Origin of the sequence: Streptomyces aurantiacus JA 4570 (assembly GCF_000414115.1) — a bacterium.
GTDB lineage: Bacteria > Actinomycetota > Actinomycetes > Streptomycetales > Streptomycetaceae > Streptomyces > Streptomyces aurantiacus_A.
The window spans coordinates 1-48,662 of the sequence record NZ_AOPZ01000492.1; the positions used below are offsets into that span (position 1 = coordinate 1).

A 48,662-nucleotide genomic window follows, 5' to 3' on the forward strand; every position below is an offset into this window, starting at 1 on the left:
GGCGCCGGTGGCGGCGACGAGTCCGGTGGCGCCGACCGCGCCGGCGGCGGCGAGCAGGCTGCGCCTGGCGACGGACGAGGACGGCGGCTTCGGCGCGGGCGGTGCGGACGGCTCGGCAGACATGGTCACTCCAAGGCACAGGCGTCGGCTGGGTGGTGACCCGCACCTTCCGTGAGTAACCCGTTAACCAGAACCCACCCCGGACGACGAATTCCGCACCTCCCACCCCCGATCCCCGTCCGTACGATGTCCGCGTGCCGGACAGCGGACCCACCCTCGCCGACATCGCGCGCGCCGCAGAGGTGTCGACCGCGACGGTCTCGCACGCGCTGAACGGCACCGGCCGCCTGTCCGACGCGACCCGGCGCCGCGTCCGCGCGACCGCGACCGCCCTCGGCTACGGCGCCCCGCGCCGGGGATCGCGCACCCGCACGCTCGGCATCGCCGTCACCACCTTCCCCGGCCCCTGGAACTACACCGAGATCGCCTACTTCGCCCGCGCCGTCACCGCGGCCACCGCCGCCGCCCACGCGCACGGCTACGCGCTCACCACGCTGCCCGCCGACCGCGTCGCCGACGCCGCCTGGCACACGCTCGCCGTCGACGGCATGCTCATCGTCGACAGCCCGCCGGGCGACCCGATGGTCCGCGCCCTGCGCGCCCGCGACATCCCGCTCGTCTTCGACGGCGTCCCCGGCGACGTACGCGCGAGCGACCACTGGATCGACAACGACCACACCGCCACCACCCGCGAGGTCCTCGACCACCTCACGGCCGCGGGCGCCCGCCGCATCGCCCTGCAGTCCGGCAGTGGCGCCGAGTCGTACGCCCGCACGGTGACGGCGGCGTACGAGGAGTGGTGCGCGGAACACGCCGTGGCGGCGCGCGCCGTGCCGTTCGACGCGGCCGACCCCGAAGGCCGGGCCTTCGACGACCTGCTCACCGGCACCGGCAGAGACACCGGCACGGGCACCGGCACCCGCACCGACCGCGCCGACGCCGTCTACGCCGCGTACGACCCGGGCGGCCGCCAGCTCCTCGCCGCCGCGCGCCGCCACGGCCTGCGCGTCCCGGAGGATCTGCTGCTGGTGTGCGCGAGCGAGGATCCCGGGTACGCGGAGACCGAACCTCCCGTCACCACGGTGAGCCTCAACCCGGAACGCACGGCCCGCGCGGCCGTGGACCGCCTGGTCGCCCTGGTCGAGGGCACGCACCCGCCGGCGCCCGGACCCACCTCGGTCCCGGCGGCACTCCGCGTGCGGGCTTCGTCACAGGGCAGGGCGCAGCGGGGCGCGCCTCGTCGCGGCGGCGGGTGATGTACTAGAGTTATCTCGACATCGAGATATCTGCCGAGGCGTGCCGCAGCCGTACGCATCGCCAGTCTGACGGTAAGGGTTACCTAACTTAGCCTTACCTTAGCGGATGGGCGAGAAGTTGTGGCGGCAGGATGCGGTGGACTGCGCACATATATGAAGGAGACTGTCGTGTCGGCGAACAGCTTCGACGCCCGCAGCACGCTGCGCGTGGGCGACGAGTCGTACGAGATCTTCAAGCTGGACAAGGTCGAGGGCTCCGCCCGCCTTCCCTACAGCCTGAAGGTTCTCCTGGAGAACCTGCTCCGCACCGAGGACGGCGCGAACATCACCGCCGACCACATCCGCGCGCTCGGCGGCTGGGACTCCCAGGCGCAGCCGAGCCAGGAGATCCAGTTCACGCCGGCCCGCGTGATCATGCAGGACTTCACGGGTGTCCCGTGTGTCGTGGACCTCGCCACCATGCGTGAGGCCGTGAAGGCGCTCGGCGGCGACCCGGCGAAGGTCAACCCGCTCTCCCCGGCCGAGCTGGTCATCGACCACTCCGTCATCGCCGACAAGTTCGGCACCGCGGAAGCCTTCGGCCAGAACGTCGAGCTGGAGTACGGCCGCAACCGCGAGCGCTACCAGTTCCTGCGCTGGGGTCAGACCGCGTTCGACGACTTCAAGGTCGTCCCGCCGGGCACCGGCATCGTCCACCAGGTGAACATCGAGCACCTGGCCCGCACGGTCATGGTCCGGGGCGGCCAGGCGTACCCCGACACCCTCGTCGGCACCGACTCGCACACCACGATGGTCAACGGCCTGGGCGTGCTCGGCTGGGGCGTCGGCGGCATCGAGGCCGAGGCCGCGATGCTCGGCCAGCCGGTCTCCATGCTCATTCCGCGCGTCGTCGGCTTCAAGCTGACCGGCGAGCTGAAGCCGGGCACCACCGCCACCGACCTGGTGCTCACGATCACCGAGATGCTGCGCAAGCACGGCGTCGTCGGCAAGTTCGTCGAGTTCTACGGCGAGGGTGTGGCCGCGACCTCCCTGGCCAACCGCGCCACCATCGGCAACATGTCGCCGGAGTTCGGCTCCACCGCCGCGATCTTCCCGATCGACGACGAGACCCTGAAGTACCTGCGCCTGACCGGCCGTGACGAGCAGCAGGTCGCGCTCGTCGAGGCGTACGCCAAGGAGCAGGGCCTCTGGCTGGACCCGGCCGCCGAGCCGGACTTCTCCGAGAAGCTGGAGCTGGACCTCTCCACGGTCGTTCCGTCGATCGCGGGGCCGAAGCGCCCGCAGGACCGCATCGTCCTCGCGAACGCCGCCGAGCAGTTCAAGCAGGACGTCCGCAACTACGTGGACAGCGTGGACGAGGCGGGCCAGGAGTCCTTCCCGGCCTCCGACGCCCCGGCCGTCGCCCCGAACGGCGCCCCGTCCAACCCGGTCCTCGTGACCGCCCCCGACGGCTCGACGTACGAGCTCGACCACGGCGCGGTGACGGTCGCGGCCATCACCTCCTGCACCAACACCTCGAACCCGTACGTGATGGTCGCCGCCGCGCTCGTCGCGAAGAAGGCCGTCGAGAAGGGCCTGACCCGCAAGCCGTGGGTCAAGACCACGCTCGCCCCGGGTTCGAAGGTCGTCACCGACTACTTCGACAAGGCGGGCCTGACCCCGTACCTGGACAAGGTCGGCTTCAACCTCGTCGGTTACGGCTGCACCACCTGCATCGGCAACTCCGGCCCGCTGCCGGAGGAGGTCTCCAAGGCCGTCAACGACCACGACCTCGCGGTCACGTCGGTCCTCTCCGGCAACCGGAACTTCGAGGGCCGCATCAACCCCGACGTCAAGATGAACTACCTGGCGTCCCCGCCGCTGGTCGTCGCGTACGCCCTCGCGGGTTCGATGAAGATCGACATCACCACCGAGGCCCTGGGTGCCGACCAGGACGGCAACCCGGTCTTCCTCAAGGACATCTGGCCGACCGAGGCCGAGGTCAACGACGTCGTGGCCAACGCCATCGGCGAGGACATGTTCAACAAGTCCTACCAGGACGTCTTCGCGGGCGACGCCCAGTGGCAGGCGCTGCCGATCCCGACCGGCAACACCTTCGAGTGGGACACCGAGTCGACGTACGTCCGCAAGCCCCCGTACTTCGAGGGCATGACGATGGAGACCACCCCGGTCTCCGACATCGCGGGCGCCCGCGTGCTCGCCAAGCTCGGCGACTCGGTCACCACCGACCACATCTCCCCGGCCGGTGCCATCAAGGCCGACACCCCGGCCGGCCAGTACCTCACGGAGCACGGCGTGGCCCGCCGCGACTTCAACAGCTACGGCTCGCGCCGCGGCAACCACGAGGTCATGATCCGCGGCACGTTCGCCAACATCCGCCTGCGCAACCAGATCGCGCCGGGCACGGAGGGCGGCTACACCCGCGACTTCACCAAGGAGGACGCGCCGGTCTCCTTCATCTACGACGCCTCCCGCAACTACATCGACCAGGGCATCCCGCTGGTCGTGCTCGCGGGCAAGGAGTACGGCTCCGGTTCGTCCCGTGACTGGGCCGCCAAGGGCACCGCGCTCCTCGGCGTCAAGGCCGTCATCGCCGAGTCGTACGAGCGCATCCACCGCTCGAACCTCATCGGCATGGGCGTCCTGCCGCTGCAGTTCCCGGAGGGCCAGTCCGCCGCGTCCCTCGGCCTGACCGGCGAGGAGACCTTCTCCTTCACCGGCGTCACCGAGCTGAACAACGGCACCACGCCGCGCACGGTCAAGGTCACCACCGACACCGGTGTGGAGTTCGACGCGGTCGTCCGCATCGACACCCCGGGTGAGGCGGACTACTACCGCAACGGCGGCATCATGCAGTACGTGCTGCGCTCGCTGATCCGCAAGTAGGCGACGGCACACACGAGTTGAGGGCCGCACCCCAGGGCAGGGGGTGCGGCCCTCTTGTTCGTACGGTCAGCCCAAGGGGAGGCTCTTGACGGCCGACAGGAGCGGGATCTGGACGTAGTCGCCGTTGCCGGGGCCGCAGACGGGCCTGGTGTCGGCGGTGTTGGAGACGTTCGTCCCGGTCGCGTACCGGGTGTCGGGAGCCGTCACCACGCTGGTCAGGTGGCTCTTGAGCCGCTCGGAGTAGTACACGCACTGGTGCAGGTTGAGGTGGCGGCCCGCGTTCAGGTCCAGGGCCTTGGCGCCCGAGAGCCCCGGGTTGGGTAGGTGGCTGCCGTTGCCGGGGCCGCAGGTCGGCCTGGTCTCAGGGGTGTTGGAGACCTTGGTGCCGGTGGAGTAGCGGCCGTCGCCGCTCGGGGGCAGCGGCCGTCGCCGCTCGGGGTCACCAGCGTGGTGAAGCGGTCGGTGCTCGCGCTCCGGTAGTAGTCGCACTGCTGGAGGTTGAGGTAGCGCCCCGCGGCGAGGTCCAGTGCCTTGACGCCGTGCAGGAGCGGGATGGGTACGTGATTGTCGTTGCCGGGGCCGCAGTCGGCCCTCGTGTCGGCCGTGGCGGAGCGCTTCGTGCCGGTGGAGTAGCGGCCGTCGCCGGCCGGTGGAGTAGCGGCCGTCGCCGCTCGGGGTCACGAACGTGCTGAAGTGGTCGTCGAGTGAGCTCGCGTAGTACGAGCACTGGTGCAGGTTCAGATATCCGGAGGCGGCGGGTGCCGCCTCCGAGCCCTCCGGCCCCTGCGTCGCCGCCGGGGCCGGTGCGGCCGTGCCCATGAAGGCGCAGGCGCCGACCGCCGCGGCGAGCATCGGCCGCCATGCGCGTCTGGCCGTCCATCGCGTCATTTCCGTGGTCCTCCCGCTCTGGTTCTTGCGTGCTGCAAAGCTCGCAGGAGCGGGGGTCGGCTGGTATCCCGAGTTCTGGGGATTGACCGGCGCGCGCGACGTACCTGACGAGGTGACCGGGCGCGGCACCGGCGCCGCGGGCGGCCTGAGGGGTCGGCTACGGCCCGAGCCGGACTCCGCGGGCCTCGGCGATGACGTCCAGGGCTTCGATGTGCCAGCCGTAGAAGTGCGTGGCCGCGCGGCAGAACGCCAGCACGTGCTCGTGCGCCTCGTCGGTGCCGATCTTCAGCAGGGCGCGTACGGCGGCCTCGCGGATTCCGAGCCACATGTCCGTGGCGAGGACGGCGGCCAAGGGCGCGACGCACTCGGGGGTGGCCCGCTCGCTCAGGGCGGCGGACGCAGCCTCCCGCGCCGGGCGTGACGTGGCGAGCCGTCCCTCGCCGGGCCTGGTGGACATGGCCTTCCGTGTCGGGGGTGACGTGGCGAGCCGGCCCAGGACGGCGGTCGCCTCGGCTTCGGGGCGGACGGCGAGCGCCGTGACGAGCCGGTCGGCGAGGTCCTCGCTCAGGTCGTCCGCGATGTCGGCGAGCGCGACGAGGACGGGCAGCGCCGGGGCGCCGATCCGGCCCAGGGCGTGCAGGGCGGCACGGGCGATATCGGGCTCGGTGCCGTGTGGTTCGGCGCTGAGCGTGACGAACTCCCCGAGTGCTTGCGCGGCCTCCGGCACGGGGAACCCGCCCAATGCCGCCACCGCCCGCCCCCGCACCGCCTCGTGCGGCGAGCGCGCGCAGGCGAGCACCACCGGCAGGGTGTCCGGGTCACCGATCAGGCCGAGGGCGCGCACGGCGCGGGCGCGCAGGGTGCCGGGTTCCTCCTCGTCGTCGGCCAGGGTGGCGAGGGGCGCGGCGGCCTCCAGGAGCCGTAGGGCGCCGAGCGCGTCCACGACGGCCGTGCGTACCGCCGTCGGGGCCGTGTCGTCCGCCAGGGCGGACAGCAGTTCCGAGGCGGCCACCGGGTGCCCGATGGCCCCCAACGCCCGTGCTGCTCCGCACCGTTGGGCCACGGAGAGGTCCGTGCCGGTGAACAGGTCCAGGAGCTTTCGGAGCGGCGGCTCGGGGAGCCGGGCGACGAGGTCCGCCACGGTGTCGCTGAGGGGCGCGTCGTCCAGCGCCGCCAGCAGGGCCTCGCTCGCCTCGGCTCCCGCGTACGAGGCAAGGGCTCCGGCGGCGGCCCGGCGCACGGTGGGTGCCTTCGACTCCCGCAGGTGGTGCCGGAGCAGGGCGCGGTGCTCGTCGCGTTCCGGTACGTCTACGTCGAAGAGGTCGGGCTCTGCCGCTATGTGGGCGCAGACGGCAGCCACGGCGTGGGGCGGGGCCTCGGGATCGTGAGGGGTGCGTGACGCCCGGCGGAGCACGTCCCACAGGTGGTCCCGGCCGTCCCCGGTCCTGGCGAGCAGGGCGGTCGCGAGGCGTGCCGTTTCGGGGTCCGGGTCGAGCTGCGGAGGGCGGAGGAGCTGTTCGACGGGCGGCCACTGGTGTGTGGGCGGCCAGTCGGCGTCGGGCAGCGCGTGCAGCGCCGTGACCGCGGCCCGGCGCAGGTGGGTGCCCGGGGCGGGGGAGTGCGCGAGGACGAGGAGGGCGGAGGCGGCGCGCGGGTCCCCGATCGCGCCGAGCGTCCGCACCACGCGTTCCGCGCGCTCGGGCAAGTACTTCCAGAGCGCGGCGAGGAGCGGAGTCACGGCCTCCGGAGCACGCAATGCGGCCAGCGCGTCGAGCACCCGCACCGTCCAGTATCCGCGGCCGGTCGCCAACTGGTCGCACAGATCGACGAGTCCACGCACTACCTCTGGTCCACCGATGGCGACCAGGGCGTCGACCACTGGCTCGTCCAGCTGCTCGCGACTGTGACGCGACTCGGCCAGCATCCGCAGCAGCTCGGGAACCGCGCCGTGCTCCCGCAGATCCCCCAGGGCCTTGGCGGCCTGCCACCGCGGCCCGCGCCGCAGGCAGGCGAACAGCGTCTCGACGGCCTCCGGCGAACCCGTGCTGCCGCCCAGCATCTCGGTGGCGCTCAGGCGGACGTCAAGAACCTCCGACCGCGTGGCCCGGCACAGACCCGCGACATCACCGTCCATGCGCATGCGCACCAGATCGGCGACCGACGACGCCTGCTCCACTCAGGCCACCCCGCCCTCGGGCACCCGGTCCGACATCGCCACGTACAGCGGTGTCCCGACGACGATCGTCAGCTCCCGTCCGTCCTCCTGCGTCACGGTGCCGCGCATCAACTGCCGCGCCAGGAACTCGCAGTACATCGGCGGCACCGTCAACGACTCGGCGACGCGGAGCACGTCGTGCGTCACGCTCTCTCGATCCGGCATCGCGAACCGCGAGCGGACATTGAACTGGCCCTCCCACTCGGGCGGCGTGTCCTGGAGCAGCCGGAAGATCGACGGCAGCCCCGAGAAGCCGACCCGGTGCATGTCGGGCGCCGCCTGATAGCCGATCAGGTGGTGCGCCGACCCGATGAGCGCGACGACCGTGTCGCCGTCGCGGCCCGTCATGAGCGTCGGGCCGTTCGCGTCGCCGCCGTACCCCGCGATCCGCAGCCCCAGGTCCCCCCGGAACCAGGCTGAGGGCTCCGACATCCAGCTGACGTCGAACTCCCGGTCCAGATAAGCCTCTACGAGGTCGAGCCGGTCGTACGTACTCGTGTCGGCACGCGGCGACTGCACGGCCACGCTCACGACCTTCAGGTCGACCTTGGCCTCGACGGCGAGCCGCCGCAGCAGCTTGGGCGGGATCTGCCCGTACAGCATGTCCACCTTGGCGGTGGAGACGTAGAGGTAGTACCGCATGCGCGGCCGTCAGGCGCGGGGCCGCTGGGGGAGCGCCAGGAAGGCGGCCCAGGCGGCGGGGCCGACTTCGAGGCAGGCGCCGCCCTCGCCACTGCTGTAGCTGGACTTGAACCGCTCAAGCGCGGTGCTGCCGCTCATCGCTCTCCTAGCAACCGTCCAACAGGGCTTTGTGTCCTCGACGTTGAGGGCCTCCGACGGCAGCTTCGCACACTTGTGGGCCAGGATCGCCACCTCGTCCGGCAACGGTGATCAGGTGGCTTCCACGGTGGCGCGGCGCGGGGGCCCCGCCTCCCGCCTTCGCACGGTCAGAACTCCAGCAGTGCGGCGAGATCGATCTCGACGGGGAAGGGCAGCTCGGTGCTCAGCTTGTCGTGGTGCACGGGGTGCATGGGGGCGGGGATGTACGTCCGGGTCTCGGCGTGCTGCCAGTACTCGTGCACTGCGAGACGGTTGTCCCGGTCGAGCTCCACACGCCAGTAGCACGCCACTTTGGCGTCGGCGAAGAGCGCGGGCGTGAGGATGCGGTCATCGTGACGGGAGCCGGGGGGTCCTCTCGCGAACCACGACCACTCCGTCCGCAAGTTCCCAGTCGAAGGGCAGTTCCAAGTGTTTGACCTGGTCGAAGGTCCAGCCGTCCGCAGGCGGGAACATCCAGGTCTCCTCGGTCGCGTGCCCCTGCCGGTTTGTGGTCATGGGTGCGAGTGTGGACGCGGGTGCGCGCGGTGGTCTCATGTACGACGGTTCCGTCCCCCGAAATGAGTCCCCGGCCGCGCTCACCCCCATACGGGCATCCTCACCCCCGGGCAGGTTCCGGTTCCGGTACGTCTCCGGCCGCAGCGGGCCCAGGGGCCGGCTTCTCCCCCTCGATGTCCACGTGCGGCAGCACCCGCTCCAGCCACCGCGGCAGCCACCACGCCCCGTCCCCGACCAGGGCGAGCACAGCCGGTACGAAGGTCATGCGGATCACGAACGCGTCGATGAGGACGCCGAAGGCCAGGGCGAAGGCGATGGGTTTGACGATGGCGTCGTCCATGGAGACGAAGCTCGCGAACACCGCGAACATGATCAGGGCCGCCGCCGTGACCACGCGGGCCGCGTGCCGCGCGCCGAGCCGCACCGCGTCCCGGGCCCGGCCGGTGCGGGTGTACTCCTCGCGCACGCTGGAGACGAGGAACACCTCGTAGTCCATGGCGAGCCCGAAGAGGACGGCCATCAGGACGATGGGCAGGAAGCTGACGACCGGCCCGGTGCGGGCGACCCCCAACTGGTCGGCGAGCCAGCCCCATTGGAAGACGGCGGCCACCGCGCCGAAGGACGCGGCCACGGACAGCAGGAAGCCGAAGGTCGCCTTCACCGGTACGACGAGGCTGCGGAAGACCAGGAGGAGCAGGAGGAGGCAGAGGCCCACCACCACTGCCGCGAACGGCAGCAGCGAGTCGCCGAGGCGGTCGGAGACGTCGACGCCGACGGCGGTGCTCCCGGTCACGGAGACCGCCGCGCCGGTCCGGTCGTGCAGCTCGGGGGCGCGGTCGCGGAGCCGGTGGACGAGGTCCTTGGTGGCTTCGTCGTCGGGTCCGGTCTCCGGCACGACCTGGATGATGGCGTCGGCCGACCCCTTGGCGGGCCGGGGAGGGGAGACGGCCGCCACGCCTGGTTCCTGCTTCAGCTCGGCGGCGATCCGCGCCGCCGCCTCGCGGCCCCGCGGTGCGGCCGCGTCGTGGCCGGAGGGCTGGGCGAGCACCAGGAGAGGGCCGTTGAAGCCGGGCCCGAAGGCATCGCTGACGGTGTCGTACGTCTGCCGTTGTGAACTGCCGGACGGCGCCGAGCCGTTGTCCGGCAGGGCCAGACGCAGATCCTTGGCGGGCACGGCCACGGCGGCGAGGGCCGCCACGGTCGCGAGCACGGTGAGCAGCGGCCTGCGCGTGGCGGTCCGCACCCATCGCTCACCCCAAGTGGGCGCGGATTCCGCCTCGTTCGCGCGGCGTGCGGCGCGGGAGCCGGGCCGTGGCGCGAGGCGTGTCCCCGCGAAGCCGAGGAGCGCGGGCAGCAGGGTGACCGCGACGAGGACGGCGACCAGGACGGTGGCCGCCGCGCTCAGGCCCATGACGGTCAGGAACGGGATGCGGACCACGGCGAGCCCGGCCAGGGCGATGACGACGGTGAGCCCCGCGAAGACGACGGCGCTGCCGGAGGTGCCGTTGGCGCGGGCGGCGGACTCCTCGGGGTCCATGCCGTCGGCCAGCTGGGAGCGGTGGCGGGAGAGGATGAACAGGGCGTAGTCGATGCCCACGGCGAGGCCGAGCATCAGGGCGAGGGTGACCGCGGTCGACGAGATGCCGACGGCGCCGGTCACCGCGAGCAGCCCGCACAGCCCGACCGCGACCCCGACGAGGGCCGAGAGCAGGGGCATCCCGGCCGCGAGCAGCGAGCCGAAGGTGAGCGCGAGGACGACGAGCGCGACGACGGCGCCCACCGCCTCCTTGGCGCTGACGGAGACGCCGCCGCTGCCGTAGGCGTTGCCGCCGACGGTCACTTCGAGGCCGTCCTCGGAGGCCCGGTCCGCGGCCTTCTCCAGGGCGGGCAGCGCGTCGGAGCGCAGCGCGGAGCGGTCGGCCTCGTACTGGGCCTGGGCCAGGGCGGTGCGGCCGTCCGCGGAGACGGTGCCCGCGGCGGCCGGGTCGACCACGGCGGCGACCTGGGGCGCGCGCCCGACCTCGGCGAGGGTGCGTGTGACGACGGCGGCGTACGGGGCGTCGGTGACCTTCTTGCCCTCGGGGGCGGTGAAGACGAGCTGCGCGCTGGTGCCGGCGGCCGCGGGGAACTCCTCGGCCATCGTGTCCAGGGCCCGCTGGGACTCCGAGCCGGGGATGGAGAACTCGTCGTCGAGCCCGCTGCCGAAGGCGGTGAGACAGGCGATCGCGGCCGCGAGCACGGCGAGCCAGAGGGACAGGACGAGGCGGCGGCGTCGGAAGGCGGTGCGGCCGAGCCGGGCGAGCAGAGAGGCCATGGCGCTCCTAGGGCTCCTGGGCAGGACAGTGCTGGTCGGCGCCGGTCCGATACGGGCGTCGGGCCGCGCCGACAAAGTGTCATGACTGACAGGTTTGCCAGCGTAGCGGAAGTGTCAGGGGTGACACTTTGCGGACGCGTGTGCCAGACTGCCGCTGTGACCACGGTCGGACGGCGGGAGCGGCACAAGGAGCGCACGCGCAAGGCGCTCCAGGAGGCGGCCCTGCGCCTCTTCGAGGAGAACGGCTTCGAGGGGACCACCGTGCGCGACATCGCGGTGGCCGCCGGTGTCACGGAGCGCACGTTCTTCCGGTATTTCCCGTCCAAGGAAGACCTGGTTCTCGGCGAAGTGCTCGAAATCATTCCGCCGCTGTGCAGGCATATCGCCGAACGCCCCATGAGCGAGCCGCCGTTCACCGCGGTCCTGAATGCCTTGTTCGCCTTCGCCGACACGCGCGTGACGAGCCTCGGCATTCTGTTCAGCGGCGAGCCCGCGCGCTTCTTCACCAATCCCCGCCCCACCCGCTCGGTGCTTTTCGAGTTCGAGGACGGCGTCGCCGACGCGCTGCGCGAGCGCCTCGCGGCCGACGATCCCGGCCGCGACGGCGAAGCCCGGGAGGCGGCCGGGCTGCGCTCCTCGGTGTACGCCAGAGCCGCTGTGGCCGCGCTGCGCAGCGCCCTCCTCGCGCACTCGGCGCTCCCCGAGGAGAGGCGCACGGCAGGGGAGATCGACCGGCTCCTGCGCGCGGCGTTCGCGGTGCTCGAAAACGGCGACTGCCGCTAGAACACGCCTGCTCGTAAACGCCCGCACGCCGCGGTGGGTAAAGCCTGCACGCTTCGGTTGGTAAACGCCTGCGCGCCGTCGTCGAGCGCGCTTCTCCGAGGAATTCCAGTCATCGTATGGAGTTCATCAAGGAGACACTTTCAACGCACAACCAGTTGTTAGTCTACCCGTCAGTAGCAGTCGGCTGCATCTCCTATACCGCCTATAACGTAGGGGGAAGTACGTCATGACCACCCAAAACCCTGCCGCCGAGGTGAGTTCAGCACGGAGCGACTTCCGCAGTTATGTCGAGGCGATCCTCGATGTGCTCGCGGACGACCCCGCACGGTCCCTCATCACCACCGCCGACGGCCGGCAGATCACCGCCGGGGCATTCCGCGACAGCGTTCACCGCATGGCGCGCGAGCTGGCCGCCCGGGGCATCGGGCGCGGCACCACCGTGTCACTGCTGTCCCGGAACCGGCCCGAGGTCCTCGCCGCGCGGTACGCCGCCAACCTGCTCGGCGCCCGCCTCGTCTTCCTGTACGACGGCATGGCGCCGGGAACCCTCGCCCACGTCGCGGAAAGCGTCGACACGGAGCTGCTCCTGCTCGACCCCGATCTCGCGGACGCCGCCGAGCGTCTCCTCTCCCACACCCGGCCCCCGCACGTCCTCTCCCTCGGCCCGGGCCCGTACGGCGAGGACCTGCTGGCGCTCTCCGCCCGCCGGGACGCCGGGCCCGTGCCGAGCGCGGCCCGCCCCGACGACGACTGGTGCATACGCCACACCGGCGGAACCACCGGCGTCCCCAAGGGAGTTCGCATGGCCCACGGTCCCTACAAGGACGTGCTCGCCTTCGGCTCCGTCTTCGCCGGTGAACCGCCCCGCTTCCTGGCCGCCACCACCCTGGCCCACGTCGCGGGCAACATCGCCGACGCCACCTTCATGGCCGGGGGCTCCGTGGTCCTCCAGCACTCCTTCGACGCGGCCGAGGTGCTCGCCGCCGTCGAGCGCGAGCGGATCACCCATCTGTGGCTGCTGCCCCCGCTGCTGTACCGCCTGCTCGACCATCCCGCCCTGGGCACCACCGACCTGAGCAGCATCCTGCGGATCTCCTACGGCGGATGCGCCGCCTCGCCTTCGCGGCTGCGCCAGGCCCACGAGGTCTTCGGCCCCGTCCTGTTCGGCGGGTACGGCCAGTCCGAGGTCGGCCACGTCACGGTCATCGGCCCGGACGACCACAAGGACATGCCCCAGGAGGGGCAGGCCACCGTCGGCCGGGTGATCCCGGGCGTCGAGGTCGCCATCCACGGCGAGGACGGAACTCCCCTGCCCGCGGGGCGGGTCGGCGAGATCCGGGTCCGCTCCGGGCAGGCCATGACCGGCTACTGGGAGCAGCCGGAGCTCACCGCCGAGGTGCTGCGCGAGGGGTGGATCCACACCGGCGACATGGGCCACCTGGACGAGGAGGGCTTCCTCTACATCGCCGACCGGCTCAAGGACATGATCATCGTGGTGGGCGGCCACGTCTACACCCACGAGCTGGAGGACCTGCTGCACACCCACCCGGCCGTCGCCCACTGCGCGGTGTTCGGCGCGCGCGGCGCGGACGCGGGCGAAGAGGTGCACGTCGCGGCCGTCCCCGCGGCGGGGCAGGAGATCGCCCTGGACGAGCTGCGGGACTTCGTCACCCGGCACAAGGGCACCATGTACGCGCCGGCGCGCCTGCATCTGCTCACGGAGATCCCGCTGACCCCCGTGGGCAAGCCCGACAAGAAGCAGATCCGGGCGACGCTCGGCGCCTGAACGGGCCCCGCCGGACGGACGGCGGCCCGCACCCCCGCCCCACGGGACAGGAACGTGCGGGCCGCCGCGGCACCGCGTCAGCGCAGCAGCTCCACCTCCGAGAGCGTGCCCCGCCCGCCCGTGAACACCAGGCGGTACTTCACATACGACCCGGGCTCGCTCACCGTGAACGGCCGGGTCTGCCTGTCCCAGGCGAAGGACTGGCCCGACCGCTTGTCGACGGTCGACCACTTCTCGCCGTCGCGGGAGCCCTGGAGGACCCAGCCGCGCGGGGCCTTGGCCTTGTCGGCCGAGGTGAGCGTGTACTGGACGGCCTTGGTGCGGCCCTGCACCGGCAGCACGACGGACGCCGCATCGGCGTACGTCGACGAGGAGTTGTCGAACAGCTCGCCCTCCACCTTGAGGGCGTCCTTACGCGGCGACGGCACCTTGTCGTCGTCCGTCACGGACACCGGCTGGGCGTTCTTGCCGGTGCCCCACGAGGACGGCTTCGGGCCCATGTCGAACTCCAGGACCCCGCCGCGGGCGATCTCCTTGTGCGGCAGCGCGGTCGACTTCCACGTCTTGCCGTTGACCTTCAGCCCCTGCACGTACACGTTCTTCGCGCTGTTCCCGGGGGCCTTCACCACCAGGTCCTTGCCGTTGTCCATGTGCAGCGTCATCTTCGTGAACTGCGGCGAGCCGATGGCGTACTCACCGCTGCCCATGACCAGCGGATAGAAGCCGAGCGCCGAGAACAGATACCAGGCCGACTGCTCGCCGTTGTCCTCGTCGCCGTGGTAGCCCTGCCCGATCTCGCTGCCCGTGTACAGGCGGGACATGACCTCGCGGACCTTCTCCTGCGTCTTCGAGGGCTGCCCGGCCGCGTCGTACATGTACGCGGCGTGGTGGGCGACCTGGTTGGAGTGCCCGTACATGCCCATGCGTACGTCACGGGCCTCCGTCATCTCGTGGATGACGCCGCCGTACGAACCGGCGAACTCGGGCGACGCGGTCTCCGGGGTGGCGAAGTACGTGTCGAGCTTCTTCGCGAGCCCCTTGCGGCCGCCGTACAGGTTGGCGAGGCCGCGCGAGTCCTGCGGGGCGGTGAACGCGTACCCCCACGCGTTGGTCTCGGTGTAGTCGTGGCCCCATACGCGCGGGTCGAACTTGTCGGACGGGACGCGCCAGTCGCCCTTCTTGCTCTTGCCCTGGAAGAACCCGGCCTTGGAGTCGAAGAGGTGCACGTAGTCGCGGGCGCGGTTGAGGAAGTACGCGGACTCCTCCTTGTAGCGCTTCTCGCCCGTCTTCTTGTAGAGCGCCTGGCCCATCTTCGCGATGCCGTAGTCGTTGAGGTAGCCCTCAAGTGCCCACGACAGGCCCTCGTGGGTCTCGCTGGGGGTGTAGCCGAGGAAGGGCGAGGTGCCCATGCCCTTGCGGCCGTAGCCCGGCTTGTCCGGCGCGACGGTCGCGTTCTTGACCGCCGCGTCGTACGCCGACTTCGCGTCGAAGCCCTTGACGCCCTTCACGTACGCGTCGGCGAACGCCACGTCGGAGGACGTGCCGGTCATCAGGTCCGCGTAGCCCGGCGAGGACCAGCGCGACGTCCAGCCGCCGTCCTTGTAGTGCTGCACGAAGCCGTCGACCAGCTCGCCCGCCTTCTTCGGGGTGAAGAGCGAGTAGGCGGGCCACGTCGTGCGATACGTGTCCCAGAAGCCGTTGTTCACGTACGGCCTGCCCTCGACGATCTTCGCGCCGGTGTGCGTGGGCGTGTCCGGGCCGGTCTGCGGGGAGAACGGCGACGCGTACTTGTGCTTCGAACCGACCTTCTCGAAGCCGGAGTTGGGGTACAGGTAGAGGCGGTACAGGCTGGAGTACAGGGTCGTCTTCTGGCCCTCGCTCGCGCCCTCCACCTCGACGCGGCCGAGGATGTCGTCCCACTTGTCCTGCGCCCGCTCCTTGACGCGGCCGAACGACGTGCCCGCCGGGATCTCCTCGTCCAGGTTGTCCTTCGCCTGGTCGACGCTGATCAGCGAGGTGGCGAGGCGCAGCGAGACACTGCGGTCCTTGCCGGGCTTGAAGCGGAGATATCCGGTGGCGTCGGTGGTGCCGCCGCCCGTCAGCTTGCCGCCGTCCGTGACCGGGCTGTCGAAGGTGCCGTACACGAACAGGCGCGTGGCACCCGTGGACAGGCCCGACTTCACGTCGGAGTAGCCGGTGACGACGCCCTTCTCCTTGTCGAGGGTGAGGCCGACGTTGTGCTTGGTGTCGCCCGTCTTCTCGATGTTGTCGAAGACGATGCTCGCGTCGTCACCGGGATAGGTGAACTTGAACATGGCCGCGTGGTCGGTCGGCGTCATCTCGGCCTTCAGGCCGTTCTCGAACGTCACGCCGTAGTAGTGCGGCTTCGCCGTCTCCTTCTCGTGCCTGAACGGCAGCGCCCGCTTCGCGCGGTCCGCTTCCGGGGTGCCCTTCGCCGCCGACGGCATCACCTGGAACGTCTGCCGGTCGCCCATCCACGGGCTCGGCTCATGGCTCGCGCTGAACGCCTGCACGGTCGGCAGGTTGTCGTCGTTGTTGCCGCGCGCGTAGTCGTACAGCCAGCTCACGGAGCCCGCGTTGGTCACCGGCGTCCAGAAGTTGAAGCCATGCGGGACGGCCGTCGCCGGGAAGGTGTTGCCGCGCGAGAAGCCGCCGCTGGAGTTCGTGCCGCGCGTGGTCGAGGCGTAGTCGGAGGGGCGCGCCTTGGGCTTCGCGGGCGGGGTCTCCTTCAGCGACACGTCGTCCAGCCAGCCCCGGAACTTCGCGGGGCCCTTGGGGGAGTCGTAGCCGACGAGGATCCGGTCCACCGTCTTCCCGGCGGCGACGTCACCGATCCGCCCGACGACGTCGTTCCACTGGTTGACGTACAGCACCTTCGCGTCGCCCTGCCCGCGCGGGGTCAGCGGGAAGCCGTGCTGGTCGGTGGCCTTGAGGTCACTCAGATAGGTGCCGTCCGTGAAGGCCAGGTCCACGGCGACGTTCGTGGCGTCGTAGTCCAGGTCGCCGTCCGCCATGGACGGGAAGACGCGGTACGACAGCTCGGTGTCGCGCCGCACGTCGACGTTCACGTCGAAGACCTTGTTGTACGAGAAGCCGCGCTCCTTGGCCGTGTGCGTGCCCGCGTACCGCAGCGCCTGCCTGCCGGTGAACCCGGCGCGCGCCTTGGCGGTCGGGGACCCGGCGGGGCCCCGGTCGATCAGGCTCAGCATGTCCTCGGGCGGGGCCGGGGTGTCGCTGCCGCCGACGGAGAGCTGCACGTCGGCGAGTTGCAGCGCGTCGCTCGCGCCGTTGTTGGCGGTGATGTCCAGACGGAAGTGGGAGTACGCGACGGTGTTCTCGAAGTCGTACTTCTTCGTCGTGAACGGGCTGGCGAACTTCTCGCCCTTCCGGCTGTCGAGGTCCTTCCACTCCTTGCCGTCCGTCGAGCCCTGGAGCGTCCAGTCCTTCGGGTCGCGCTCCTGGTGGTCGTTGGCGGAGGTGAGCGCGTACGTCACCACCTTCGCGGGCTCGTCGAGCTCGAACTCCACCCAGCCGGTGGGCTTGAAGGTGAGCCACTTCGTCGACTGCTCGCCGTCGACCAGCTTCTCCTTGGTCTCCCCGGCGCCCGCGTTCTCGCCGCTCGCCCGCACGTCCACGACGTGGTCGTTCACGCTCCCCGGAATCCCGGAGCTGAACCCGCCGTTGACCCCGCCGGCCTTCTTCTTGCCGTCGGCGCCCGTCTCGACCGTGTTCAGCCAGTCCGGCTGCGCGTCGTCCTTCTCGAACGAGGAACTGAACTCCCGCTCCGCCCGCGGCGCCTCCTCCGGCCCGGCCACGGCCACCCCCTGCGAGGCGGCAAGCACCGCGAGGGCGGTGAGGCCGACGGCGGCGGCCGGGGCACGGCGCCCGAGCCCTCCGCGGCGTCTGTGTCGAGGTCTGTGTCCCATCCCCTGAGTCCCCTCCAAGCACCTGCTGGACAACGTTGTCAGTGGTTGCGCAGGGTCCAGTAGGGCGGTAAGTGGGCAGTGGTGTCAAGGGTGTTGCGGGGCCGACCGGGGTCAGGTGAGGAAGCGCTCCACTTCCTGGGCGCGATGGTCCATCTGGTCGCTGATGCCCTTGGCGACGTCGGCGACGAGGCGGTCCACTTCGCCCGGGTCCAGGCGGGCGTTGTTCAGGGTGGTCCTGATGAGCTGGCGGGCGGCGAGTTCGGCGCCTTTCGGCAGGCCCAGGACGACGACCGCCGCGGCGGCCGCGGCGCCGACCTTCGCCGGTGTCACGCCGCCGCGCAGCGTGCGCTTCAGGAACGCGAGGCCCACCCCTGGCACCGTCGTGGCCGCGGACAGCACCGCCTGTGAGCCGCGCAGCGCCCGCCACAGGGCACGGATCCGGCGGCTGATGGCGGTGCCGATGATCCCGGGCAGGGTGATCTCCAGTGCGAACTGGTCGTCACGGATGCCGTAGGCGCGGCAGATGTCGAGCACCGGCGGGACGAGTGCCCCCTCCAGCCTGGTGCGCAGGTCGGCCAGGGCCGCGTCCATCCCGGTGAGTTCGCGGATGAGGGCGTCGAGGCTCTCCCCTTCCGCGTCCTCGCGCTCCGCCCGTTCCAGGAGGCGGGTCAGGAGGTTCTGCTTGACCTGCTCGAACGTGGTGATCAGGCCCGCGCGGATCACCTCTTCGAACTCAAGGCGGTCCTTGAGCACCTGGATGTCGCGGCGGAACCGCGCCACGTTGACGCTGTGCCGCCCGATGCTGGCGAGCCCCCGGGTCACCGACAGGGAGGGCTCCTCGTCGTCCTCGACGGTGGCCTGCGGGAACGCGGCGGCGCACAGTTCGCGGACGACGGGCATGCGGGAGCCGCCGCCGGTGAGGACGACCAGCTCGGGGCCGGGCGGCCCGAGGTGGCCGCGTACCTCCGTCAGTGTCTCCGCGAAGCGATCGGCCCAGCCGCCCGGCGCCCGGACGACGCGCTCGCGCACGTCGATCCCGCGTAGCCGTTCCACGCCCAGGGTGATCAGCGGGACCAACTCGGGGGCGCAGCCGGACTCCATGTGCTGCAGGTGCAGATCCCCTCGGGTGAACTGGGCCTCCTTGGCCCGGCGGCAGACCAGCATCAGCATGTCGGGGCCGCCGTCCCGGCCCAGGGCGTCGGTGAACTCCGGGGAGTTCTCGAAGTCCTTCCGCACGATCCGGGCGAGGGCGGCATCGATCTCGCGGCAGCCCAGTTCGGCGCCGACGGGCAGGTTCCGCGGCTTCAGGTCCTCCACGACGGTGAAGTCGGTCGTGGAGGAGCCCACGTCGACGACGAGGACCCGGTCGAGTCCGCCGCCGTCCCGGCGCTTCGCCCTGCGGTCCCGGACGTGTACGAGGGCCGACTGGGACTCCGCGACCAGGCGCACCGGCACGTCGATCGCCCCGAGCTGCCGCAGGTATGCGGCCACGGAGCTGTCGTCCCAGCCGGCGGGGTGGCCGACGTACACCACGCAGTCCTCTCGCACCTCCGGTTTCGCGGTGAAGAACTCCGCCAGGAACAACTGGGCGAACTGCACCGCCTTCAGGTCCGTGTGCCCGTGGCGATTCTTGAAGTTGACGCTGAAGTGCACGCCGTTCTTGGCGAGGACGGCCGTTTCGCCGATGACGTCGCGATAGCCGAGGTCCTGCGCGGGGGTCTCGCCCGCCGGATCGCCGCTCTGCTCGGGCACGCGCCCGAGCGCGGTGACGATGCTCGCGCCCTCTGTCCCACGGAAATAGCTCTTGGCCGAGGTCCGCCCGGCCGTCGGCAGCCAGCACAGGGAGCTCTCGCCGTCCCCGAGGTCGAGGCCGACGGCGTAGCCGACGTCGTGCTCCAGGTCAGGCGTCATGTCCCGGCCTCTCTCCGACGGTTCCTTCGGAGGTGAAGACGGCGGAGGGCGCCACCCCGCCGTTCATCGTGCCGCCGGTCACCGTGAGCACCTGGGTCAGGAGCCTGATCTCGGTCGGGGTCGGCGGATCGGGGAACTCGAAGCCCCCGCGCCGGTGCGCGACGGCCGCGAGCAGCCGCCGCACCCCCGGATTCTCGGCGGCCAGCGCCATGTCCTGGCCGCTGAGTTCCGTCTTGGCGAACTCGGCGTCGTCGTAGCGCCGCCAGACGTCGGGGTCGGACTGGAGCGCGGTGAAGAAGCCCGGGTGTTTCATGCGCAGGGCGAGCAGGGTGCCCGCGTGCAGCAGCAGTCGGTGCGAGGGCGGATCGTCCGGGTTGAGGCGCAGCGTCATGGCCGTCAGGTTCAGTCCGTTGACGAAGCGGCGGACGCGGCGCGGGTTGGCCTCGAAGGCGACCTCGGTCAGCTCCCACAGCTCGCGCGAGCCCGAGAGGCCGGTGTCGGTGATCTTGCCCTGGAGGTGGCGGACGATGGCCTCGAAGGAGACGCCCGGCAGGTGGTACGGGAAGTTGATGAGCTTTTCCAGGTACTGGCGGCCGCGCGCCTCGTCCGGCTTCTCGTTGTTGAAGCGCCGGGCGGCCGCCTCCGCGACCACGTGGTAGTCCATGGCAAGCACGAACACGCAGGACGCCTCGCCGAGGAAGAGCTTGAGGGAGTCCAGGACGGTGATCGCCGCGTCCGGAGTACAGCGGTCGAGGTCGTCGACGAACAGCACGAGCCGCCCGCCGCCGGTGTAGGTGCCGACCACGTCCTTGAAGTCCTGCTCGAAGTGGTTGACGTGCTGATAGGTCTCTGTACCCGGCTCGGTGAGGGCGGCCTGCGCGGCGTTCACGTCGTCGGCGGTGACGGCGCCCGCCGTGAGCGGTCCCGCGGCCCGGCGGGCGAGGAGCCAGGCCGCTGCCCGGCTCAGCCGTCGGACGGTCTCCAGGGCGCCGGCCATCCGCTCGCGCAGGGCGAGGTCCCCGGACTGCCGCCGCCGCTCCAGCTCCTGGGCGATCTCGGTGAGCACGCTCTGGATCAGGGCGTGCCAGATCTCGTCCTTCCTGTCGTACTTCCAGGGGTTGAACCACACGGTCGGTACGTCGCTTTTGTTCAACAGGTCCTGGCAGACCTTCATGAAGCTCGACTTGCCCATGCCCCAGGGCCCGAAGACCCCGATGGTCAGCGGCAGGCCCTCGGTGGTGGTGATCGCCGAGCAGAGCACCTCGGCGTGTGCCCGGAATCCGAAGCGGTCCCCGTCCGCGTCCGGGATCGGGTTGTCGGTCAGCAGCATGAGCCCCCCTCACGCGCCGCAACGAATCAGCCAGCATGACTGATTGCCATCGGCATATCACTCATGGTGCCCGAACCGGCCGTACTGCGAGCGGAGTTCGCCGAAGTGCCCGGAAATGCCGACCGCGCCGGGGGCGCTTGGAAAGCGCCGGTTCGATTTGAGATTGGTACGGACTTTTATGGCGCCCGAGAGGCCCCCGCGCCGTACGCTTCGGCGACTCCCGGCGTCGTACCCAAATGCCCCCGCGGGCAGCGCGATACGTGTATCCGAACCGGAGATGCGGCGCGTCTCGCCGAGGTCTCAACTCGGAAAAGCCTGCAGTCCAAACCTGCATTCGATCTTGCTAGGCCGACCGTGAGTGGACTATACCTGTCGGCGTCCGTACTCCCTGGGCCGCCCCGGATCGACCAGCCGCGGCGGCCGTTCCACCGGCGCCGGACACACCCCGCACCATCGCACGACATCCCGCACCATCGCACGACCCCAGCTTCACAACTCCGCGGTGCCGGGGAGGTTCCGGTTCACCGCCTGAGTCCTGGAAGAAGGCGAGGACTTGAGCATGGGATCCACCCCTGGGACCTCCGGCAGGCCCACCGCCGGCGGCGTCGGCCGCCGCGATCTGATCAAGCGCGCGGCCGCGCTCGGCATTATCTCCGTACCGACCATGAGCTTCCTGTCGGCGTGCGCCTCCGGCGGCGGCGGTGACAACGACAAGGCCAAGACGGTCAAGAAGACGAAGGACAACCCCTTCGGCGTCGCCAAGGACAACGACCTCGACGTCTTCATCTTCAAGGGCGGCTACGGCGACGCCTACGCCAAGGCGTGGGAGGCGTCGTACGAGAAGAAGTACGGCGGCTCCGTGGCCCACAGCGGCGAACAGGACGTCACCGGAAAGCTCCAGCCCCGGTTCAACAAGGGCAATCCGCCGGACGTCGTCGACGACTCCGGCTCCAAGAAGATGAAGCTGGACACGCTGCACAAGGAAGGTCACCTCACCGACCTCACGCAGCTGCTCGACGCGCCGTCCATCGACGACCCGAGCAAGAAGATCCGCGACATCATGCTGCCGGGGACGATCGAGCAGGGCACCTTCGGCGGGAAGTTCCACGCGCTGTTCTACGTGTACGCGACCTGGGGCCTCTGGTACTCCAACAAGCTGTTCAAGAAGCACGGTTGGAAGGTCCCGAAGACCTGGGACGAGCTCCTGGACATCATGAAGGACGCCAAGTCCAAGGGCATCGGCGGCCTCGCCCACCAGGGCAAGTACCCGTACTACATGAACATCGTGATCATGGACCTGATCGCCAAGACCGGCGGCATGGACGCCGTGAAGGCGATCGACAACCTCGACAAGAAGGCATTCGTCGGCAACCCGGCCGCCGAGCGCGCCATCGAGGCGGTGTACGAGATCGTGGAGAAGGGCCTGCTCATGCCGGGCACCAACTCCCTGGAGCACACCGAGGCCCAGACCAAGTGGAACGAGTACAAGGCGGTCTTCATCCCGTCGGGCTCCTGGCTGGAGAACGAGCAGGCCAAGCAGACGCCTGACGACTTCGAGATGACCTTCCTGCCGCTGCCCCTGCTGCCCGGCTCCAAGATGAAGCTGCACGCCCTGCGCACCGGCGCGGACGAGCCCTTCATCGTGCCGTCCAAGGCGAAGAACGTGCAGGGCGGCCTCGAGTTCCTGCGCCGGATGCTCTCCAAGGAGGGCGCCACCGCCTTTGCCAAGGAGGCCAGTTCGCTGTCCGTGCTCGGCCCGGAGTACGTCGACGAGAGCGTGCAGCTGCGCCCCGGCATCAAGACCGCGCTCGCCGCGGTCGACGCCTGTCCGGTCGACGAGCGCTTCAACTTCCGCTACTCGGAGTGGTACGGCGAGCTGGACGTCGCGATCCAGAACGCCACCGGTGAGCTGATGGCCAAGCGCATCACGCCCAAGAAGTGGCTCGAGCGCTGCCAGGCGGCGGTCGACAAGGAAGCCAAGAAGAACCCGGACACGAAGCGGAAGTAGTCGTCGCGGAAGCAGTCGTCGTCATCCGCCGGCCGGGGCCGGGCGGCACGGCCGGGCCGGGCGCCGCCCGCGCCCCGGCCGGCGGTGCGGCCCCGCATCGGCACGGCCACGGCAAGGCCAGGAGCAGGGTGCCGTGATTTCCGGGGGACAACCCCCGGGCCCCCAGCCGTAACAGCAGGTCGGCCGGATTCACCGGCGCACCACCATGAGGTGAACCTCAGTATGCATCGGAAAAAGTACCCGTTCATCGCGGGATTTCTCATTCTCCCCGTCGGGCTCTATGTATTGCTGGTGATCTGGCCCTACATCCAGACCATCAGCTACTCCTTCACCGACTGGAGCGGCGCCTCCCAGAACTTCAATTTCGTCGGCTTCGACAACTACACGGAACTGGCGAAGGACGACGTCTTCGTCAAGGCGCTGCAGCACAATGCCCTGCTGCTCGTTCTGGTGCCGACCCTGACGATTCTGCTCTCGCTGTTCTTCGCCTTCATGGTGAATGTGGGCGGCCGCGGCGGAGCCGGCGGAGTGTCGGGCGTCAAGGGCTCCGGCTTCTACCGGATCATCTTCTTCTTCCCGCAGGTCCTCTCCATCGCCATCCTCGCCATCCTCTTCAAGGCGGTCTACCGGGGCGACGACTCGGGCCTCATCAACGGCTCGCTCCAGGCGATCGGCCTCGGTGACAAGAGCAACCCCACGGAGTGGCTCAACGACCCCGACCTGGTCCTGTGGTGCATCATCTTCGTGATGGTCTGGGCCGGCGCGGGCTTCTACATGGTGCTGTTCTCGGCCGCCATGCAGTCCATCCCCAAGGACATCTACGAGGCGGCGCTGCTCGACGGCGCCGGGCGGCTCCAGACCTTCTTCCGGGTCACGCTGCCGCTGCTCTGGGAGACCATCCAGACGGCCTGGGTGTTCCTCGCGATTCTCTCCATGGACGCGTTCCTGCTCATCTCCACCCTCACGTCGCAGGACTTCGGCGGTGGCCCCGACCACAGCAGCGAGGTCATCTCGACGTACCTGATGCGCAACTTCCAGACGTACAGCAAGAGCGGGTACGCCTGCGCCATGGGTGTGGTGATGCTGCTGCTCACCCTGATCGTGTCCATCGTCACGCTGCGGCTCAGCCGCCGTGACCGCATCGAGTTCTGAGGGAGGCGCGAGCGATGACGGCTCCCGCGACTCAACCCCCGGTCACCAAGGTCAAGGTGCCCGGCCAGCGCGGCGGCGGACGCGGCCCCGGCAAGGACGGCATGGAGGGCAGGACGCTCAACGCCTTCTCGCACGGCTTCCTGGTGCTGTGGGCGGTCATGATCGTGCTGCCGCTGATCTGGATCCTGCTCGGCAACTTCAAGACCGACTCCCAGATCAAGTCCAGCGCCTGGACCTGGCCCACCGAGTGGACCTTCGACGCCTTCCAGCGCGGCTGGGAGAAGGGCGTCGGCGACTATCTCCTGAACACCCTGATCGTGATGGTCGTCTCCGTCCCGCTGACCATGCTGCTCGGCGCGATGGCGGCCTACGTCCTGGCCCGCTACGACTTCGTCGGCAACCGGTTCGTGTACTACTTCTTCGTCGCCGGGTCGATGTTCCCGGTGTTCCTGGCGCTCGTACCGCTCTACTTCATGGTCGACCGGCTCGGCATGCTCAACACGTACCAAGGACTGATCCTGGTGTACGTCGCGTACTCGCTGCCGTTCACCGTGTTCTATCTGCACTCGTTCTTCCGCACCCTGCCCACGGCCGTGCACGAGGCGGCCGTGATCGACGGGGCCTCGCACACCCGGGTGTTCTTCCAGATCATGGTGCCGATGGCGAAACCCGGTCTCATCAGCGTCGGGATCTTCAACGTCCTCGGGCAGTGGAACCAGTACATCCTGCCGCTGACCCTGATGCAGAAGCAGAGCGGCGGCGACGAGGACCGCTCGATGCTCGCCCAGGGCCTGGTGAGCCTGATGAACCAGGGAAACTACGAGACGGACCTGCCCGCCCTGTACGCGGGCATGACCATCTCCATGATCCCGGTCCTTGTGGTGTACCTCTCCTTCCAGCGGCAGGTGCAGTCCGGCCTCACGGCGGCCACGATCAAGTGACGGCCGCCACGATCAAGTAGTCGAACGCGATCATGTGCATGGAACGCCCCGTACGCGGGGCGTTTCCTGTGCGTGGTGTGACCGCCTGGATTTTCGTCAAGGACTTGACTGCGGTAACACCTTCAGCAGAGCTTGGAGTTCACAACTTGTACGGGCGGCGACGGCGCCGTCCGCCATAGGCGGGAGTGGATGAGTCGATGGAGACTCCGGGGTCGCAGTCGTCACTGCACCGAGCAAATCTCGAGCGGGTCGTGCGCGCGGTACGGCTCGCGGGGTCGCTCACGCAGGCGGAGATCGCCAGGACGACGGGCCTGTCCGCCGCGACGGTATCCAACATCGTCCGGGAACTGAAGGACGGCGGCACGGTCGAGGTCACGCCCACGTCCGCGGGCGGCCGCCGGGCCCGCAGCGTCTCCCTGAGCGGCGACGCGGGCATGGTCATCGGCATCGACTTCGGCCACACGCACCTGCGCGTCGCGCTCGGCAACCTCGCCCACAAGGTGCTCGCCGAGGAGTCCGAGCCGCTGGACGTGGACGCCTCCGCGGCGCAGGGCTTCGACCGGGCCGAGCGGCTTGTCGGCAGGCTGATCGAGGCGACCGGCGTGGACCGCTCGAAGGTCGCGGGCGTCGGCCTCGGCGTGCCCGGACCCATCGACGTGGAGTCCGGCACCCTCGGCTCCACGTCGATCCTGCCGGGCTGGGCGGGCACCAAGCCCGCCGAGGAGCTCAAGGACCGGCTCGGCGTGCCCGTGCACGTCGACAACGACGCCAACCTGGGCGCGCTCGGCGAGCTGGTCTGGGGGAGCGGCCGGGGGGTCAAGGACCTCGCGTACATCAAGGTCGCGAGCGGTGTCGGCGCCGGTCTGGTGATCAGCGGCCGGATCTACCGGGGGCCCGGCGGCACGGCCGGGGAGATCGGGCACATCACCCTGGACGAGTCCGGGCCCGTCTGCCGCTGCGGCAACCGCGGCTGCCTGGAGACCTTCGCCGCCGCCCGGTACGTGCTGCCGCTGCTCCACTCCAGCCACGGCAGCGATCTGACCATGGAGCGCGTGGTGGCCCTGGCCCGCGAGGGGGACCCCGGCTGCCGCCGGGTGATCGCCGACGTCGGCCGGCACATCGGCAGCGGTGTCGCGAACCTGTGCAACCTGCTGAACCCCAGCCGGGTCGTCCTGGGGGGCGCCCTGGCGGAGGCCGGTGAGCTGGTCCTCGCACCCATCCGGGAGTCCGTGGGGCGCTATGCCATCCCCAGCGCGGCCCGCCAACTGTCCGTACTTCCCGGGGCACTTGGCTCGCGCGCGGAGGTGCTCGGGGCGCTCGCCCTCGCGCTCAGCGAGATGGGGGATTCAACCCTTTTGGACGGGAGCCTGACGTCCCCGGCACCTGCCTTCACTTAGATAACGCATGGCACCGTTGTCATCTCGTTAAGGATTTACTCCTTGACGCGTGTCGGGTGGCCGAGTTGACTTCGAGCCACCTCGGCCGCAACGACGCGGCCACGTCAGGGAGGCACCCCCAAATGAACAGAATGACGCGCCGCGTCGGCATAGGCACCGTCACCGTTTCCCTCGCGCTGGCCTTGGCCGCATGCGGCGAGGCCGGTGACGGCGACGAAAAGGGCAGCGGCGGCGACGGCAAGACCATCGGTCTGCTGCTGCCGGAGAACAAGACCACGCGTTACGAGACCTTCGACCGCCCGATCATGGAGTCGAAGATCAAGTCGCTGTGCGGCGACTGCGAGATCAAGTACAACAACGCCGCGCAGGACATCGAGACCCAGAAGAAGCAGTTCGACGCCCTGATCACGCAGGGCGTGAAGGTGATCATCCTGGACTCGGTGGACTACAAGTCCACCAAGGGCTGGGTCGAGCGCGCCGACAAGCAGGGCGTCAAGGTCGTGGCGTACGACCGCCTCGCCGAGGGCCCGCTGGCCGCGTACGTGAGCTACGACAACGAGAAGATCGGCCGGCTCCAGGGCGGCGCCCTCGTCAAGGCGCTCGGCTCGGACGCCAAGAACGCCAACGTCGTCATGATCAACGGCTCGCCGACCGACCCGAACGCCCCGTTCTTCAAGAAGGGCGCCCACTCGGTGCTCGACAAGAACGTGAAGAAGATCGCCTACGAGCAGGACATCCCGGACTGGTCGCCGGACGAGGCGAACAAGAAGATGGCCACCGCCATCGACAAGCTCGGCAAGGACGGCATCGACGGCGTCTACTCCGCCAACGACGGCATGGCCGGCGGCATCATCACCGCCCTCAAGCAGCGCGGCATCGACGTGCCGGTGGGCGGCCAGGACGCCGAACTCGCCGGTGTGCAGCGCCTGCTGAGCGGCGACCAGGCGTTCACGATCTACAAGCAGATCAAGCCGGAGGCCGAGACCACCGCGGAGATCGCGGTCCGGCTGCTCAAGGGCAAGAAGATCGACGACCTCACGGACCGCAAGGTCAACTCGCTGAGCGGCGACTTCAAGAACATCCCCGCCAAGCTGTACGACGCGCAGGCGATCACCAAGGACGAGGTGGCGGACACCATCGTCAAGGACAAGGTGTACAAGGCGAGCGAGATCTGCACCAAGCAGTTCAAGAAGGCTTGCGACGAGGCCGGGATCAAGTAACTCCCGGTCAGGTCCCAGGTGTTGACGCGGCCCGCGCGCCGCGAGACACCTTCCCCAGCGGTCCGGTGCCCGCTCACTTCATTTCCGCCCCGCAGTCGGAGGGCGGGCACCGGGCGCCTTGTTCTCTGCGCTGCCTCGTCACTTTCTGTGGCAGCACCATCCCCGCCGGTCAGGCGGCGAAGGAGATGATTCACGTGTCCGCTACGCCTGTGCTGGCGTTGCGCGGGGTCTCCAAGCGGTTCGGCGCCGTCCAGGCGCTCACGGACGTAGACCTCGAGATCCACACCGGTGAGGTGGTCGCCCTGGTCGGCGACAACGGCGCCGGAAAGTCCACGCTCGTCAAGACGATCTCGGGCGTCCACCCGATCGACGACGGCGCCATCGAGTGGGAGGGCAGGGGCGTCCGCATCGGCCGGCCGCACGACGCCCAGGACCTCGGCGTGGCCACCGTCTACCAGGACCTCGCCCTCTGCGACAACCTGGACGTGGTCGCCAACCTGTTCCTCGGCAACGAGCTGAAGAGCGCCTCCGTCCTCGACGAGATCAAGATGGAGAAGCGCGCCCGGGAGCTCCTGGACACCCTGTCCATCCGCATCCCCAGCGTCCGCATCCCCGTCGCCGCCCTCTCCGGCGGTCAGCGGCAGGTCGTCGCCATCGCCCGCGCGCTGGTCGGCGACCCCAAGGTCGTCATCCTCGACGAGCCCACCGCCGCCCTCGGCGTCGAGCAGACCGCGCAGGTCCTCGACCTGGTGGAACGGCTGCGCGAGCGCGGCCACGGCGTGATCCTCATCAGCCACAACATGGCCGACGTGCAGGCCGTCGCCGACCGGGTCGCGGTGCTCCGCCTGGGCCGCAACAACGGCGTCTTCACGGTCGCCGACACCACCCCCGAAGAAGTCATCGCCGCCATCACGGGCGCCACGGACAACGCCGTGACCCGCCGCAGGGCGCGCACGGCCACGGCACCGAAGGAGGACGCGAAGTGAGCGACCTCGCCAAGACCCCCGACACCCACGAGCCCCAGGCGGCCACGGGCGGCACTGTGGACGCCGAGCCGTCCGCGACTCCGGCGGCGGCGGTCGACCCGCGCCTGCTGGTGCGCGAGCAGGGCTTCGCCGGCTACTGGACGGAGTTCGTCCGCAAGGTGCGCGGCGGTGAGCTGGGCTCGCTGCCCGTCGTCGTCGGCCTGATCGTGATCGCGCTTGTCTTCCAGCTGCAGAACGACAAGTTCCTGTCCGCGAGCAGCCTCGCCAACATCGCGGTGTTCACCTCCGGCGTCGGCATCATGTCCGTCGGCATCGTCTTCGTGCTGCTGCTCGGCGAGATCGACCTGTCCGTCGGCTCCGTCGCCGGTACGGGCGCGGCCATCTGGGCGGTCCTGAGCGTCACCCACGGGTGGGGCGACTGGCTGTCGGTGTTCGTGGCGATCGCCTCCGGCCTGGTGATCGGCGCCCTGCACGGATTCTTCTTCGCCAAGATCGGCGTACCGGCCTTCGTGGTCACCCTGGCGGGCTTCCTCGGCTGGAGCGGTCTGCAGATCTGGCTGATGGGCAAGGAGGGCAGCATCAACACGCCCACCGGCTCCGTCGTGGAGGACCTCACCACCCACTTCTTCGCCGACAAGGCCGCCGCGTACGGCCTCGCCCTGGTCGCCGTGCTCGCCTACGCGGGCGCCCAGCTCCTGGACGCCCGGCGCCGCAAGGGCGCGGGGCTGCCCTCGCGCCCGCTCAGCGAGGTCCTGCTGCGCACCGGCGTCCTGGCGGTCCTCGCCTTCGTCGTGGCGTACTTCCTGAACGAGCCCGAGGGCGCCCGCGGCCTGCCGCTCGCCCTGGTCCTGTTCCTCGCCGTGCTCGTCGTCGCCGACTTCGTGGCCCGCCGCACCACCTTCGGCCGCCAGGTCTTCGCGGTCGGCGGCAACGCGGAGGCGGCCCGCCGCGCGGGCATCAACGTGGACCGGATCCGGATCACGGTGTTCGCGATCTCCGGCATGCTCGCGGCCTTCGGCGGGCTCTTCATCGCGAGCCTCTCCGGCGGCGCGACCAAGAGCCTCGGCAGCGGCAACACCCTGATGATCGTGATCGCGGCGGCCGTCATCGGCGGCACCAGCCTCTTCGGCGGCCGCGGCAAGATCTGGTCCGCCATGCTCGGCATGCTGGTGATCCAGTCGATTCAGCAGGGCCTGAACCTCCAGGGCATGCCCAGCGAGATCCAGTACATGATCACCGGCGCGGTGCTGCTCGCCGCCGTCGTGATCGACTCGGTCTCCCGCCGGACGCAGAAGTCCGCAGGCCGCGCCTGATTTCCCCGGCTCCGTGCCCGGTACCGGTCCTTCCGGTGCCGGGCACACCCATGCCCCCGGATAGGAACATCTGTTCCCGTACGGGGTGTGATTTCCCGCGCCCTGTCCAGTCGTACCAGTCGATTTACAGCCGATCGCGTGACGTACGACTCCGGGCCCGGACTCCGCGGTCAGCGGCGGAACATTAGACTCGACTGGCCCGGCAATGCTCGAACAGCGCTACACGCTCTACTGCAAGGAGGCACGGGTGCCGCTGCTGACCCGCATCACGGGACCGCGCGATCTGGACCCGCTCGGCCCGGAACAGCTCACCGAGCTGGCGAACGAGATCCGCGGCTTCCTCGTCGACGCAGTCTCCAAGACCGGCGGCCACCTCGGCCCCAACCTCGGCGTCGTCGAGCTGACCATCGCCCTGCACCGCGTCTTCGACTCCCCCAAGGACAAGGTCCTCTGGGACACCGGCCACCAGGCATACGTGCACAAGCTGCTCACCGGCCGCCAGGACTTCTCCAAGCTGCGCGGCAAGGGCGGCCTCTCGGGCTACCCCGCGCGCGCCGAGTCCGACCACGACGTGATCGAGAACAGCCACGCCTCCACCGTCCTCGGCTGGGCCGACGGCCTCGCCAAGGCCAACCAGGTGCGCGGCAAGGGCTACGCAGACCGGGCAGTCGTCGCCGTCATCGGTGACGGCGCTCTCACCGGCGGCATGGCCTGGGAGGCGCTGAACAACATCGCGGCCGCCAAGGACCGCCCCCTGGTCATCGTGGTCAACGACAACGAGCGGTCGTACGCCCCCACGATCGGCGGCCTCGCCAACCACCTCGCGACCCTGCGCACCACCGACGGCTACGAACGCTTCCTGGCCCGCGGCAAGGACCTCCTGGAGCGCACGCCCGTCGTCGGCAGGCCGCTGTACGAGACGCTGCACGGCGCCAAGAAGGGCCTGAAGGACTTCATCGCCCCGCAGGGCATGTTCGAGGACCTCGGCCTGAAGTACGTCGGCCCGATCGACGGCCACGACATGGAGGCCCTGGAGTCCGCCCTGCAGCGCGCCAAGCGCTTCGGCGGCCCGGTCATCGTGCACTGCCTCACCGAGAAGGGCCGCGGCTACCAGCCCGCCGAGGAGGACGAGGCCGACCACTTCCACGGCATCGGCCCCATCCACCCCGACACCGGCCTGCCCATCGCCGCCGGCGGCATGGACTGGACGTCCGTCTTCGGCGAGGAGATGGTCAAGCTCGGCCGCGAGCGCGAGGACATCGTCGCGATCACCGCCGCGATGCTCCAGCCCGTCGGCCTGAAGAAGTTCGCCGAGGAGTTCCCCGACCGGGTCTACGACGTCGGCATCGCCGAGCAGCACGCCGCGGTGAGCGCCGCGGGCCTCGCCACCGGCGGCCTGCACCCCGTCTTCGCCGTGTACGCCACCTTCCTCAACCGCGCCTTCGACCAGCTCCTGATGGACGTGGCCCTGCACAAGTGCGGCGTCACCTTCGTCCTGGACCGCGCGGGCGTGACCGGCACCGACGGCGCCTCGCACAACGGCATGTGGGACATGTCGATCCTCCAGTGCGTGCCCACCCTGCGCATCGCCGCGCCCCGCGACGCCGACCAGGTCCGCCTCCAGCTCCGCGAGGCCGTCGAGGTCGACGACGCCCCGACCGTCGTGCGCTACTCCAAGGGCGCCGTCGGCCCCGCGGTCAAGGCCGTCGCCACGGTCGGCGGCATGGACGTGCTGCGCAAGGCGGGCACCAACAGGCCGGACGTCCTGCTCGTCTCCGTCGGCGCGCTCGCGCCGATGTGCCTGGAGATCGCCGACCTGCTCGACAAGCAGGGCATCTCCACGACCGTCGTCGACCCCCGCTGGGTCAAGCCGGTCGACGAGGCGATGGCCCCGCTCGCCGAGCAGCACCGCGTCGTGGTCACCGTCGAGGACAACTCCCGCGCCGGCGGCGTCGGTTCGGCCGTCGCCCAGGCCCTGCGGGACGCGGGCGTGGACGTGCCGCTGCGCGACTTCGGCATCCCGCCGCGCTTCCTCGACCACGCCTCCCGCAAGGAGGTCATGGCCGAGATCGGGCTCACCGCCCCGGACATCGCCCGCCAGGTGACCGGCCTCGTCGCCAAGCTCGACGGCCGCTTCGAGCGCGCCGGAGCCGTGGACTCGGTGGAGCCCGCGCGCGATTGACGCCGACCAAGGATGTGCCCGAACGGGCCGGTTTCACCACCCTTCACGGTGGTGAAACCGGCCCATTTGCGTGAATCCGCCCGCGTCGGGGCATAACCACTGCGCCCCCTCTCGATCATGTCGAGGACGACAAGCGTGGGAGGTACGCCGTGAGCAGCACCCTCTTCCGGACGAAGAAGGTCGAGCAATCCATCCTCGACACCGAGGAGCCAGAGCACGCGCTCAAGAAATCCTTGTCCGCGCTGGACCTGACCGTCTTCGGCGTCGGTGTCATCATCGGCACCGGCATCTTCGTCCTCACCGGCACGGTCGCCAAGAACAACGCGGGCCCCTCCGTCGCCCTGGCCTTCGTGGTGGCGGGCGTCGTCTGCGCCCTCGCCGCCCTCTGCTACGCCGAGTTCGCCTCCACGCTCCCGGTGGCCGGCTCCGCGTACACGTTCTCGTACGCCTCACTCGGCGAGCTGCCCGCCTGGATCATCGGCTGGGACCTGGTCCTGGAGTTCGCGCTCGGCACGGCGGTGGTCGCCGTCGGCTGGTCGGGGTACATCGCCTCGCTGCTCGACAACGCGGGCTGGCAGCTGCCGGAGGCGCTCAGCGGCCGTGACGGCGCCGACGGCTTCGGCTTCGACATCCTCGCCGCCGCCCTGGTCCTGGTGCTCACCGGCATCCTCGTCCTCGGCATGAAGCTCTCCGCGCGCATCACCTCCCTCGTCGTCGCCATCAAGGTGATCGTCGTCCTCGTCGTGATCGTCGCGGGTGCCTTCTTCATCAAGGGCGACAACTACGACCCGTTCATCCCGAAGGCCCAGGAGGTGGAGGCGGGCAGCGGCCTGCACTCCCCGCTGATCCAGCTGATGTTCGGCTGGGCGCCCGCGAACTTCGGCGTGATGGGCATCTTCACCGCCGCCTCCGTCGTCTTCTTCGCCTTCATCGGCTTCGACATCGTGGCCACCGCCGCCGAGGAGACCAAGAACCCGCAGCGGGACATGCCGCGCGGCATCCTCGGCTCGCTGCTCATCTGCACCACGCTCTACGTGGCCGTGTCGATCGTCGTCACCGGCATGCAGCACTACAGCGAACTCTCCGTGGACGCCCCGCTCGCCGACGCCTTCAAGGCCACCGGACACCCCTGGTACGCGGGCTTCATCAGCTTCGGCGCCGCCGTCGGCCTGACCACGGTCTGCATGATCCTGCTGCTCGGCCAGACCCGGGTGTTCTTCGCGATGAGCCGCGACGGACTGCTTCCGCGCTTCTTCTCCCGCGTCCACCCGCGCTTCAAGACCCCGCACCGGCCGACCATCCTGCTCGGCGTGATCATCGCCGTCGTGGCCGGGTTCACCCCGCTGAGCGAACTCGCCGAGCTGGTGAACATCGGCACCCTGTTCGCCTTCGTCATCGTCGCGGTCAGCGTGATCATCCTCCGCAGGACCCGGCCCGACCTGCACCGCTCCTTCCGCACCCCCTGGGTGCCGTTCCTGCCGATCCTGTCCGTCGGCGCCTCGCTGTGGCTGATGCTCAACCTGCCCGCCGAGACCTGGGTCCGCTTCGGCGCCTGGATGGCCCTCGGCGTCATCGTCTACTTCCTCTACGGCCGCTCGCACAGCCGCCTGGGGCGGCACGAGGAGACGACGGTGGGCCAGGTCGTCCGCCCGCCGGGCCGCGACAGCGAGTAGTCGCGCCGCCTCGCACTCCGGCCCCGTATGTTCCGATTCGTCGTGAACTGCGGGGCCGGATACGGTGCTGGCCATGCTCGCCGAGCCCTTCGCGCCCCTCTCGCCGCCACGCTCCGTGTCCGTCGCGGCCGCCCCCGGATACTGGGCCCGGCTGCTTCCCGCGCTCGCCCTGCTCGCCTGCGCCACCCGCCTCCCCTCCTTCGTACGTCCGCTGTGGAACCCCGACGAGGGCTATCTCGCCGTCCAGGCACGCCTGTTGGCAGGCGGCGGTGAGCTGTACGAGACGGTGGTCGACCGCAAGCCGCCGCTGGTGCCCTGGCTGTACCGGGCGGCCTTCGCGGCCTGGGGCGACGAGTCGCTGGCGGGCGCCCGGGTCCTCGCGATCGGCGCGCAGTTCCTCACGGCCGCCCTGCTCGCCTCGCTGGCCCGCCGCCGCTGGGGCGACGGCGCGGGCCGCACGGCCGGCGTCCTGTACCTCCTCGCCTCCGTCGGGCTGAACCCCGAGGACGCCCAGGCCGCCGGCTTCGAGGTCTTCATGCTGCCGTGCACGGCCGCGGCCATGTGGGCCGCCGACCGGCGCCGTTGGGGGCTCGCGGGGGCCGCGGTGGCGCTCGCGTTCCTGGCCAAGCAGACCGGGGGAGCGGTGCTGGTGCCGGTGGTGTGGCTGCTGTGGCGATCGGGGGTGGGGGGTGTGGCGGGGGCGGTCGGTGCGAGGGGTGTGGTCGGTGCGGGGCGTGTGCTCGGCACGGGGCGTGCGGCGGGTGCCGGCCGGCGTGGGGGCGCGGTGCGCCTCGCGGCCGGGGTGGCCGGGCCGGTCCTCGCGGCCGCCGCCCTCACGGACCCCTCGGGCTTCGTCTTCTGGACCCTCACGGGGTCGGGGGCGTACGCGTCCTTCACCGGCTCCGAACTCCACGTGCTCTTCCGGGGGCTGGCGAACACGGTGCTCCTCGGTGTGGCCTGCGCCGGGCTGCTGCCGCCGGTCGTGCGGGTGCTGCGGGTCGCCCGGACCGGCGCGGCGGACCTCTGGCTGTGGCTGAGCGCCTCGGCGGGCGCGGTCGTCCTCGGCTTCCACTTCTTCGGGCACTACTTCCTGCAACTCACGCCACCGCTCGCCCTGTTGGGCACGGCCGCGCTGCAGATCCTGCCCGCGGAGCGGACGGCGAAGGCGGTCCTCGCCTCCTCCTGCGCCTGCTCGCTGTTCGTGGCCTGGGGCCTGCTCGCGCCGCGCCCCGAGCTGGCCCACGCCCAGCGCCTCGCCGACGCCGTCCGGACCCGTACGGAGCCGGGCGACCGCGTCCTGCTCTGGGGCATGCACCCCGAGACGTACTGGCTCGCCGACCGCGCCCCCGCCACCCGCTATCTGACCGCCGGGCTCCTGACGAACTACAGCGGCGGCCGCAACGGCCCCCACGTGGGCGAGAAGTACGCCGTGGACGGCGCCTGGGACATCTTCCGTGCCGAACTGGCGGCCCGCCCGCCCGCGGTCGTCGTCGACGACTCCCGCGGCAAGCCGTACGGGCCCGACCGCGTGCCCGGCTTCCGCCGGGTGCTGAGCGGCGGGGGGTACGAGGCGGTGGGGTCGGTCGGCGGGGCGGTGGTGTACGTGAAGGGGGAGCGGTAGGGAGGCGTGCTGCGAGGCGTGCGAGGCGTGCCAGGCGTACGAGGGCGTACGCGGTGCTACATGCGGCGCCAGTCCCGCGTGACCGTCGTCATCGCCGCCACGGCCGCCCTCATGTGCTCCCGTCGGTCGCGGATCCTGGGGCTGAACTCGACGTGCAGAAACTCCGTGTCCTGCGCCCAGGCGTTGCGGCCCTGGACGTTCTTCCGGCCTTCGAGGGGACAGGAGCGGGCCCAGGCGCGGCACACGTCGTAGCCGCGGCGGCGCAGCGCGTCCGCGAGGTCCCGGCCCTCCCGTACCGCCTCCCGACCCTTGACCGTGGAGGCGACCACGTCGTGCCTGGGCGCCGAGTCGTCCGCCATCCCGTGCACCTGGATGCCGGGCACCCCCCGCTTCGCCAACTCGTCGCAGATGGCGTGGAACACGCTCTTCCGGTGGTGCGCCACGTCCGCCTCGTCGCCGCGCCCCGCTTTGCGATGTGCCCCCGCAATGACCATGACGCCGCCGGAGGAGCGGCTGAGCAGCGCCGCCCCGAGCCGTTCGGTGTTGCGGTCGGCGACCGGGTGCGGCACTTGCACGGACCAGCGGATCGGGGAGCCGAGGTCCACGTAGACCCGGCCCCAGCCGCGCGGCGCGGCGGCGTCCTCGGAGCGGTCGGACACCTCGGCGTAGCGCCGCCCGGTGCCGGAGTCGGTGACCGTGCGCACCTGGAAGTCGACGTCGGCCAGGCGGCGTTCGGCCCGCGAGCGGTGCCGGTCCAGGAGCAGGCCCACGCCCTCGGCGACGGCGCGCCGCTCGGTGCGCGAGGGGCGGCGGTAGCCGCTGTCCTCGGAGAAGGCCGCGGTGTATCCGGTGACCAGTTCCTCCAGGCCGTCGCCGGAGCCGCCGCGCGCACCGCGTCCGGAGTCGCCGCCGGAGGGCGAGGTGCACTGGGTGAGGCTCAGCACGGCCGCCGTGACGACGGCGAGCACGGCAAGCCCCCTGCGCGGCTTTGCGATTGTTATCGACCGAATTGGAGGGTGAGTCATGGTTGTATAAAGATAGCCCTGTGATGACACGCCCTTCTCGCAGGCTCATAGCGGCCTGCGCAGCCTCGCTCGCCCTGCTCGCAGGCGCCACCGCCTGCGGCCCGTTCGGCGACGACGGCGAGGCCGCCGACGACGGCGGCCCCACCTTCACCGTCGCCGCCGCCGGCGACATCCTCATCCATCCCGAACTCACCGAGCAGGCGCGCAAGGACGCGAAGGCGACCGGCAAGGGTGAGCAGGGGATCGACTTCGGCCCGCTGATGGCCGGCATCAAGCCGGTGATCAGCAAGGCCGACCTCGGGATCTGCCACTTCGAGCCGGTGGTCGGCGCGCCCGGCGGCCCGTTCCAGGGCTTCCCCGACTTCATCGTGCCGCCGCAGATCACCACCGCGATCAAGGGCGTCGGCTACGACCAGTGCTCCAGCGTGTCGAACCACGCCCTCGACCACGGCCCCGCCGGTGTCACCCGCACCCTCGACGCCCTCGACAAGGCGGGGCTGCGCCACACCGGAACGGCACGTAACAAGGCAGAGGCGGACAAACCACTCCTCACCGAGGTGAAGGGCGTCAAGGTCGCCCAAATCGCCTTCACGCTGGGCTTCAACGGGCGCCAAGTCCCCAAGGACAAGCCCTGGCTCGCCAACCTGACCGACTTCGACGCGATCGCCGCCGCCGAGAAGAAGGCCCGCGCCGCGGGCGCCGACGTCGTGATCCTCAGCCTCCACTGGGGCAAGGAGCACCAGCCCAACCCCGCCGCCCAGCAGATCGAACTCGCCCGCCGGATCGCCAAGGAGACCGGGATCGACCTCGTGATCGGCCACCACGCGCACGTCGTGCAGCCGATGGAGAAGGTCGACGGCACCTGGATCGCGTACGGACTCGGCAATCAGGTCGCCCGGCACGACCGGCCCAGCGGGCTGACCGAGGAAGGCGTCATCGGCTGGTTCGAGTTCCACAAGCGCGGCGGGAAGTGGGACGTCGGCGCCAAGTACGTGCCCACGTTCACGGAGATCCCGCCGGACCCGGACGAGGACGGCGCCGCCCTGCCCAAGGGCGCGGTCAAGAACCACCGGCTGCTCGACGTGGCCACCGCGCTGCGCGACGGCGAGGGCCTCACCGACCAGCAGCGCTCCCGCTACCGCCTCGCCTTCGAGCGCACCGAGGGCACCGTGCTCAACCGCGGCGGCGGCAAGGACGGCCTCGAACCCCTGGAGAAGCTGCCGGACTGAGAACGCCCGGCGAACTCCAGGTAGCGCGTCAGTGCCCCAAGTGGGGAGTCCTGGATGGATCTTTGACGTAGCTCACATCTCACTGCTTTCGTACATCCTTCCGGGCCCGTCAGGGGTCATGACATTCCAGATCGCACCCGTGTGCCCGCTCGTGCCGGGGTGCGTCTACCTGCCCGCGTCACCCCGCACCACCGCCCGCGTCACCCCGTGTCACCACCCGTGATCACTCCAGGAGAGGAGCACCCCCTTGGCCGCTTCGCCCACGAAGCGGCGGCACAAGGTCCGCCGAAGGACCGACATGTCACTCATCGGAGGCATCCGGCCCCCGATCGCCGTGCTGTCGGTTCTGCTCCTTGCCCTGGCGGGCGTCACCGCCCTCACCCTCGGCCGCGTCGGCCAGGAAGCCGTCCCCAAGGCGGTCAAGTCGTCCCAGCAGCACTTCGCGGAGGACGGCGCCATCGCCCTGCGCGCCTCCATCGACGAGAGCGTCACCGACCTCACCCGGACCGCCGACCTGTTCAACGCGGCCGACCCGGTGCCCGCCGACGCCGTACTCGACAAGATCGGCAGCGTCTACCAGAAGTGGATGGGCACCGCCGTCGTCGAGATCCGCTCGGGCAAGCTCATGGCCGCCCGCGGAGAGAACGTCCCGCTGGCCGCGATCGACCGCTCCAAGCTGAGCGACGACCACGGCCTCGACCCGCGCATGGTGCGCCTGGAGAACGGCGAGACCCGCCTCCTCGCGTTCTCCGTGCTCGCCTGGAAGGGCCAGCCGCAGCAGCTCCTGGTCGCCTCCAGCAGCCTGCGCTTCCCCGGCATCAGCCTCGGCAACTTCCGCTCCATCGCCGTCGTCGGCGACGACGGCAAGGTGCTGAGCACCGACGGCATCCCGGAGCCGGAACAGGTCAGCACCGACGAGGAGCGCGCGGAGGTCAAGGCTTCCCAGACGCAGCTCAAGACCTTCGCCGAGACCGCCGCGAAGAAGTCCCGCAGCCACCCGCTGCTGTCCAAGGAGCCCGGCTCCGGCGGCTACCTCGGCGTCAGCGGCCACCTGATCGGCGACCGCCACCTCGGTGAGCGGTCCGTCGCCGGCTACGCCTCGCTCGCCGCCCCCGAGGCGGGCGAGTCCACCGTGGCCACCCGGCTCGGCCTCAGCGTCGTCGCCATGGTCCCGGTCGCCGAGGACCCCAAGCGGACCAGCAGCTCCGCCTTCGGCCTGCTCGCCGCGGGCGCGCTGCTGCTCATCGGCGGCCTGACCGTCTTCCTGCTGCTTCGCACCGTGCAGCGCCCGCTGATCCGGCTGTTCCTGGAGAGCCGCAGGCTCACCCGCGGCGACCTCAGCCGGCCGGTGTCCGTGCCCAAGTTCGGCGAGGCCGCCCGCATCGGCGCCGCCCTGGAGCGGCTGCGCCGCCAGCTGACCGGCGAACCCGCCGCGAAGGCCAGGCCCGCCGGGCGCCGGAAGCTCGGCATCCGGACCCTGGTCGCGGTCGCCGGGGTGCTGCTGCTCGTCTGGTCGGCGCCGCTGTTGCTGCTGCTCAACCGCGCGGGCGACACCGTCCAGGTGCCGCAGCAGATGGTCAACGACCAGCGCGAGCGCACCGACACGCTCTCCGACCGGGTCCGCCGCGCCCTCAACGAGGGCCACGCCGACCTCACCTCGGTCGCCTCGCTCATGGGCGCCAAGACCGAGCCCTCGGACATGGACAAGGTCCTCGAGTCCACCCTGAACCAGCACTCGCGCTACCGCTCGCTGTACGTCCTCGACCACGACGGCAAGGTCCTCGCCGAGGCCGGCGGCGACCCGCGCGGCGCCGGCGACGAGCCGTCCGACCGGCCGGTCCGGGTGATCGACGAGGACGGCAAGGAGCCCGTGATCATCGGTACCGCCGAGGTGCCGGGGCGCCAAGGGGCCGCCGTGGTGGGTGAGTTCCGCATCGAGTTCCTCAACTCCATGCTGAAGCGCCCCGGCCTCGGCGAGGTCCGGGTCGTCGACGAGAACCGCAAGATCATCGGCGGCAACAACGGCTACCGCGAGTTCCAGGGGCTGCCCAGCGGCCGCCTCGACGGGCTCGTCGAGGGCACCGGCCAGAAGGTCGGCGGCAAGCCGCGGCCCAGCGGCGTGCTCTACCGCGACGGCGACGACATCCAGATCGCGGCCGCCGCCCCGTTCGCCGGCGGCGGCGCGGCCGAGAAGCTCGGCTGGTCCGTGGTGAGCTGGCAGCCCGCCTCGGCCCTCGCCATCCCCGAGTACACCCTGCAGAACCGCACGGTCCTCGCGGGCATGCTCGGCGTCACGGCGGCCGCGGCCTGCCTCGGCTGGCTGCACATCGTCGTGGTCCGGCCGCTGCGCAAGCTCGCGGAGCAGGCGGAGGCGCTGGCCGACGGCGACCGCAAGACCGTCCTGTACCCGGTCCACCACGACGAGGTCGGAGCCGTCACCCGCAGCCTCGAACTGATCAGGCAGCAGCTGCCGTCCGGTGCGCAGCGCAAGCGGGACGGCGCGAGCGCCGGTCTCGCCGGAAGGAACTGAACCGCCGTGCTCTTCCTCTACACCGTCCTGGTGGTGTGCTGCGCCGTCCTGCTGATCGCGGGCGTGATCGAGCAGCGGCGGCACTTCACCAACCTGGAACACATACCGTCGCGGGTGCTGGTCAACGGCATCCGCGGCAAGAGCTCCATCACCCGCCTGTGCGCGGGCGCGCTGCGCGGCGGCGACCTCACCACGGTCGCCAAGACCACGGGCACCGCCGCCCGGTTCATCCACCCCGACGCCACCGAGGAGCCGGTCTACCGCAAGTTCGGCATCGCCAACGTCGTGGAGCAGATCGGCATCGTGCGGCGCGCGGCGGCGTACAACCCGGACGCCCTGGTCATCGAGTGCATGGCGGTCATGCCGGCGCTCCAGGAGATCAACCAGTCCAAGCTGATCCGCTCCACCATCGGCGTGCTCTGCAACGTCCGTGAGGACCACCTCGCCGAGATGGGCCCGACCCTCGACGACGTGGCGCGTTCGCTGTCGCGCTCCATGCCGGAGAACGGCATCTGCGTCACGGCCGAGAAGGACCGCTTCGCCATCCTCAAGGAGGAGGCCGACGCGCGGAACTGCGAGCTGATCTACGCCGACCCCGAGACGGTGACCGACGACGAGCTGCGCGGCTTCAGCTGGTTCACCTTCAAGGAGAACGTGGCGATCGCGCTGAAGGTCGCCGAACTCCTCGGCGTCGGCCGCGAGGTCGCCCTCCAGGGCATGTACGACGCGCCGCCGGACCCCGGTGTCCTCTCCGTCGAGCGGTACGTCACCGAGGAGGGCAAGAAGCTCCGCTTCGCCAACGTCTTCGCGGCCAACGACCCCGAGTCGACGCTGATGAACATCAACCAGCTGCTCGACCTCGGCGCCATCCACCGGCCGCTGAACGTCGTCATCAACTGCCGCCCCGACCGCGTCGAGCGCAACGGCCAGATGGGCGAGATCATCCCGGACCTGCAGCCGGACAAGGTCTTCGTCATCGGTCACCCCGCCAAGTCCGCCATCGACGCCATCCCCGCCGACTGGCGCTCGCGCGCCGTGGACCTCGGCGGTGACCGGCGCGACCCGGAGGAGTTCATGGGCCAGCTGCTCGGGCAGCTCGGCGCCGACTCCTCGCTCGTCGCCATCGGCAACATCCACGGCCAGGGCGAGGTGCTCCTGGAGCACCTCGCCGAGCTCCCGGCCGACGAGAGCGAGGACTCGGCCCAGGCGGCGGCGGCCCCGGCCGGCGCCACGCCCGCCGAGACGACGGGCAGCCACCACCTGTACGAGCCGCACATCGACCCCTACCAGCACTACCCGGAGGCGTACGAGACGCGGTACACGCACACGGGATCGCTTCAGGTGGTCCCGGCGCCGCAGGTGCCGGCGCAGCACTACCCGGCGTACGACGGCCATGCCGCGCAGGATCCGTACGCGGCTCAGGATCCGTACGCCGCTCAGGGTGCGTACCAGGACCAGGCTTCGTACGCCCCTCAGGACCCGTACGCGGCACAGCAGGAGTCGGCCTACGGGGCGCAGGCCCCGTACGACGCGTACGCCCACCAGCACCAGCAGCACCAGCAGCACCAGAACCAGCACCAGGCCCCGCCCCAACCGCCCGCCCCCCGCGGCCTGTTCGAGCCGCGCGTCCCGCCCGCCCCGCCCGCCGCGGATGAAACCCAGCAGTGGCACAGCCCAGGAGAGCAGCGTTGATCCCGTCCGTCCTCACCCCCGAGATCGCCGCGGTCGGCATCGCGCTCGGGCTGCTGTTCTCGCTCGTCTGCTATCTGACGACCAACCTGTCGCCCGGCGGCATGATCACGCCGGGCTGGCTCGCGCTGACCCTCGTCGAGGACCTCCAGCGTGCCGCCATGGTGGTCGGCGTCACCGTCCTGACGTACGTCGGCACGCTGCTGATGCAGCGGTTCGTGATCCTCTACGGCAAGCGGCTTTTCGCCGCGGTCGTGCTGCTCGGCGTGACGCTCCAGGCCACCGTGATGATCGTGCTCTCGCTCGAGTTCCCGCTGATGTACAGCAACCAGACCCTCGGCTTCATCGTGCCGGGCCTGATCGCCTACCAGCTGGTGCGCCAGCCCAAGGGTCCCACCCTGCTCGCCACGGGCTCGGTGACCCTCATGGCCTATGTCGTCCTCACGGCCGGGATCCTCCTCGGCTTCATGCCGTCCGCCTGACTCCGGAGTCACTCATGCCGCCCAAGAAGAAGCGTCCCGCAGTCCACGCCGCCACCGTCCTCGCCCTGCTCGCGGGCAGCGTCTACCTGACCGTCGAACTGCGCAAGGACGAGCAGGACAAGGCGCCGACGGTGCAGGCCGTCACCGACACTCCCGACCTGACCAACGGCACCGGGCAGGCCGACGGGAAGCAGAAGTGGGAGCGGCTGCGCAACCCCGACCGCTCCGTCCTGCGCACCGAGGACGGCAAGGTCCTCGCCACCTTCACGGACGGCGCCCGCACGGCGACGCTCTCCGGGCCGAGCCGCACCTTCGCCGAACCCACCAACACCAAGTCCAAGGTCGTCACCGACAACTGGGTGCGGCTGATGCCGGAGATCTGGCGCAAGGGCGCGGAGAAGGAGAAGTGGTTCAAGGACTGGTTCAAGGAGTTCGCCGGCAGCGAGGAGGACGACATCTTCGCGATGGCGTTCCAGTACGTGGAGGGGGCGCCGGTCAAGAAGGACGACGAGGGCATCTCCTACGCCGGTGACGCCAGCTTCGGTCCGCTGAACCCCAACGGCAGCGAGGGCAACGACCTGCGCGAGGAGCAGTCCGACTTCTACGACTACCTCGGCATCCCGTACACCTTCCGGGACGGTACGACCATCCAGCCCGAGGCGAAGCGGGCGCGGGCCATCGACTGCTCCGGCTTCATCCGCACCGTGTTCGGCTACCGGGCCCGGTATCCGCTGATGTCCTCCGACCTCGCCGGTGACGGGCTGCCGCGCACCGCCAACGGGATGGCCCGGGGCAAGGCGGGGGCTCCCGTCATTCCCCTGAAGGGCGTGGGCGCCACCGACCGGCCGAAGACGATCGATGTCGTTCAGCCCGGTGACCTCGTCTTCTTCAAGCTCGACGCCCGTACCAAGCAGCGGCTCGACCACGTGGGGATCTTCCTCGGGCATGACGCCGAGGGGCACAAGATCTTCATCTCCAGCCGTGAGGAGGTGAACGGGCCCACCATCGGTGACAAGGGGGGTACCTCTCGCCTGGACGGCAACGGGTACTACGCGTCCGGGTTGCGGAGCGCGAAGCGGCTTTAGCCGTCCGGCTGGGTGGGGGGTGTTCCTGTCCCGCCGCTTCGCGGCGGATATCTCCCACCCGCCCGCCCATTTCCAGCCGACCGGCAGGCTCGGGCCGGGGGCGTGGGCACCCCCGGCCCACGCTCCAGCCCGGCCGGGCTTCCGGTGCAGGGTTCGGTGGTTCGGCGTCTGCCGACGGGGAGCGGCTACCGCTGTGGGCAGTCGTGCCGCAGGGCGGCACCGAAGGGCGGCACGGGTGGGCACAGCCCCAGGCCGACGGTGCCCTTCGGGACGGCCTAGCCCCGGACCGCCCGGGGGCCCACGACCTCCGCGCCCAGCGCGGACACGCGGCGGCGGAGTTCGCGGTCGGCGGTGGCGACCACGCATGGGCCCGCCGTCTCGGCGACGAGTTCCACGATGCGGTCGTCGCCGCTCGCGGGGGCGGAGTCGACCCGTACGCCGGGGACGGAGTCGACGCCGCGCGCCCGGCCCTCGACGACGAGGACGACGTCGAGGGGGCCGGGCAGGTCGGCGAGCCCGGCCGCGGCGAGCGGCACAAGCCGGTCCCGCAGCCGCTCCGCCGCACCCCGCCGGTCCCGCCACCACCCGTCCGGCACGGAGCCCACGACATTGGCGGCGTCCACGACGAGGGTCACAGTCTCCATGTGGCCAAGCCTCGCACGCCCGGGTGCACCCACCCCCACCTCGCCCATTAGAGTTGCCAGGACCGACGTCCGACCCCCCGGAAGCCCCGGAACCGCCGCATGCCCCCAGCCCCCACCACCGCCCCGACCGTGAACGGCGACTGGCTCATACGCGCACGCGACGGCAGGCTCGCCGTCTACGCCTGCGAGAGCGACGCCGTGGTGTGCCGCACCCAGCGGCGCCCCGGCGGCCCCTGGACGGCGCCCCGCCCCGTCGGGGGCGACCAGCGCGTCCACCCGGTCCTCGCCGTCGCCCAGGGCGCCGACTCGTACGCCCACCTCGTGTCGTGGCGGCCCACCGTCCCCGGCGAGTCCGGCCTCGTGCACTCCACCCATTTCCAGCCACACCTCACGGCGCTGGACTGGAACCCGCTCGGCCACCCCAACAAGAAGGGCGAGAGCACCGGCCCCCCGGCCGTGACCGTCGACGCCCAGGGCCGCGCCCACGTCTTCGTACCCAACAGGGGCGGCGGCGTGAGCATGCGGGGCCAGAAGGAGAAGGGCGGATGGGGGCCCTGGCGGGATCTCAAGGGCACCGGGGTGCGCGGTCCGCTCGCGGTGGCGACGGCCGAGTCCGGCCTGGTCACGGCGTACGCGACGACGGCGGACGGCATCCTGCGCTGGACCCAGGCATCGCCGGGCGCAGTCCCCGCCCTGGACGCGGCGCCCCTCGCGGTCAAGGCCCGCCCCGGCACCCTGCGCGCCCTCGCCACCTCCGCCGAGCACACCACGCTCTTCTTCACGGACGAGGACGGTGAGTTGCGCGCCTGGCGGGGGAGCGCGGACGACGAGCCCGTACGCGTCCTGACGGCCGCGGGCCCCGGCCCGGTGTCCGCCATGCGCTGCGAACTCGACGGCCACGACTGCACGTTGCTGGCCCAGCGCGCCGAGAGCGGCCGCGTCGCCTTCGCCGCCTATCCCACCGAGCTGGAATCCGCCGGCGCCTGGTGGGCCGAGTCGGGCCCCGCCCTGCCGGTGGACGCCCGCGTCGCCCTCGCCGAGGACGCGGCGGGCCGGGTCGTCGCGGCGACCTTCGTGCCCGGCACCGGCGCGCTGCGCCTGACCCACCGCAAGGACGAACCGGGCCTCGCCCTCAAGGCGTGGGAGCAGGCCGCTTCCGCATAGCGCCGTGGTCGGTCCCGCATAGCGCTTCGGTCGGCCCCGCACACGCCGGTGCCCGGTACGCCACGTGGCGTACCGGGCACCTTCAGCGCTCCGCCCGACCTACGCGGGCACGCTCGCGGTCCCCTGCTCCAGGAACCGCTTGCCGTTGACGCGCTCGCTGACGCCCTCACGGTCCAGGTACGGCGTGATGCCGCCCAGGTGGAAGGGCCAGCCCGCGCCGGTGATCAGGCACAGGTCGATGTCCTGCGCCTCGGCGACGACACCCTCGTCGAGCATGAGCCCGATCTCCTGGGCGACGGCGTCGAGCACGCGGGCCCGCACCTGCTCCTCGGTGAGGACCGAGTCGCCCTGCTTCAGCAGCGCGGCGACCTCCGGGTCCAGCTCCGGCTTGCCGCTGTCGTACACGTAGAAGCCGCGCTTGCCCGCCTCGACGACGGCCTTCAGGTTCGGGGAGACGGTGAACCGGTCCGGGAAGGAGCGGTTGAGGGTCTCCGAGACGTGCAGGCCGATCGCCGGGCCGACCAGTTCCAGGAGCACCAGCGGCGACATCGGCAGACCGAGCGGCTCGACGGCCTTCTCGGCGACCGGCACCGGCGTGCCCTCGTCGATGACGTTCTGGATCTCGCCCATGAAGCGGGTCAGGATGCGGTTCACGACGAACGCCGGGGCGTCCTTCACCAGGACCGCGGTCTTCTTCAGCTTCTTGGCGACGCCGAAGGCCGTGGCCAGCGATGCGTCGTCGGTCTGCTCGCCGCGCACGATCTCCAGGAGCGGCAGGATCGCGACCGGGTTGAAGAAGTGGAAGCCGACGACCCGCTCCGGGTGCTTCAGCTTCGACGCCATCTCCGTCACGGAGAGGGAGGAGGTGTTCGTCGCCAGGATCGCGTGCGCGGGGGCCACGGCCTCCACCTCCGCGAACACCTGCTGCTTGACGCCGATCTCCTCGAAGACGGCCTCAATGATGAAGTCCGCGTCGGCGAAGCCCTCGGCCTTGTCCAGGACACCGGTGACCAGGGCCTTGAGACGGTTCGCCTTGTCCTGGTTGACGCGGCCCTTGAGGAGCAGTTTGTCGATCTCCTCGTGGACGTAGCCGACGCCCTTGTCCACGCGCGCCTGGTCGATGTCGGTCAGGACGACGGGGACCTCAAGGCGGCGCAGGAAGAGGAGAGCCAGCTGCGAGGCCATCAGGCCCGCGCCCACGACGCCGACCTTCGTGACCGGGCGCGCCAGGTTCTTGTCCGGGGCACCGGCGGGGCGCTTGGCGCGCTTCTGCACGAGGTTGAACGCGTAGATGCCGCTGCGCAGTTCGCCGCCCATGATGAGGTCCGCGAGCGCCTTGTCCTCGGCGTCGAAGCCCTTCTGTACGTCACCGTCCTTGGCGGCGGCGACGATCTCCAGGGCGCGGTACGCGGCCGGGGCGGCGCCGTGCACCTTGGAGTCCGCGATGGCGCGGCCACGGGCGACCGCAGCGTCCCAGCCCTCGCCGCGGTCGATCTCCGGGCGCTCGACCTTGACGGTGCCGTTGAGCACGGACGCCGTCCACGCCAGCGACTGCTCCAGGAAGTCCGCGCCCTCGAACAGCGCGTCCGCGATGCCGAGTTCGAAGACCTGCTTGCCCTTGAGCTGCTTGTTCTGGTTCAGCGAGTTCTCGATGATGACCGAAACCGCTCGGTCCGCGCCGATCAGGTTCGGCAGCAGCGTGCAGCCGCCCCAGCCCGGGACGAGCCCCAGGAAGACCTCGGGCAGCGAGAACGCGGGCAGCGCCTTGGAGACGGTGCGGTACGCGCAGTGCAGCCCGACCTCGACGCCACCGCCCATCGCGGCACCGTTGTAGTACGCGAACGTCGGCACGGCCAGGCCCGACAGACGCTTGAAGACGTCGTGGCCGCCCTTGCCGATGGCCAGCGCGTCCTCGTGCCGCTTGAGGATCTCGACGCCCTTGAGGTCGGCGCCGACGGCGAAGATGAACGGCTTGCCGGTGATGCCGACGCCGACGATGGTGCCCTCGGCCGCCTCCTTCTCGACCTGGTCGATCGCGGCGTTCAGGTTCGCGAGCGAGCCCGGGCCGAAGGTGGTCGGCTTGGTGTGGTCGAAGCCGTTGTCGAGGGTGATGAGGGCGAACCGCCCGGCGCCCGCGGGCAGATCGAGGTGGCGTACGTGCGCCTGCGTCACGACCTCGTCCGGGAACAGCTCGGCCGCACCCTTCAACAGCTCAGTGGTGGTGCTCACTTGTCGCCTCCGGCGTCCTTGTGGTGCGGGTTCTCCCAGATGACCGTGGCGCCCATGCCGAAGCCGACGCACATGGTGGTCAGGCCGTAGCGGACCTCCGGCTGCTCCTCGAACTGCCGGGCCAGCTGCGTCATCAGGCGGACGCCGGAGGACGCGAGCGGGTGGCCGAAGGCGATGGCGCCGCCGTACTGGTTGACGCGGGCGTCGTCGTCGGCGATGCCGTAGTGCTCCAGGAAGGCGAGCACCTGCACGGCGAACGCCTCGTTGATCTCGAACAGGCCGATGTCGGAGATGGAGAGCCCGGCCTGGGCGAGGGCCTTCTCGGTGGCCGGGATGGGACCGTAGCCCATGACCTCCGGCTCGACACCCGCGAAGGAGTAGGAGACCAGCCGCATCTTGACCGGAAGGCCGTTCTCCCGGGCGAAGTCCTCGGAGGCGATGATCGAGGCGGTGGCGCCGTCGTTGAGACCCGCGGCGTTGCCCGCGGTGACGCGGCCGTGCGTACGGAACGGCGTCTTCAGCCCGGAGAGGTTCTCCAGGGTGGTGCCCGGCCGCATCGGCTCGTCCTGGGTGGCCAGACCCCAACCGGTCTCGCCCGCTTCCTCGTTGGTGCGGCGTACGGAGATCGGCACCAGGTCCTGCTGGATCTTGCCGTTGGCGTACGCCTTGGCGGCCTTCTCCTGCGAGCGCACGGCGTACTCGTCGGCGCGGCGCTTGGTGATGGAGGGGTAGCGGTCGTGCAGGTTCTCGGCGGTCATGCCCATGAACAGGGCGGACTCGTCGACGAGCTTCTCGCTCACGAACCGGGGGTTGGGGTCGACGCCCTCACCCATGGGGTGGCGGCCCATGTGCTCGACGCCACCGGCGATCACGGCGTCGTACGCGCCGAAGGCGATGGAGCCCGCGGTCGTGGTGACGGCCGTCAGGGCGCCCGCGCACATGCGGTCGACCGAGTAGCCCGGCACCGACTGCGGCAGGCCGGCCAGGATCCCGGCCGTGCGGCCGATGGTGAGCCCCTGGTCGCCGATCTGCGTGGTCGCGGCGACGGCGACCTCGTCGATCTTGGCGGGGTCCAGGGCCGGGTTGCGGCGCAGCAGCTCCCGGATCGCCTTGACGATCATGTCGTCGGCGCGGGTCTCGTGGTAGATGCCCTTCGGTCCCGCCTTGCCGAACGGGGTGCGGACGCCGTCGACGAAGACGACGTCCCTGACGGTACGAGGCACGATGGCTCTCCTCCAGGGTGCGGTGCGCCTGCGGCGCGCTTCCTCGGCCCATGCTACTTATCAGTAACTAGCTGGCCAAGGGTGGGTTGGGGGAGGCGCGCATCACATGCGGTGCGCATGCTGCGGGGGCTGCATCCGTCCCCGCCGCTGCGCGGCGG

General features: G+C 70.6%; 34 protein-coding genes. 20 read left to right on the plus strand and 14 right to left on the minus strand.

The features are described 5' to 3' along the window. Nucleotides 1–254: 254 nt before the first annotated feature. On the plus strand, nt 255–1,316 hold the full coding sequence (locus STRAU_RS35765) for a LacI family DNA-binding transcriptional regulator (protein WP_016645271.1): 1,062 nt from the start codon (nt 255–257) through the stop codon (nt 1,314–1,316). A gap of 168 nt (nt 1,317–1,484) precedes the next feature. After that, complete coding sequence (acnA, locus tag STRAU_RS35770) at nt 1,485–4,202, plus strand: aconitate hydratase AcnA (protein WP_037664133.1); 2,718 nt, start codon at nt 1,485–1,487, stop codon at nt 4,200–4,202. A gap of 66 nt (nt 4,203–4,268) precedes the next feature. On the opposite strand, the gene STRAU_RS35775 is transcribed toward acnA, so the two are convergent. From STRAU_RS35775 to STRAU_RS35800, 7 genes are all read right to left on the minus strand, one after another. Then, nucleotides 4,269–4,691, minus strand: a complete 423-nt coding sequence (locus STRAU_RS35775) for a hypothetical protein (RefSeq protein WP_037664135.1) — start codon at nt 4,689–4,691, stop codon at nt 4,269–4,271. 556 nt (nt 4,692–5,247) lie between these two features. Beyond that, a complete protein-coding gene (locus STRAU_RS35780; RefSeq protein ID WP_016645274.1) occupies nt 5,248–7,266 on the minus strand; it encodes a HEAT repeat domain-containing protein in 2,019 nt (672 codons plus the stop codon). Next, nucleotides 7,267–7,947, minus strand: a complete 681-nt coding sequence (locus STRAU_RS35785; RefSeq protein WP_016645275.1) for a DUF7019 family protein — start codon at nt 7,945–7,947, stop codon at nt 7,267–7,269. It lies immediately after the preceding gene. Between the two features lie 9 nt (nt 7,948–7,956). Further along, nucleotides 7,957–8,085, minus strand: a complete 129-nt coding sequence (locus tag STRAU_RS44280; RefSeq protein WP_016645276.1) for a DUF397 domain-containing protein — start codon at nt 8,083–8,085, stop codon at nt 7,957–7,959. Nucleotides 8,086–8,252: 167 nt separating this feature from the next. After that, entirely contained in the window at nt 8,253–8,387 is a 135-nt protein-coding gene (locus STRAU_RS44285; protein WP_259300084.1) for a hypothetical protein, read from the minus strand. An 85-nt stretch (nt 8,388–8,472) separates the two neighbouring features. Beyond that, nucleotides 8,473–8,640 carry a hypothetical protein gene (locus STRAU_RS44290; protein ID WP_016645278.1) on the minus strand — a complete coding sequence of 56 codons (168 nt, stop codon included), beginning with the start codon at nt 8,638–8,640 and terminating at the stop codon, nt 8,473–8,475. A 100-nt stretch (nt 8,641–8,740) separates the two neighbouring features. Continuing rightward, nucleotides 8,741–10,954, minus strand: coding sequence for an MMPL family transporter (locus STRAU_RS35800; protein ID WP_016645279.1), 2,214 nt, complete (start codon nt 10,952–10,954; stop codon nt 8,741–8,743). 156 nt (nt 10,955–11,110) lie between these two features. Here STRAU_RS35800 and STRAU_RS35805 point away from each other — a divergent pair, with 156 nt between their 5' ends. Together STRAU_RS35805 and STRAU_RS35810 are read left to right on the plus strand one after the other, a co-directional pair. Further along, on the plus strand, nt 11,111–11,737 hold the full coding sequence (locus tag STRAU_RS35805; protein WP_016645280.1) for a TetR/AcrR family transcriptional regulator: 627 nt from the start codon (nt 11,111–11,113) through the stop codon (nt 11,735–11,737). 226 nt (nt 11,738–11,963) lie between these two features. Further along, nucleotides 11,964–13,523 carry an AMP-binding protein gene (locus tag STRAU_RS35810; protein WP_016645281.1) on the plus strand — a complete coding sequence of 520 codons (1,560 nt, stop codon included), beginning with the start codon at nt 11,964–11,966 and terminating at the stop codon, nt 13,521–13,523. Between the two features lie 77 nt (nt 13,524–13,600). Here the strand turns inward: STRAU_RS35810 and STRAU_RS35815 are convergent, their stop codons facing one another. From STRAU_RS35815 to STRAU_RS35825, 3 genes are all read right to left on the minus strand, one after another. After that, nucleotides 13,601–17,470, minus strand: a complete 3,870-nt coding sequence (locus tag STRAU_RS35815) for a GH92 family glycosyl hydrolase (RefSeq protein WP_078621722.1) — start codon at nt 17,468–17,470, stop codon at nt 13,601–13,603. Nucleotides 17,471–17,581: 111 nt separating this feature from the next. Further along, a complete protein-coding gene (locus STRAU_RS35820; RefSeq protein ID WP_016645283.1) occupies nt 17,582–19,381 on the minus strand; it encodes an Hsp70 family protein in 1,800 nt (599 codons plus the stop codon). Further along, nucleotides 19,371–20,711, minus strand: a complete 1,341-nt coding sequence (locus tag STRAU_RS35825; RefSeq protein ID WP_016645284.1) for a KAP family P-loop NTPase fold protein — start codon at nt 20,709–20,711, stop codon at nt 19,371–19,373. The genes STRAU_RS35820 and STRAU_RS35825 overlap by 11 nt, the downstream gene beginning before the upstream one ends. Before the next feature lie 559 nt (nt 20,712–21,270). On the opposite strand from STRAU_RS35825, the gene ngcE reads away from it, so the two are divergent. From ngcE to STRAU_RS35875, 10 genes are all read left to right on the plus strand, one after another. Beyond that, nucleotides 21,271–22,719, plus strand: coding sequence for an N-acetylglucosamine/diacetylchitobiose ABC transporter substrate-binding protein (ngcE, locus tag STRAU_RS35830; RefSeq protein WP_016645286.1), 1,449 nt, complete (start codon nt 21,271–21,273; stop codon nt 22,717–22,719). Nucleotides 22,720–22,941: 222 nt separating this feature from the next. Continuing rightward, nucleotides 22,942–23,871: a carbohydrate ABC transporter permease gene (locus STRAU_RS35835; protein WP_037664143.1), complete on the plus strand. Its 930-nt coding sequence runs from the start codon at nt 22,942–22,944 to the stop codon at nt 23,869–23,871. A gap of 14 nt (nt 23,872–23,885) precedes the next feature. Then, nucleotides 23,886–24,812, plus strand: a complete 927-nt coding sequence (locus tag STRAU_RS35840) for a carbohydrate ABC transporter permease (RefSeq protein WP_016645288.1) — start codon at nt 23,886–23,888, stop codon at nt 24,810–24,812. A 197-nt stretch (nt 24,813–25,009) separates the two neighbouring features. Continuing rightward, entirely contained in the window at nt 25,010–26,209 is a 1,200-nt protein-coding gene (locus STRAU_RS35845; RefSeq protein WP_037664144.1) for an ROK family transcriptional regulator, read from the plus strand. Between the two features lie 122 nt (nt 26,210–26,331). Then, the gene (locus tag STRAU_RS35850; RefSeq protein ID WP_037664145.1) at nt 26,332–27,429 is read left to right on the plus strand and encodes a substrate-binding domain-containing protein; all 1,098 of its coding nucleotides are present in this window, start codon (nt 26,332–26,334) and stop codon (nt 27,427–27,429) included. Between the two features lie 185 nt (nt 27,430–27,614). Further along, the gene (locus STRAU_RS35855) at nt 27,615–28,415 is read left to right on the plus strand and encodes an ATP-binding cassette domain-containing protein (RefSeq protein WP_078621723.1); all 801 of its coding nucleotides are present in this window, start codon (nt 27,615–27,617) and stop codon (nt 28,413–28,415) included. Then, entirely contained in the window at nt 28,412–29,728 is a 1,317-nt protein-coding gene (locus STRAU_RS35860; RefSeq protein WP_016645292.1) for a sugar ABC transporter permease, read from the plus strand. The genes STRAU_RS35855 and STRAU_RS35860 overlap by 4 nt, the downstream gene beginning before the upstream one ends. 247 nt (nt 29,729–29,975) lie before the next feature. Further along, nucleotides 29,976–31,910 carry a 1-deoxy-D-xylulose-5-phosphate synthase gene (dxs, locus tag STRAU_RS35865; RefSeq protein ID WP_037664160.1) on the plus strand — a complete coding sequence of 645 codons (1,935 nt, stop codon included), beginning with the start codon at nt 29,976–29,978 and terminating at the stop codon, nt 31,908–31,910. Between the two features lie 149 nt (nt 31,911–32,059). Next, entirely contained in the window at nt 32,060–33,583 is a 1,524-nt protein-coding gene (locus tag STRAU_RS35870; RefSeq protein WP_016645294.1) for an amino acid permease, read from the plus strand. Nucleotides 33,584–33,656: 73 nt separating this feature from the next. Next, on the plus strand, nt 33,657–35,204 hold the full coding sequence (locus STRAU_RS35875; RefSeq protein WP_037664151.1) for a glycosyltransferase family 39 protein: 1,548 nt from the start codon (nt 33,657–33,659) through the stop codon (nt 35,202–35,204). 56 nt (nt 35,205–35,260) lie between these two features. Here the strand turns inward: STRAU_RS35875 and STRAU_RS35880 are convergent, their stop codons facing one another. Continuing rightward, complete coding sequence (locus STRAU_RS35880) at nt 35,261–36,172, minus strand: hypothetical protein (RefSeq protein ID WP_016645296.1); 912 nt, start codon at nt 36,170–36,172, stop codon at nt 35,261–35,263. An 80-nt stretch (nt 36,173–36,252) separates the two neighbouring features. Between STRAU_RS35880 and STRAU_RS35885 the strand changes: the two genes are divergently transcribed. The 5 genes from STRAU_RS35885 to STRAU_RS35905 all read left to right on the plus strand — a co-directional run bounded on the left by STRAU_RS35885 (nt 36,253) and on the right by STRAU_RS35905 (nt 43,244). Beyond that, on the plus strand, nt 36,253–37,458 hold the full coding sequence (locus STRAU_RS35885; RefSeq protein ID WP_052029417.1) for a CapA family protein: 1,206 nt from the start codon (nt 36,253–36,255) through the stop codon (nt 37,456–37,458). A 298-nt stretch (nt 37,459–37,756) separates the two neighbouring features. After that, nucleotides 37,757–39,988, plus strand: coding sequence for a HAMP domain-containing protein (locus STRAU_RS35890; RefSeq protein ID WP_016645298.1), 2,232 nt, complete (start codon nt 37,757–37,759; stop codon nt 39,986–39,988). A 6-nt stretch (nt 39,989–39,994) separates the two neighbouring features. Beyond that, a complete protein-coding gene (gene pgsB / locus STRAU_RS35895) occupies nt 39,995–41,680 on the plus strand; it encodes a poly-gamma-glutamate synthase PgsB (RefSeq protein ID WP_016645299.1) in 1,686 nt (561 codons plus the stop codon). Beyond that, entirely contained in the window at nt 41,677–42,159 is a 483-nt protein-coding gene (locus tag STRAU_RS35900) for a poly-gamma-glutamate biosynthesis protein PgsC/CapC (RefSeq protein ID WP_037664152.1), read from the plus strand. Before pgsB ends, STRAU_RS35900 begins: the two co-directional genes overlap by 4 nt. Nucleotides 42,160–42,173: 14 nt before the next feature. Beyond that, nucleotides 42,174–43,244, plus strand: a complete 1,071-nt coding sequence (locus STRAU_RS35905; protein WP_016645301.1) for a C40 family peptidase — start codon at nt 42,174–42,176, stop codon at nt 43,242–43,244. 275 nt (nt 43,245–43,519) lie between these two features. On the opposite strand, the gene STRAU_RS35910 is transcribed toward STRAU_RS35905, so the two are convergent. Beyond that, a complete protein-coding gene (locus tag STRAU_RS35910) occupies nt 43,520–43,888 on the minus strand; it encodes a PIN domain-containing protein (protein WP_037664153.1) in 369 nt (122 codons plus the stop codon). A gap of 129 nt (nt 43,889–44,017) precedes the next feature. On the opposite strand from STRAU_RS35910, the gene STRAU_RS35915 reads away from it, so the two are divergent. Continuing rightward, entirely contained in the window at nt 44,018–45,052 is a 1,035-nt protein-coding gene (locus tag STRAU_RS35915) for a PLL family lectin (RefSeq protein ID WP_016645302.1), read from the plus strand. A gap of 99 nt (nt 45,053–45,151) precedes the next feature. Here the strand turns inward: STRAU_RS35915 and STRAU_RS35920 are convergent, their stop codons facing one another. Then, nucleotides 45,152–47,281 (minus strand): 3-hydroxyacyl-CoA dehydrogenase NAD-binding domain-containing protein, encoded by a 2,130-nt coding sequence (locus STRAU_RS35920; RefSeq protein WP_016645304.1) that lies wholly within the window; start codon nt 47,279–47,281, stop codon nt 45,152–45,154. Beyond that, on the minus strand, nt 47,278–48,504 hold the full coding sequence (locus STRAU_RS35925; RefSeq protein WP_016645305.1) for an acetyl-CoA C-acyltransferase: 1,227 nt from the start codon (nt 48,502–48,504) through the stop codon (nt 47,278–47,280). Before STRAU_RS35925 ends, STRAU_RS35920 begins: the two co-directional genes overlap by 4 nt. Between the last annotated feature and the right edge of the window lie 158 nt (nt 48,505–48,662).

Coding starts and splice junctions, on each gene's coding strand:
- STRAU_RS44280 (WP_016645276.1), bottom strand. CDS start 8,085: ATGAGCGGCAGCACCGCGCTTGAGCGGTTCAAGTCCAGCTACAGCAGT.
- STRAU_RS35890 (WP_016645298.1), top strand. CDS start 37,757: ATGTCACTCATCGGAGGCATCCGGCCCCCGATCGCCGTGCTGTCGGTT.
- STRAU_RS35785 (WP_016645275.1), bottom strand. CDS start 7,947: ATGCGGTACTACCTCTACGTCTCCACCGCCAAGGTGGACATGCTGTAC.
- STRAU_RS35815 (WP_078621722.1), bottom strand. CDS start 17,470: ATGGGACACAGACCTCGACACAGACGCCGCGGAGGGCTCGGGCGCCGT.
- STRAU_RS35820 (WP_016645283.1), bottom strand. CDS start 19,381: ATGACGCCTGACCTGGAGCACGACGTCGGCTACGCCGTCGGCCTCGAC.
- STRAU_RS35910 (WP_037664153.1), bottom strand. CDS start 43,888: ATGGAGACTGTGACCCTCGTCGTGGACGCCGCCAATGTCGTGGGCTCC.
- STRAU_RS35885 (WP_052029417.1), top strand. CDS start 36,253: ATGACACGCCCTTCTCGCAGGCTCATAGCGGCCTGCGCAGCCTCGCTC.
- STRAU_RS35850 (WP_037664145.1), top strand. CDS start 26,332: ATGAACAGAATGACGCGCCGCGTCGGCATAGGCACCGTCACCGTTTCC.
- STRAU_RS35875 (WP_037664151.1), top strand. CDS start 33,657: ATGCTCGCCGAGCCCTTCGCGCCCCTCTCGCCGCCACGCTCCGTGTCC.
- STRAU_RS35905 (WP_016645301.1), top strand. CDS start 42,174: ATGCCGCCCAAGAAGAAGCGTCCCGCAGTCCACGCCGCCACCGTCCTC.
- STRAU_RS35800 (WP_016645279.1), bottom strand. CDS start 10,954: ATGGCCTCTCTGCTCGCCCGGCTCGGCCGCACCGCCTTCCGACGCCGC.
- STRAU_RS35835 (WP_037664143.1), top strand. CDS start 22,942: ATGCATCGGAAAAAGTACCCGTTCATCGCGGGATTTCTCATTCTCCCC.
- STRAU_RS35845 (WP_037664144.1), top strand. CDS start 25,010: ATGGAGACTCCGGGGTCGCAGTCGTCACTGCACCGAGCAAATCTCGAG.
- STRAU_RS35810 (WP_016645281.1), top strand. CDS start 11,964: ATGACCACCCAAAACCCTGCCGCCGAGGTGAGTTCAGCACGGAGCGAC.
- ngcE (WP_016645286.1), top strand. CDS start 21,271: ATGGGATCCACCCCTGGGACCTCCGGCAGGCCCACCGCCGGCGGCGTC.
- STRAU_RS44290 (WP_016645278.1), bottom strand. CDS start 8,640: ATGACCACAAACCGGCAGGGGCACGCGACCGAGGAGACCTGGATGTTC.
- STRAU_RS35825 (WP_016645284.1), bottom strand. CDS start 20,711: ATGCTGCTGACCGACAACCCGATCCCGGACGCGGACGGGGACCGCTTC.
- STRAU_RS35840 (WP_016645288.1), top strand. CDS start 23,886: ATGACGGCTCCCGCGACTCAACCCCCGGTCACCAAGGTCAAGGTGCCC.
- STRAU_RS35855 (WP_078621723.1), top strand. CDS start 27,615: ATGATTCACGTGTCCGCTACGCCTGTGCTGGCGTTGCGCGGGGTCTCC.